At 47.2% G+C, this 52,728-nt stretch carries 38 protein-coding genes and 1 pseudogene; 10 read left to right on the top strand and 29 right to left on the bottom strand.

The annotated features are described in order from the left end of the window. Positions 1-147: 147 nt before the first annotated feature. From ACO0KV_RS14935 to ACO0KV_RS14895, 9 genes are all read right to left on the bottom strand, one after another. Positions 148-1,350, bottom strand: a complete 1,203-nt coding sequence (locus ACO0KV_RS14935; RefSeq protein ID WP_423043428.1) for a patatin-like phospholipase family protein — start codon at positions 1,348-1,350, stop codon at positions 148-150. A gap of 334 nt (positions 1,351-1,684) precedes the next feature. After that, positions 1,685-2,443: a 3-hydroxyacyl-CoA dehydrogenase gene (locus ACO0KV_RS14930; protein WP_423043426.1), complete on the bottom strand. Its 759-nt coding sequence runs from the start codon at positions 2,441-2,443 to the stop codon at positions 1,685-1,687. Positions 2,444-2,790: 347 nt separating this feature from the next. Then, entirely contained in the window at positions 2,791-4,935 is a 2,145-nt protein-coding gene (locus ACO0KV_RS14925; protein ID WP_423043424.1) for a sodium-translocating pyrophosphatase, read from the bottom strand. 223 nt (positions 4,936-5,158) lie between these two features. Beyond that, positions 5,159-5,815, bottom strand: coding sequence for an adenylate kinase (gene adk / locus ACO0KV_RS14920; RefSeq protein ID WP_423043422.1), 657 nt, complete (start codon positions 5,813-5,815; stop codon positions 5,159-5,161). A 227-nt stretch (positions 5,816-6,042) separates the two neighbouring features. Continuing rightward, positions 6,043-6,813 carry a 3-deoxy-manno-octulosonate cytidylyltransferase gene (kdsB, locus tag ACO0KV_RS14915; RefSeq protein ID WP_423043420.1) on the bottom strand — a complete coding sequence of 257 codons (771 nt, stop codon included), beginning with the start codon at positions 6,811-6,813 and terminating at the stop codon, positions 6,043-6,045. A 33-nt stretch (positions 6,814-6,846) separates the two neighbouring features. Continuing rightward, the gene (locus tag ACO0KV_RS14910; protein WP_423043418.1) at positions 6,847-7,032 is read right to left on the bottom strand and encodes a Trm112 family protein; all 186 of its coding nucleotides are present in this window, start codon (positions 7,030-7,032) and stop codon (positions 6,847-6,849) included. Next, positions 7,013-8,080 carry a tetraacyldisaccharide 4'-kinase gene (gene lpxK / locus ACO0KV_RS14905; RefSeq protein WP_423043416.1) on the bottom strand — a complete coding sequence of 356 codons (1,068 nt, stop codon included), beginning with the start codon at positions 8,078-8,080 and terminating at the stop codon, positions 7,013-7,015. Before lpxK ends, ACO0KV_RS14910 begins: the two co-directional genes overlap by 20 nt. Before the next feature lie 212 nt (positions 8,081-8,292). Further along, complete coding sequence (locus tag ACO0KV_RS14900) at positions 8,293-8,742, bottom strand: ExbD/TolR family protein (RefSeq protein ID WP_423043414.1); 450 nt, start codon at positions 8,740-8,742, stop codon at positions 8,293-8,295. A gap of 2 nt (positions 8,743-8,744) precedes the next feature. After that, positions 8,745-9,350, bottom strand: coding sequence for a MotA/TolQ/ExbB proton channel family protein (locus ACO0KV_RS14895; RefSeq protein WP_423043412.1), 606 nt, complete (start codon positions 9,348-9,350; stop codon positions 8,745-8,747). 1,145 nt (positions 9,351-10,495) lie between these two features. On the opposite strand from ACO0KV_RS14895, the gene xseA reads away from it, so the two are divergent. The 3 genes from xseA (at position 10,496) to ACO0KV_RS14880 (ending at position 13,755) form a co-directional block, all read left to right on the top strand. Continuing rightward, positions 10,496-11,860, top strand: coding sequence for an exodeoxyribonuclease VII large subunit (gene xseA / locus ACO0KV_RS14890; RefSeq protein ID WP_423043410.1), 1,365 nt, complete (start codon positions 10,496-10,498; stop codon positions 11,858-11,860). Positions 11,861-12,035: 175 nt separating this feature from the next. Then, the gene (sodB, locus tag ACO0KV_RS14885; RefSeq protein WP_423043408.1) at positions 12,036-12,614 is read left to right on the top strand and encodes a superoxide dismutase [Fe]; all 579 of its coding nucleotides are present in this window, start codon (positions 12,036-12,038) and stop codon (positions 12,612-12,614) included. Positions 12,615-12,876: 262 nt separating this feature from the next. After that, positions 12,877-13,755 carry a DMT family transporter gene (locus ACO0KV_RS14880; protein WP_423043406.1) on the top strand — a complete coding sequence of 293 codons (879 nt, stop codon included), beginning with the start codon at positions 12,877-12,879 and terminating at the stop codon, positions 13,753-13,755. Positions 13,756-13,826: 71 nt separating this feature from the next. On the opposite strand, the gene ACO0KV_RS14875 is transcribed toward ACO0KV_RS14880, so the two are convergent. From ACO0KV_RS14875 to ACO0KV_RS14865, 3 genes are read right to left on the bottom strand one after another with little or no spacing between them, the layout of a single operon-like run. After that, a complete protein-coding gene (locus ACO0KV_RS14875) occupies positions 13,827-14,762 on the bottom strand; it encodes a hypothetical protein (protein WP_423043404.1) in 936 nt (311 codons plus the stop codon). Continuing rightward, on the bottom strand, positions 14,762-15,616 hold the full coding sequence (locus tag ACO0KV_RS14870; RefSeq protein ID WP_423043402.1) for an ABC transporter ATP-binding protein: 855 nt from the start codon (positions 15,614-15,616) through the stop codon (positions 14,762-14,764). The genes ACO0KV_RS14875 and ACO0KV_RS14870 overlap by 1 nt, the downstream gene beginning before the upstream one ends. 14 nt (positions 15,617-15,630) lie before the next feature. Next, positions 15,631-16,008 carry a GntR family transcriptional regulator gene (locus ACO0KV_RS14865; RefSeq protein ID WP_423043400.1) on the bottom strand — a complete coding sequence of 126 codons (378 nt, stop codon included), beginning with the start codon at positions 16,006-16,008 and terminating at the stop codon, positions 15,631-15,633. A 430-nt stretch (positions 16,009-16,438) separates the two neighbouring features. Here ACO0KV_RS14865 and ACO0KV_RS14860 point away from each other — a divergent pair, with 430 nt between their 5' ends. The 3 genes from ACO0KV_RS14860 (at position 16,439) to ACO0KV_RS14850 (ending at position 22,870) form a co-directional block, all read left to right on the top strand. Continuing rightward, entirely contained in the window at positions 16,439-19,144 is a 2,706-nt protein-coding gene (locus tag ACO0KV_RS14860; RefSeq protein ID WP_423043399.1) for a S9 family peptidase, read from the top strand. A 395-nt stretch (positions 19,145-19,539) separates the two neighbouring features. Next, positions 19,540-20,376 carry an HDOD domain-containing protein gene (locus ACO0KV_RS14855; protein ID WP_423043397.1) on the top strand — a complete coding sequence of 279 codons (837 nt, stop codon included), beginning with the start codon at positions 19,540-19,542 and terminating at the stop codon, positions 20,374-20,376. A 1,165-nt stretch (positions 20,377-21,541) separates the two neighbouring features. Continuing rightward, positions 21,542-22,870 (top strand): MFS transporter, encoded by a 1,329-nt coding sequence (locus tag ACO0KV_RS14850; RefSeq protein ID WP_423043395.1) that lies wholly within the window; start codon positions 21,542-21,544, stop codon positions 22,868-22,870. Positions 22,871-22,872: 2 nt separating this feature from the next. Here ACO0KV_RS14850 and ACO0KV_RS14845 read toward each other — a convergent pair whose 3' ends face one another. The 11 genes from ACO0KV_RS14845 to ACO0KV_RS14795 form a co-directional block, all read right to left on the bottom strand. After that, on the bottom strand, positions 22,873-25,245 hold the full coding sequence (locus ACO0KV_RS14845) for a PAS domain S-box protein (RefSeq protein WP_423043393.1): 2,373 nt from the start codon (positions 25,243-25,245) through the stop codon (positions 22,873-22,875). Positions 25,246-25,659: 414 nt separating this feature from the next. Continuing rightward, a complete protein-coding gene (locus ACO0KV_RS14840) occupies positions 25,660-26,766 on the bottom strand; it encodes an ABC transporter ATP-binding protein (RefSeq protein WP_423043391.1) in 1,107 nt (368 codons plus the stop codon). An 89-nt stretch (positions 26,767-26,855) separates the two neighbouring features. Continuing rightward, on the bottom strand, positions 26,856-28,370 hold the full coding sequence (gene nagZ, locus ACO0KV_RS14835; protein ID WP_423043389.1) for a beta-N-acetylhexosaminidase: 1,515 nt from the start codon (positions 28,368-28,370) through the stop codon (positions 26,856-26,858). Beyond that, positions 28,367-29,194, bottom strand: a complete 828-nt coding sequence (locus tag ACO0KV_RS14830) for a carbohydrate ABC transporter permease (RefSeq protein WP_423043388.1) — start codon at positions 29,192-29,194, stop codon at positions 28,367-28,369. Before ACO0KV_RS14830 ends, nagZ begins: the two co-directional genes overlap by 4 nt. After that, on the bottom strand, positions 29,191-30,063 hold the full coding sequence (locus tag ACO0KV_RS14825) for a carbohydrate ABC transporter permease (protein ID WP_423043386.1): 873 nt from the start codon (positions 30,061-30,063) through the stop codon (positions 29,191-29,193). Before ACO0KV_RS14825 ends, ACO0KV_RS14830 begins: the two co-directional genes overlap by 4 nt. Continuing rightward, positions 30,060-31,364 carry an ABC transporter substrate-binding protein gene (locus ACO0KV_RS14820; RefSeq protein ID WP_423043384.1) on the bottom strand — a complete coding sequence of 435 codons (1,305 nt, stop codon included), beginning with the start codon at positions 31,362-31,364 and terminating at the stop codon, positions 30,060-30,062. The genes ACO0KV_RS14825 and ACO0KV_RS14820 overlap by 4 nt, the downstream gene beginning before the upstream one ends. Positions 31,365-31,454: 90 nt before the next feature. After that, entirely contained in the window at positions 31,455-32,465 is a 1,011-nt protein-coding gene (locus ACO0KV_RS14815) for an SIS domain-containing protein (RefSeq protein WP_423043429.1), read from the bottom strand. Further along, on the bottom strand, positions 32,458-33,570 hold the full coding sequence (gene nagA / locus ACO0KV_RS14810; protein WP_423043382.1) for an N-acetylglucosamine-6-phosphate deacetylase: 1,113 nt from the start codon (positions 33,568-33,570) through the stop codon (positions 32,458-32,460). Before nagA ends, ACO0KV_RS14815 begins: the two co-directional genes overlap by 8 nt. Next, positions 33,567-34,301, bottom strand: a complete 735-nt coding sequence (locus tag ACO0KV_RS14805; protein WP_423043380.1) for a GntR family transcriptional regulator — start codon at positions 34,299-34,301, stop codon at positions 33,567-33,569. Before ACO0KV_RS14805 ends, nagA begins: the two co-directional genes overlap by 4 nt. Positions 34,302-34,318: 17 nt before the next feature. Next, on the bottom strand, positions 34,319-35,233 hold the full coding sequence (locus ACO0KV_RS14800; protein ID WP_423043378.1) for a BadF/BadG/BcrA/BcrD ATPase family protein: 915 nt from the start codon (positions 35,231-35,233) through the stop codon (positions 34,319-34,321). Between the two features lie 569 nt (positions 35,234-35,802). Then, positions 35,803-38,466 carry a TonB-dependent receptor gene (locus ACO0KV_RS14795; RefSeq protein ID WP_423043376.1) on the bottom strand — a complete coding sequence of 888 codons (2,664 nt, stop codon included), beginning with the start codon at positions 38,464-38,466 and terminating at the stop codon, positions 35,803-35,805. A gap of 971 nt (positions 38,467-39,437) precedes the next feature. Between ACO0KV_RS14795 and ACO0KV_RS14790 the strand changes: the two genes are divergently transcribed. Further along, complete coding sequence (locus ACO0KV_RS14790) at positions 39,438-40,205, top strand: YoaK family protein (RefSeq protein ID WP_423043374.1); 768 nt, start codon at positions 39,438-39,440, stop codon at positions 40,203-40,205. A gap of 84 nt (positions 40,206-40,289) precedes the next feature. On the opposite strand, the gene ACO0KV_RS14785 is transcribed toward ACO0KV_RS14790, so the two are convergent. Together ACO0KV_RS14785 and ACO0KV_RS14780 are read right to left on the bottom strand one after the other, a co-directional pair. Continuing rightward, positions 40,290-40,604: a hypothetical protein gene (locus ACO0KV_RS14785; protein WP_423043372.1), complete on the bottom strand. Its 315-nt coding sequence runs from the start codon at positions 40,602-40,604 to the stop codon at positions 40,290-40,292. A 396-nt stretch (positions 40,605-41,000) separates the two neighbouring features. Continuing rightward, positions 41,001-42,677: a peptide chain release factor 3 gene (locus ACO0KV_RS14780; protein ID WP_423043370.1), complete on the bottom strand. Its 1,677-nt coding sequence runs from the start codon at positions 42,675-42,677 to the stop codon at positions 41,001-41,003. Between the two features lie 523 nt (positions 42,678-43,200). Here ACO0KV_RS14780 and ACO0KV_RS14775 point away from each other — a divergent pair. Next, entirely contained in the window at positions 43,201-44,214 is a 1,014-nt protein-coding gene (locus ACO0KV_RS14775) for a S1/P1 nuclease (protein WP_423043368.1), read from the top strand. 23 nt (positions 44,215-44,237) lie between these two features. Continuing rightward, positions 44,238-46,094: a signal peptide peptidase SppA gene (sppA, locus tag ACO0KV_RS14770; protein ID WP_423043366.1), complete on the top strand. Its 1,857-nt coding sequence runs from the start codon at positions 44,238-44,240 to the stop codon at positions 46,092-46,094. A gap of 167 nt (positions 46,095-46,261) precedes the next feature. Here sppA and ACO0KV_RS14765 read toward each other — a convergent pair whose 3' ends face one another. Then, entirely contained in the window at positions 46,262-47,410 is a 1,149-nt protein-coding gene (locus tag ACO0KV_RS14765; RefSeq protein ID WP_423043364.1) for an ATP-grasp domain-containing protein, read from the bottom strand. 627 nt (positions 47,411-48,037) lie between these two features. Next, positions 48,038-48,883 carry a serine hydrolase gene (locus ACO0KV_RS14760; protein ID WP_423043362.1) on the bottom strand — a complete coding sequence of 282 codons (846 nt, stop codon included), beginning with the start codon at positions 48,881-48,883 and terminating at the stop codon, positions 48,038-48,040. Positions 48,884-49,448: 565 nt separating this feature from the next. Between ACO0KV_RS14760 and pstS the strand changes: the two genes are divergently transcribed. Further along, positions 49,449-50,486, top strand: a complete 1,038-nt coding sequence (pstS, locus tag ACO0KV_RS14755) for a phosphate ABC transporter substrate-binding protein PstS (RefSeq protein WP_423043358.1) — start codon at positions 49,449-49,451, stop codon at positions 50,484-50,486. Positions 50,487-50,671: 185 nt separating this feature from the next. Here pstS and ACO0KV_RS14750 read toward each other — a convergent pair whose 3' ends face one another. Together ACO0KV_RS14750 and ACO0KV_RS14745 are read right to left on the bottom strand one after the other, a co-directional pair. Further along, entirely contained in the window at positions 50,672-52,369 is a 1,698-nt protein-coding gene (locus ACO0KV_RS14750) for a long-chain-fatty-acid--CoA ligase (RefSeq protein WP_423043356.1), read from the bottom strand. A 241-nt stretch (positions 52,370-52,610) separates the two neighbouring features. Further along, a pseudogene (locus ACO0KV_RS14745) lies at positions 52,611-52,728 on the bottom strand (IS30 family transposase); the annotation flags it as partial.

The raw sequence follows: 52,728 nt of genomic DNA, 5'->3' as shown, positions 1-52,728 counted from the left end.
AAGGCGCAATTCGTTCCCATTGATCATCTCTCAACATCAGTCGCAGCATCGTTTCATTCTTTAAAATCTAGAATGTAAACACACTTCGGGAAAAGTTAACAGCTTTTTATATGTCAACACGCCCTAGCGAAAATACAATTTTATTGCTTAAGGTACATGAGGATGCGCCATGGCGTCTGGTGCGGCACCAAAAAAGTCCAACACATCTTTCTGGCGCGCTCTGGTGTCTTTACGACCCAAAGCTATAAGCTCTTTGGTGTAACTGGACTCAAACAGCAGATAAGAAGCGAGTGCAGAACCACGTGCCTCGGTCGCACCAATGCCGCCTAGCATCGTGCGAACTGGTAACGGCAAGCTCTGAGTATGCCTATTGGCAATATCATCGAGCCGTTCGGAAGGTGCAATCACGAGCAAGTCAAGTGGTCGCAGCGGTGTTTTTTCAAGGAACTCTGGCGGCAGCATAGATAAGGTCTTATTGATACGCATGAGTCTCTCAATATCAACCGCTAAGCTATCGAGAAAAATACTAGATAAAGCATGACCTGCAATCTGTGCCAGACTGGGATACTGCGCTGTTTCCATTCGCACTGCTGGCGGTTCTGCCAATCGCCCTGCGCCGACGATAAGAATTTTCTTTGCGCCGAGATGTATCGCAGGTGAAATGGGGGCAAGTTGTCGCATAGAGCCATCGCCACAATATTCCATTTGCCCACCCCAGTTCAGGGGGACGGCAGGAAAAATAAATGGAATTGCGGACGAAGCCATGAGATGGGAGATCGCAATAAAGTCTCTTTGTGCTAAACGCTGACTTCTGACCCATGGTTCAATATCTGCCAGCGTTTGATAAAACGTCAGATGTTGGCCAGCAGAATAAGAAGAGGCAGTGACCGCCAACGCATGTAAGCTACCATTCAAAAATGCCGCATCAAGGCGCGAAAAATCTAGCATACGCCCCAATAGCTCTTCCAGTGGTGCATTATCTAGCAGAGAGTTAGGGGGGGACTTGCGCCATTTATTGAGCAACCAGCCAAATGACCACAGCGATAGCCAACGTGCGCCAGTACGGATCACCCCTAGAGAGTCGGCGCGGTAAACCTGGGCCGCTTCGAAGCTTTCCCATACACGAACAATATTGGCAATCGATTCACCAAAATGGTCGGCCCGGCAGGCAAGCGCGGTAGCATTGATGGCGCCGGCTGAGGTGCCGCAAATAATGCCAAACGGATTACTTGCGGGGTTCCATGATGCGTCGACTAATATTTCGGCGATTTCGGCCAATACCCCGACCTGGTAGGCGGCGCGGGCGCCACCGCCTGTCAAAATCAGTCCGGTTGTGGCGTTATGGCTCATTCGACTCCAGATAAAAAGGGCAAACTGACTACGGTCCTAGTGGCGATCGATTTTAATATTTAATACGATTGCTCTTCGTAGCGACAGGCCGGGGGTGGCCCGGCGGACACTTACTTTTCTTTGCTTTGTCTAAAGCGTAGAAACTGAACACCAACATTTTACCTGCGGGGTGCAAGCTACTATTACTCGCATTCAACATGCTCTCGTATAGTAGTGTATTAGTCTACGCCAACAATGTCATGCACGGTTGCTGTATAAAATCGATCGGGGATCAAATTTTCCCTGAATCTGACTTCCAAAAACAACAGTGCATGCATTGGTATTTATTTTGGCATTATTTTGGCTGCATACGGATCGCACCGTCGAGGCGGATTGTTTCGCCGTTCATCATGACGTTTTCGATGATCGTTTTTGACAAGTGCGCGTATTCTTCCGGTTTGCCGAGGCGTGGTGGGAACGGAACCATTTTACCCAAGGCATCTTGCACTTCTTGTGGCATACCCAGCAACATTGGTGTTTCGAAAATACCTGGCGCAATGGTCATCACGCGGATGCCGCTGCGGGATAAGTCACGTGCCATTGGCAAAGTCAGGCCAACAACTGCGGCTTTTGAAGAGGCATACGCAACCTGACCGATCTGACCATCATACGCAGCAACAGATGCTGTATTGATGATGACACCGCGTTCACCTTGCTCAGTGGCATCCATTTTTGCCATGGCATCTGCAGCTAGACGGCACATATTGAAGGTACCGATCAAATTGATATTGACCACGCGTTGAAAAACGTCGAGCGGATGTGGACCATCTTTACCGATTGTTTTGACTGCAGGTGCAACGCCAGCGCAGTTCACCAAACCACGTACCGGGCCCATTGCCAAGGCGGCTGCAACAACCGCGTTACCGTCGGTTTCCGATGTCACGTCACACTTCACAAATTGACCGCCTAATTCTGCAGCCAGTTTTTCACCAGCGTCAACTTGTACGTCTGCCAATACGACTTTACCACCATTAGCAGCAATCATTCTTGCTGTCGCAGCACCAAGACCGGAGGCACCACCAGTAATAATAAATACACCATTCTGAATTTGCATGTTTTGTCTCTTTCCGTGTGGTTAATAAATTCAAAGTGCTTTCGTCAAATAGCGTACCAACCTGAGAAGATCAGCGCCTCTATCGATAATAAGGATCACCTCAATATTGCACCTTATGAATCATGGCCATTCATACCCGTCCATGTCCATTTTTATCGACTCCTGCCAAGCAATGCACCAGGTTTGCATATTGACGTTGATATTGACGTTAACGTAAACGTCACATCAGTATTATTGCATCTAATTTTTACCGTGCAAATAAAAAAGATGGCATAACACGGGGTTGCCATCTTTTTTTACGCATTGTCTTGCCTGAGAAAAACCTGAACGCGGCTTTAGTAAGACAACTATTCTCCTTTTTTTGGCGATAGTACGACGGCGCTTGTTATCGGAGACTGCGCTACCAATGCTGCAGGCGTTTGTGTACTCAATAACGTCGCCCCCGGACCTGGCAGCAAAGGCACCAGCAATAGGGCAACAATATTGATGATTTTAATCAGTGGATTGACCGCTGGCCCTGCCGTATCTTTATAAGGATCACCCACCGTGTCTCCCGTTACCGCAGCTTTATGTGCATCCGAACCTTTTCCGCCGTAGTGACCGTCTTCGATGTATTTTTTCGCATTATCCCAAGCACCGCCGCCAGTAGTCATGGAAATGGCCACAAACAAGCCAGTGACAATGGTTCCCATTAACAAGCCACCCAGCGCCGCCGGACCAAGTAGTAAACCAACCAAAATAGGTACGATGACGGGCAATAAGGAAGGTAAGATCATCTCTTTGATAGCGGAGGTGGTCAGCATGTCCACTGCTTTATCGTACTCCGGCTTACCGGAACCATCCATGATACCTTTAATTTCTTTGAACTGACGACGCACCTCTACCACGACCGCCCCAGCAGCCCGCCCTACTGCTTCCATCGCCATCGCCCCAAACAAATAAGGAATCAGTCCACCAATAAAGAGACCAACAATCACTTGGGGGTTAGATAAGTCAAATAACGTCGATTTTCCAACTGCATCAAGTGCATGGGTGTAATCAGCAAACAAGACTAACGCCGCTAGGCCAGCAGATCCAATGGCATATCCTTTAGTAACAGCTTTGGTGGTATTACCAACCGCATCAAGCGGATCAGTAATCGCACGGACTGACGCTGGCATTTCTGCCATTTCTGCGATCCCCCCAGCGTTATCAGTAATGGGACCATAGGCATCAAGCGCAACGATAATCCCTGCCATTGATAACATGGCGGTAGCTGCGATAGCAATGCCATACAGTCCGGCAAGGGAATATGACACCAGAATAGCTGCGCACACGGCAAGGACCGGCCACGCGGTTGATTTCATGGACACACCAAGCCCGGCAATGATATTGGTACCGTGTCCGGTGGTAGAGGCTTGCGCCACATGCTGGACTGGTTTGAAATCGGTCCCTGTGTAGTACTCGGTGATATAGACCATTAGTCCAGTGAGTACGATACCGACCACCGTCGAGCCCATCATTTTGAAGCGCATCGCATCGTCTGCCCAGACTTGCCAAGTAACGATCGCAAAACCAACAAGTGACAATCCTGCTGCCCACCATAACCCCGTGTACAAAGCAGACATAATCTTTTTACCTGGCTTCGCCTTCACCGCAGAACAACCAACAATCGACGCAAGAATCGAGACGCCACCCAGCAAAAGAGGATAAACAATAGCTTGCGTGACCGCGTTAGTAATAACCAGTGCACCCAGTAACATCGTTGCGATGAGGGTCACGACATACGTCTCAAACAAATCCGCCGCCATCCCCGCACAATCGCCAACGTTATCACCGACATTATCAGCAATCACTGCCGGATTACGGGGATCGTCTTCAGGGATACCAGCCTCCACTTTACCAACGAGGTCAGCGCCGACATCTGCGCCCTTGGTAAAAATACCTCCACCCAGACGGGCAAAAATAGAAATCAGGGAAGCGCCAAACGCCAACCCGATCAGGGGTTTGAGGACATCATGTTGAGAGAGTGTAGATACTGCACTGCCTGTCGCAGAGATATTAGTAAGAATGAGATAAAAAATCGTCACCCCAAGTAAGCCCAACCCAACCACCAGCATGCCAGTGATCGCACCGCCACGAAATGCGACATCTAAGGCTTCGTTCATTCCTTTGGTGGCCGCTTGTGCTGTTCGTACATTGGCACGAACAGAGACATTCATACCAATAAAACCGCACGCACCAGACAATACAGCACCAATCAGAAAGCCAATGGCTGTCAAAAGTCCTAATCCAGGGATAGCTGCAATAGCGATAACGAGAAGAAAGCCGACAATGGCAATGGTTCTATATTGCCGAGCAAGGTAGGCGGACGCCCCTTGCTGAATCGCGGCGGCGATTTCCTGCATACGCTGGCTCCCAGCGTCCTGACGTAAAATCCAGCTGCGTGAAACCAATCCATAAAGTACAGCGACCACGCCGCACGCGATAACAAACCACAGACTTGCTGTCATATTGACTCCTCCTATTGTTATGATCAGAACACCTCATGAGCGTTACTGATTTTTTTGACGACAAAATAAACCAGATAAAACAAGAAACATGTCTTCTTCGATATGCCACGGAGTAAATTTATGGCGACTTCAAAAAAGCACTGCAAACCTTATTCACCAGTCATTTTCGACAAACTAAGAGGAAACCCAACAGCAAAAAAAAGCGGACATCAGTCCGCTTTTTTTATTCTGCAAGTGCAGCAAATGCGCTGTCTCGGATAGTCTCAACAGGGCCGACGCCGGCAATTTTGCGATACTTTGGCGCGCCAGGCTGACCAGATTTTGCCCAGTCTCCGTAGTAGCTGACCAATACTTCCGTTTGCTCGTGGTAGACAGACAAACGTTTTTTTACTGTGTCTTCTTTGTCATCGTCACGCTGAATCAACTCTTCACCAGTCACATCATCTTTACCTTCCACTTTTGGAGGGTTAAATTTAACGTGATAGGTGCGACCAGAACCAGGATGAACGCGACGACCACTCATACGGTCAACGATTGCTTCATCAGGTACATCGATTTCCAATACGTAGTCAATATGCACACCAGCATCTTTCATGGCATCAGCTTGAGGCGTGGTACGTGGAAAACCATCGAACAGATAGCCGTTGGCGCAATCATCTTGCTTCAGACGATCTTTAACCAGACCAATAATGATGTCATCCGAAACCAATCCACCAGCATCCATCACTTTTTTCGCTTCTAGGCCCAGCGGTGTACCGGCTTTCACAGCGGCACGCAGCATATCGCCAGTAGAGATTTGTGGAATATTAAATTTCTCTTTGATGTAATTAGCTTGAGTGCCTTTGCCAGCACCTGGTGCTCCTAATAAAATAAGACGCATTTTTTATTTCCTAAGACGAGTTTGAATTTATTTTGGGCATGAGCTATCGCGGCACATGCTGAATTTTTGCTGCTGCTTCCTGCACTTTGCTTATTTTCACCACGTATTTATTTTTTCTTTTGGCGGTGACCAGCTACTAATAGCACAGTTTCTTTTCACGAAACTTACCACAATTTTCAGCTTTATTGATGCTTTAGCACCAAATCATGGCTAAGTTCTTTAATTTTTTAAACAATTTCAGAAAAAAAACGTCGGACTTTTTCCAAATCTTCAGGTGTATCCACCCCCGGCGCAGGGCTAGCGTCGGTCACATGTACCGCAATTGAAAAGCCATGCCACAACACCCGGAGTTGCTCCAATGCTTCAATTTGTTCCAATGGAGAAACTTCTAACTGCGGATATTTTTTTAAGAAATCGTTGCGATAAGCATACAAACCAATATGTCGCAGCGGCTGGTAAAGGTGCGGAAAACGTTCTTTACTTGATGCCAAGCCGTCAGCAAAGTCATCTCTGTGCCATGGAATGGTGGCCCTGGAAAAGTATAAAGCGCGTGCATATTTATCCAGTACAACCTTCACTACGTTGGGATTAAACGCGTCCTCAACAGCGTGAATCGGGTGTGCAGCAGTTGCCATCGGCACATCTGCGCTCACCAATGCGGCAGTCGCGGCAATGAGTGCGGGATCAATCAATGGCTCATCCCCTTGCACATTCACCACCACGGCATCCTCTGGTAAATTCATGCGTGCCGCCACTTCCGCAATCCTGTCCGTGCCAGATGGATGGTCAGGTCGGGTCAGGCATACAGGGATACCATGCGCTTCGCAGGCAGCCACAATATCAGCGTGGTCGGTTGCCACCATTATAGCGGTTGCACCGGAGGCCAATGCGCGCTCAGCAGTACGTACCACCATCGGCTTACCGGCAATATCCGCCAGTGGTTTGTTAGGCAACCGGCTAGAAGCCAGACGCGCGGGGATAATGGCAACAAAGGTCATGCAAATGTCCTGATCTTTTCTGGTATTTTTAAGTTAGCGAGCGTCAACTTCTTCGGCTGTCAAAGTACGTGCTTGCTCTGCCCACATAATGGGAATATCGTCACGAATCGGAAATGCCATTTTATCGCCATAGCAGATCAATTCTTGTGCTGCTTTGTTATAGACCAAGGGACCCTTGCAAGAAGGGCAAACTAAAACATCAAGCAGGCGTGTGTCCATGCTTTTTCTCCGAAATCAGTTGTAATAGGTCAGTTGCAAACTGTTCATCGAGTTGCGCCACCACTGGCACGACCCAAATGCGCTCATCGTTGTGCAAACTAGGAATTTGACGACATTTTACTGCATCCTTTTCAGTGATCAGAATGCAATCAGCGTCTACCTGCGAAAAAGTATCTGCATCAAACTGAAAATGGTCTGCCAAGGGCAAACTGGCAAACCGCACCCCTGCACCACTGAGCATCGTAAAAAACCGTTGTGGATTGCCGATTCCGGCAGCAGCGACAATGTTTGCTGAAGTAAATGCAGACAAAGCCTGACGTACTGATGCGTGACCTAATTGGTAGGCAAACTGTGGCACCAGTTGCATCCGTTCCACGTCCGCCGGCATCCCTGGAATTGCAGCCAAAGGCATATCTAGTGCGGCATTAAGCACTGTAAAATCACGACGACGATTTACGGGCTCACGTAATGGACCTGCAGGCAACATCCAGCCATTACCCACCCCACGCTCATCGAACAACATGATTTCGACGTCTCGGGCCAGAAAATAATGTTGCAAACCATCATCAGAAATCAAGACATCGGTCTCTGGTTGTGCCGCCATTAAACAGTGGGCGACAGCAACACGATCCCTGCCAACCGCAACTGGGGCACCAGTATGCTGTGCAATCAGAAGTGGCTCATCGCCGACGATCGCCGCGCTTGAGTGCGCATCGAGCATCGTCACGCTATCAGCATGCGCTCCATATCCACGTGAAATCACGCCCGGACGCCATCCCGCCGCTTGTAATTGCTTGACCAGCCAGATCACCAATGGCGTTTTCCCCGTACCGCCTACAAAAATATTTCCAACGATAATCACTGGAACTGGCAGGCGGGTTTGTGGTTTATACCCCAGAACAAACACACCAAAGCGAAAGGTAACAATTAACTGAAATAGTTTAGACAGCGGCCACAAAAGGCAGGCAACAGCACCCCGCTCTTGCCAGTTACGTAACAACCACGTCTGTAACCGAGATGACAACGATGTCCGAAGACGAGCTTGCATGCAGATTTCCAAAAAAACAACCCGAGCGCAGGTGCTGGGATAATAAGATAAACAACCGTTGACATGTTCGGCGGTCCAATAAGAAAACCAGAAACGTTTAGCTCTTAAGCTTAAAGAGTCAAGACCTGCAGCTAACGTAGAGCGGCTCAAAATTTGCCGCTCTGGTTTTGTCGCGAATCAAATAATGGGCGACGAAAAGTGTCGACTACCGCTTATTTTGGACTCGATGCCTGTGCAGCAAATGTTACTTTAGCCAGCCCTGCAATACGGGCTGCTTCCAGCACATCGATAACAGACTGGTGGGTCGTTGCACGATCCGCGTTAATGATCACGATGGGGTCAGGTTGCACACCGCTCTTTCCCTGATCAAGTGCCGCGGCCGCGTGCTTAAGGTCATCGGCCAAAGTTGCTGTATCGAGGAAAGAAACGGCCTGATCGTTAATCTTATAACGACCTTGCGCATCGATACCGATATTGATCTGATTCGGTTTAATGTCCTTCGCCTTTTCGGCGTCAGCCGTTGGCAGTGTAATCTGAAGTTCAGTAAAACGGCTGTAGGTTGTTGTCACCATCAGAAAAATTAGGATCACCAGCAACACGTCGATGAACGGGATCAGGTTAATTTCAGGCTCTTCCCTGCTGTTTCCTTTTCGAAAGTTCATTGTTACTTCCTGGCACTATGAACAACATCAACAAATTTGACCGCCTGTTGCTCCATATCAACCACTAAACTATCGACTAAAGCACGGAAATGACGATAAGCAACCAGCGTCGGCATGGCGATTAACAAACCAAATCCGGTGTTGTATAAGGCGACCGAAATACCATGCGCCAACTGCGCTGGATTAGCGCCTGCAGCTGTCTGAGAACCGAATATTTCAATCATCCCGACGACTGTACCAAATAAGCCCATCAATGGTGCTAGGGAGGCAATCGTGCCCAACGTAGTCAAAAAACGTTCCAGCTCGTGCGCAACGGCACTGCCAGCTTCTTCAATGGATTCTTTCATTACTTCACGTGGTGCACTGACATTGCGCAACCCCGATGCAAGTACCTTACCAAGAGGCGAATTACCTGCGAGTTGATCAATCACTTCAGGCCGGACCTTGCCGCTTTGATATACGCGGATCACTTCGTCTAACAAGGTGGATGGCAATATTTTATTTCTACGTAACGACAGACTGCGCTCTATGATCAACGTTAAAGCAATCACTGAGGCAATGAGCAACAAGTAAATAGGCCAACCGGCGGCTTGAATGATAGCGAACAAAGGGCACTCCTCGAAGATTCAAATTTCCAACCCAGCAATGTAGCGTGTTGTGTGCGGTCGGGCAAGTGTACTTTGATGAATTATCATTTCACAACGAAAAACTGCGTGTTTTACACAAAAACTGTGCGCAAGCTTGTGGATAAGTTGTGTGAATATACGTAAGTAACTGATTTTAAATACAATTTCTAGTTCGCACAAGAAATAGGCAGTCTCTTAGATCTGTAAAACAAATAAAAAAAGCCTATTTTCTCAATTTTTTCTGCACACTTTATGTGGATAAGCTTGTGCACAAAGCGGGTAAATAAACATAACTTACTGATTTTAAATCATTTTATTAATATGCAAATAAATTAGGCAAAAGTACTTTTACAGTCTGATCGTGCTAAAAAATAATGCAAATGGAACAATCATCGAAGATGAGGTATTGTTCTTCACAAATTGTGTGGATAACATTGTGCAAAAGAGCTAACTAGCGGATTAATTAATTGATTTATATAGATAAATTCATTTAGCCTAAATTTTAAGCAAAGGCATAAAAAAGCAGTATTTGACATTTTTTATTAAAATTTTAATCATTTTTATTTCGCAAAACGAAATACCGATGGGCTTTTGCACAATTAATGTGGACAAGCTTGTGAAAAAGCAGAGGAGATCAATCTAAGTCTATGATTTTTATGAATTATTTATCAAAGCTCAAATTTTAAGCAGCACCATGTAAAAGTACTATTTAGTGCCTTGACTGCAAACAAAAACAAAAAATCGAGAAAAACCTTCGATTTCTACACAAAATTTGTGGATAAGCGTGTGCAGAAGCCGATTATAAGTAGTTAAGTCATTGATTTTAAAAGATATATAATTGCTGCATATAATTTAATCAAATGCAGATTACTCACAGGCACCCAAAGATATCCACTGCTTATGCACTTTTTCTGTGGATAAGTATGTGCACAATGCCATGAATATCTCAGAAAGCCCTTGATTTGTAAGGAAGTTTTCATATTGCTCAACTTATTTGCAGATGAAAAAACAATCAAAATCAATGACTTATATTCGGAATTTGCATTTCTTTTGACATCTGCCCCTGACAATGACATTCTGATGGCCATTTCACGCTTCTGTGGACAGCTTTTCTGCTTTTTCGCCTGATGAATACTGACTTTCGCTCACCAAACGCACTATCGACGCCTGCTGTCATGACAGTATCGGCGCTCAACAACGCCGTTTCACAATTATTAGAGCGAAACATACCGCTGACATGGGTTGCAGGGGAAATCTCTAATTTCACCCGCGCAGCATCAGGACATTGGTACTTTACGCTCAAGGACAATACGGCACAGGTCCGTGCAGTGATGTTCCGGGGACGCGCACAATACGCAGACTTTCAGCCGCGTGAAGGTGACAAGGTTGAAGTCAGGGCACTAGTGACGCTGTACGCCCCTCGCGGTGACTATCAGCTGAGTGTCGAGGCCATACGGCGAGCTGGTGTGGGTAACTTATATGAAGCATTCCTGCGTTTAAAAGCACAGTTGGCGGCAGAGGGTTTGTTTGACCAAGACCGAAAGCGCGCCTTGCCCGTCTTTCCACGCACGATCGGCATCGTCACGAGTCTGCAGGCAGCCGCACTGCGCGACATCCTCACAGCGCTGCGTCGACGTGCACCGCACATCAACATTATTTTGTACCCGACTCCGGTTCAAGGAGACGGTGCTGGCGCTAAAATCGCGCAGGCCATTGCCACCGCGGGTGCACATGAAGAATGTGACGTTTTGTTGGTATGCCGCGGTGGCGGCAGTATCGAAGATTTATGGGCATTTAACGAAGAAATCGTTGCCCGAACCATTTCCCACTGCCCTATTCCTGTGATTGCCGGGATTGGCCATGAAACAGACTTTACGATTGCCGATTTTGCCGCCGATCTGCGCGCAGCGACGCCAACAGCAGCGGCTGAACTTGCAGTCACACCACGTGAAGATTGGCTAAGTCAACTAAATTACCGTAAAGAACAGCTACAACGCGCTATGCAACGCCAACTGGCGACGCAAAATCAGACGTTGGATTGGATGTCACGCCGCCTCCTGAGCCCCAAAGCGGCAATTGCCGCTAAGCGCCAGCTATTACAACAAAGTGCACAAAGCCTGCGCTACGCTAGTGAATTGCCATTACAACGTGCAAGACACCAGCTCCAGCAGTTGGAGCAACGCCTTACGTCAGTACGCCCGCAGACATCGCACCAACGCTTGGGGCTCACCGACTGGCAGCGCCGCCTGTCGATGGCGCAACAACAGAATGTGCGGCACCACCGACAGGCGCTGACCGGCTTACAGAATCAGTTGGAACTCCTTAACCCACAGCGTACGCTTGAACGCGGGTATGCAATCGTCAGCGATAAACATGGTAAAGCCCTACGTTCCAGCGCAGAGCTACAGGCCAATAGCGTCGTTCATGTTCGATTAGCACAGGGTAGCGCAGATATTGGCATCGCCACTGTGCAGCAAAATCTGACTGACTGACATCTGCTTTCACAACATGTGTGCAGGAAAATCGTGCGAGGTAGCTGCAAGCTTTTCCGCAAACGCTTACAATGGCTGTTTTGCAGCACGTATTTACCGTTTTTTCGGCCGCTAAGCTTTATTGTCATTACGATGATAAAGTCGGTCACCTCTGAAGACAACTAAAGGACGCAACATGGAACATACCCTACCGGCATTGCCCTATGCATTGGACGCTCTGGCGCCACACATTTCTCAAGAGACATTGGAATACCACTACGGTAAGCACCATCAGACTTATGTCACCAATCTGAACAACCTGATCAAAGGTACAGAATTCGAAAATTCCACACTGGAAGAAATCGTCAAAAAATCTTCTGCTGGCATTTTCAATAATGCAGCACAAATCTGGAACCACACGTTCTACTGGAACGGCCTCAAGCCAAACGGCGGCGGCGTTCCTACTGGTGCACTGGCTGCAGCCATCGACGCAAAATGGGGTTCTTTTGATGCGTTCAAAGAAGCGTTCACTAAATCCTGTATTGGTAACTTCGGTTCTTCATGGACATGGTTAGTGAAAAAAGCTGACGGTACACTCGATATCGTCAACACATCCAACGCAGCAACACCGTTGACAACAACAGACAAGCCACTGGTCACTTGCGATCTGTGGGAGCATGCTTACTACATCGACTACCGCAATGCACGTCCAAAATACCTGGAAGCATTCTGGGCATTGGTTAACTGGGATTTCGCTGCAGCAAACCTGGCGTAATTCAGTGTCATGCTGGCAAGAACGCTAGCAAGCATGAAAAAAACCTGCGTATGCAACGGCATCGCAGGTTTTTTTTCATCTATTGCATTCTTGATTTGTGACAATATCAAAGTGTAATCGCGATACATCGCTCTTTCATTAACGACAATAAACAAGAGGCAAAGAATCAACGAGGATGGTTTCATATCTTGGCATAGCGCATCAGCAATATGACAGGACCGGCCCCACTTTTTTGACATGCCCGATCAGAGACATTTTTAGCATGCCAACATCTAGTTCTAGTTCCTTGTTACACCGGTCACTACCGGCGGTTTTTATCTTCATTTGGGCATCCGGTTACGTCGTAGCAAAATATGGCCTTCCCTACGCTGAACCACTGACCTTTCTCAGCATGCGCTACGTCGGTGTGGTGGTGCTGATGCTGACCCTCGCTGTAGTGATGCGGGCACCATGGCCAGCGCGCAAAGACTGGCTGCCGATTGCGATTGCAGGTGTACTCATGCAAGCGATCTATCTGGGCGGCATCTGGTGTGCAGTCAAGCTCGGTATGCCTGCTGGGGTGGCAGCACTCATCGCGAATACCCAGCCAATTCTGACCGCCATTATGGGACCGCTCATTGGTGAACGCATACGCGGTAAGCAATGGCTAGGGCTGGCGTTTGGTATTGCTGGCGTTGGCCTGGTGGTTGCCAACAAGGTCTCTGTCGTTCATTTATCACTGACGAGCGTTACGTTAGCGACGATGGCCTTACTGGGTATGACGTCGGGTACGATTTATCAGAAAAAAACTTGTCCTTCATTCGATGTCAGAACGGGTCAAGTGATTCAGTTTGGGGCATCCTTACTGGTCACGGTACCATTAGCTTTACTAATGGAAACGCAAACGATATTGTGGACACCGCACTTTTTTATTGCTATGGCATGGTCCATTTTTATTTTATCTGGCCTCGGTATTTCTGTGCTGTACGTATTGATCCGTCATGGTGAAGCAACCAAGGTCACCAGTTATATGTATCTGGTTCCGGCTGTTACTGCGCTCATGGCATGGCTGATGTTTGGTGAGCAATTTACATTAACAGCCGTCGCAGGGATGTTAATTGCGTTGGTAGGCGTTGCCTTGGTGGTTAGGCCGTCGAGATAATACTATTCGAGGATCGATAAAAAACGCACCGCTGACGTGATCAACGGTGCGTTTTTTTTAACTTGTGGCTGTTACTCGCCGTGCGATCTTCTGACCCGGGCTGCGGCATACAGCATCGCTACGCCAGCAATCACACCTAACCAGATATCTGCCGAGGCAAACAAAGACCAGGCAGGCAAATCGGTACTGCCGCCAAAGTGCACGGCGCCATTTGGGACCGCGTCTAACGCCGGAGAAATATGAAAATTTGACATCCAATTGTTAGGAACAATACTAAATAAACCGCGGGTGAACAGGACATAAGCAAGGCCGCTTGTGCCCATTTTCAAACCCGATATTTCATTAAAGATAGCGAAGATAAAGTAAATTGCAATTGGTATCAATGCTACCCACAAACTCACGCGACGAATAAACCGCGACGAAACCAAAATAATCCAACTAACTGTCGGCAGCGCCCACGCGACATACACAGGAAGACTCAAACACATAGTGCCTATTCGCCCCCATAAAACGCCATTTCCGAACAACGCTGCAAACAAGGATACACCGTGAATAGCGCAGGCAATATACACTGCAAACATAGAAATTAACATGGTCAATATCAATGTGACAGATGCCATCAACGGAAAAAGAATCAGAGCAACAATCGCCTTTGACAAGACAGTTAATTCATCAGAAATCGGTAACGATTTCCAAAATAAAATACTACGATCTTTTCGCTCTTGGGATAACGAACCACTCACGTAAGAGTACATTGTAAGCGCCATCATCAGCGCAAAAATGGTAAAGCCCGTGTTGAAGTAAACGGCAACCCCAGCAGAGACCGTTTCTACCTGAAGATTAACCGGCACATTATTTGCAAATACGATGCTACTCCATCGAAAAACACCAAGAATCGTCACCAACAAGATTACGCCGGCCAACGCCAGATTTGACCAAATGAGCAGTGCCTTGTTTTCCCAGATCTCACGTTTTAACAACCATTTCAGGGTAGTCAGTTGTTTCATTATTTTTCTCCCTTCATCGTAGCAACAAACAAATCAGCCACACTCGGTCTGCGCAAATCGCCAAGTGCTTGCAGCAACTCAGGTTTTACGCCATCAAAAAGCATCACCGTTTTACCAAACATCGTGCGCTGATCGATCGGATGCAAGGCTTGCGCTTGCTCGACATGCATCGGATTCACAGCAACTTCAATGAAGCGTTCTTCCACGTCGTCCATGCTGGCGGATAAAGTGATCTTGCCATTTTGAATAAATAGCAAATCCGTCAGAATATGCTCAACCTCTTCAACCTGATGCGTCGTGATAATGATGGTTTTATTCTGGTCAAAATAATCTTCCAGCAAATCCTGATAGAACTGCTTACGGTACAAAATATCCAAGCCCAGCGTTGGCTCGTCGAGTACGAGCAATTTGGCATCGATCGCCATCACCAACGCCAGATGGAGCTGCACCACCATCCCTTTAGACATGGCTTTAACTTTCATGTCTGGGGTAAGCTTGGTCTTCGCCAGATAGCGCTCGGCTTTTTGGCGATTAAACCTAGCATGAACGCCTTCGACAAAATCAACCGCATCTTTCACCTTCAGCCATGCTGGCAAAATAGCGACGTCGGCGATAAAGCAAATTTCCTCCATCAAGGCATCGCGCTGCGTTTTGGGATTGAGCCCCAAAACGTTGAGCTGCCCCTCATACGAAGTCAGTCCGAGGATTGCTTTAAGTGTTGTTGTCTTACCGGAACCGTTAGGACCAATCAAGCCCACAATACGGCCTGCAGGTATATCAAAACTAATCCCATCCACGGCAACTTCTTTGCCATAGGTTTTACGCAACTGCTTCGCTGAAACTACCGCATTCATTGTTGTTCTCCTTGTTATTCTCTTTGTTGGTCTGTTGCCTCGTTCATGTCCTGTACCAACGCATTGATGTTCAAACCTAGTCGCTGGATACGCGCGCACGTTGCAGGCCACTCTTCCTGCAAAAAGCGCTCACGTTCAGAAATCAATAATCGTTCAAATGCATCCATCGTGACAAACATACCAATGCCACGTTTTTTTTCGACCAATCCCTGGTCAAGCAATTCTTGATACGCTTTTGATACAGTAATCGGATTAATTTGATACTCAGTGGCGACCTGCCTGACCGATGGCAATGCATCGCTCGGTTTGAGTATCCCATCAAGAATCATCGACAAGATCTTTTGCTTCAATTGCCGATAAATCGGCGACTGATCATGCCAATCGACTGTCATATTGCCTCCATAAAAATCACGTTGCATGGGCTGATTTATTGCGCTAATACACCTTCTGCAATGCAAATATTAGTGTTATACATAACCAACACACCAAATCACTATACCTGATGAGCGAAGAATTTCAAGCTCATTACGTCATTTATTAGTAAAAAATCATATTTCACATGAGCCAAGATCGGAAAAATGAAAATATTTTTCCATTTTCAGTATTGATTCGAGGAACTTAAAATCATTAACTTCAGTCAATACATCGCACTTTCTCTCTACTGACTGGAAGTTCGTTCGCTTAATGCGTGCATCAGAGCAATCAGATTGCTGTTGTATTGAAGCTGCACAAGCAGTCTCAGCGTTTTTGCAGACTTTTACCGCCCTTAGTCGTTGTAGCCTACTAAAAATTATTCGCTAAAAAGCATATCCGGAGCCACCCATGTCCCCAAAAACCATTACCCTCAGCATCGCGCTTGCTTGTTCTGGCGCACTGGTCAGCGTCACACCGCACTATGTCGCGGCAGCAGTTACATCCGGTAGCACCAACAGCGCTAGTGCTACCGCCATCACTAAAATCAAACCTGCAGATCTGACACTGGAACAAGTATTTCGCGCGAAATCGTATACCGGACAACAAGCGAAGTTTCTTCACTTTAGTCACGACGGTCGTTACTTAGCGTATGCCTGGAATCCCTTCGGCGAATTGGGCGCCGATCTGTATATTTACGATACCCAGACGGGCACCAACAAACGGATCACGTCACCGCTCGTCATGAAAAACTACGACGCACCAGAGGTGTGGGATCGTTTCGATAAAAAAGAAAAACAAAAAAATAAAGAAGAAGCAGACCGTCAGGCAAAAGCCGAAGCACAAGCCGCCTATCTGCGCGGTGAAAACGTTAATCTTAAACAATGGGAAGACGCCGATCTGGCGCAAATCAAGCTAGAACTCGCAGATAAAAAGACCAAAGAAGCGGCAAAAAAAGCGGAAGCGGAGGCCGAAGCAGCGAAAGAAAAAGCAGCGCAATCCGCTAGTACAACAACCGCTACTAACGTAAATGACAAAAAAGACGATAAGAAAGATGACGTCAAAGACGCCAAAGGAGATGCTGAAAAAGAAATCTGGGAATTACGTGACGAGCTGAAAAAGAAAAACGACAAAGAAAAACTCAAACCAACTGATCTCTATCCAGGTATTTCAAACCTGGTATGGGGCAATAAAAAAAGTGAATTGATCTTTGAATATCGCGGTGACTTATTCCGCTTGATCGCTGACAGTGGGAAAATTGAACGTCTGACGCAAACCGATAAGACCGAACGGATTGTTGCCTACAATGCGGACGACAAAGGCTACATCTACATGGATGAGAAAAGCCTGTATAGCGCCAGCTTTGACCAGAGTGCGATCCGTCAGCTCAATCGTGAGCTGATCCATCCGGACGACGCAGACAAAAAATATAAAATTGTCGACACCGTCTTAAGTGAAAATAAACAATGGATGGCAATCTCTGCTGAAGCACCTGAGATCAATCCAGAGACTGGCAAAGTCAATCCCCCATCCGAACGTAAAGTTGAGATCATGGATTACAACGGTCGTTTTGCGACAGCTAAAAAAGTTGACCGCGAAGTAGCTGACGATAAACGCAAGGTCTTACCAACGGCGCTGTATATCCGTCGTGTCAGCGATACGAATACCCGTCAGCCACAGCCCGTCTTTACCAATGATGGCGGCGACGTTTGGTTTGAAATGAGCGATATCAGCTGGGCAAAAGATGGCAGCCGTTACACGTTCTCGACTTGGGAACGCGAAAAGAATTTATTGCGTGTCTATGTTGGTAAAGCGGATGAATCCGCCAAACCAACAATGGTGCTCGAGCGCCGAGGTAATGTGGGGCATGAAGTCGTCAGCGTAATCTCACCGCGCTTCACGCCAGATAGCAAACAACTGATCGCTATTCTCGATGAACAAGGATACCGTCAGCCATATGTGATTAATACTGAAACTGGTGCTGCAAAACCTGTTCTCAAAGGTGACTTTGAAGCACATCACATCGTCGGCTTTAGCCCTGACAGTCAATTCATGTTTGTACTGGCAAACAAGGATGATTTTGCAGCGATGAATGCATACAAAGTTGAGATGACAACGGGCACGATGACTGCTCTAGGTAAGGCGGGCGACTATCATCGTGCCAGCACGGTGGCAGATACAGGAACAGAATTGGCGAGCGTTGCAGGCCAGTGGGCCAGTCGTCCTGAATTAAAAATCATCAGCACCAAGACGTCCAAATCAAAAACGCTAACGCAAAGTAATGACCCATTGTGGAGCGCCGTCGATCTCATGCAGCCTACCCGATTCAGCTATCCAAATCGTCATGGCGATACAATCCAGGCTTATGTCTTTAAACCTGAAGGCTGGAAAGAAACTGATCAACGTCCGGCAATTGTCTACACCTATGGTGGCCCTTTAGGTGATCGTCATATCATCGAAACAGATAGTTTCCAGCCAACGGGCTATTTATTCGGTATGTACATGGCTGCAAAGCATGGTTACGTCACCGTGGCAGTAGATCCACGCGGTCATTCCGATTACGGTAGAAAATTCAGTGATGCTAACTGGGAACAACCTGGCAAGCCACAAACGGAAGATTTAGAAGATCTGGCGAGATACATGCAGCAACACTTTGGTGTTGATGGTACACGTATCGGTCTGACTGGTTGGAGTTTCGGTGGATTCCAGACGCAATATGCGATGTACACGAGTCCTGATACCTTTGCTGCCGGTATTGCTGGCGGTGGTCCAACAGAATGGGAAAACTACAATAGCTGGTACACCGGCCGCACGCTGGGCAAAACAGAGCGAAACAAGTTGAGCTTGCGTCGTTTCTCGTTATTGCCATTAACTGCCGGCCTCAAGAAACCGCTGATGCTAGTACACGGTATGCAGGATCCCAATGTGCTCTACCAAGACACCGTGAATGTTTATCGTGCGCTACTGGAGAACGGCAAAGAACAATTAGTTGATCTATTTCTTGATCCAGATGGTGAGCACGGTATGGGTGGTGCCATCAAGGCAAAAGCATGGCACAAGAAGTATGAGACCTTCTTTATCCAGCATCTTGGAGAGGGAAATTCTGCACCAAAATAGGGATAGCAGGATCGCTTCTACTCATCGGATCGTCATCTGATTATCATTTAGACATAACCCGACAAACGGCGCTTCGGCGCTGTTTTTTTTACCGAAACAAGAGCATAAAAACGAACCACTGTCTGGTCGGCATTGTGCGTCCGAATTCACGGCTGAACCGTTACGGATAGTTATTTCAGGGAACCACGCGTTCCAGGTAAACGACGGTATCAGGCTTGAAGATGCTTTAAAAATTAATCTATCAGCAACTTCAATGCAGCCATCCCCCTTTTCGCCACCGACGCATAAAAAAGTTGCCTTATGGAATTTTTATACTATCCTATACAATCACCACTCAGTAATTTACAATTTTTAACACTATTGCCAGCTACCTGGTTCCAAGGGAGAGAATCTTCATGGATCGCTTAACTATTTACAAACAGATTGCCGAGCAATCCATTCAAGGTGAATTGGTGTTTCCCACCCACGTCGAAGAAACATTGAAGTTAAAACGTATTTTGGATAATCCAGACTGTCACTTAGAAACGGCAGCAAAGTACATCATCGCTGATCCCGTTCTGTCGGCGCGAACTGTGGCGCTCGCCAATTCCAGCGCATTCAATCGTTCTGGCATGCAAATCAACAATGTGCCGATGGCCATCAGCCGCATAGGATTTCGCACCGTCAGGACATTGGTGAGTGCGGCTGTCGTTCGCCAATTGGGCAGTCAGGTACGTGATCCGATCTTAAAAGCAAAAGCGAAAGAATTATGGGAACATTGCGCTCACGTCGCCGCGCTTGCCCAGGTGGTTGCACGACACATTAGCAAGGTCGATCCTGATACAGCGATGTTCGCAGGGATTGTGCATGAGGTTGGTGGTTTTTATTTGATTTCGAGAGCAGAAGAGTTTCCTGGATTACTGAACGGCGACGCAGAAATCTGGGGAGAATATGGTGAACACTTAATCGGTCGGGGAGTGATGACACAACTCGGCATCCCATCCCTTGTCATGAACGCCGTCGAACAACTGTGGCAAGGGATCTCTGCTATTCCAGCTAAGACACTCGGCGATACACTCACACTGGCAAATGAAATGTCACCGTATATCTCGCCACTGCACGAAGCAGTCGGCCTGAGGTCCAAACAATTTGCAGCGACCCTGGATTTCGATGTTGACGATACTACGCTGCAAGAGATTTTGAATGACTCTCAAGATGAAATTGAATCACTGTCGGCAGCGTTGCTGGTTTGAACATGTACACAAGGTTGGAAAAATCGCACGTCGCTACAAACGCCCAGTTGGTAACGTATGCAGCAGCCTTTGTAAGAGATCGTGCTCCTCTGTTGTACGCTTTAATTCGGCCTTAAGGCGAGTCACGTCCAACTTGAGTGCATCAGCATAAAAAATGTAAATTGAAAATGCAAAAAAATAGCCCGCACTAGGCGGGCTTAAATCCAAATCTTTTGCGGATTTGGAGGAGACAGTTTCACTATATTGCGTCGCAACAAATTCAGCAATTCATATTTTTATATATCAGCTATTCATCGCCTTAATATCAATACTTAGTCAGATAGCAACTGACTTTGATACCGATTCAAATCATTCATATCGACCACGAGCCATAGATCAGTATCCCATCGTATTTCCATGATTTTTAATTTGTGCAAATAGTTATCGGCCGTTTCATCGGCGTGTAGTAGCAGATCGACTTTGCCATCGATGGTATAAGCACTGTTATGCCCTAGCGCCTTCGATTCTTTGATACCTTCAATTGCAACACTACCGCTACCGCCACCATCGACCAGGTCAAATCCGGCACCTACTCCGCGTCACAACAGAAACCAGCAGGCATCCTGAACGGGACTGTTTGATCTTGTTATTAGGTTTGACCTGCTGTGTCCATGTGATAGGTACATTAAAAGTACGAGATCAGTTTGGGTCGACATCGACGAAGCGGATATCTACCTATTCCCAGAACAACATTTTCATTTCAGACTTACTCACTCTCAACGATGTGCTTTATAGTTAAATAGCACACCACCACGGCAATACCATTGAGGCGTCATCAACTGCCAATCGCATCAGAATAAAGCGCATCTGACAGACAAAATGGATGCATACCAGTTGCTCAACACACATGAATCTGAAAGAAAATTGCAACATCAATTCAGTCCATTGAGCAATCAAATTGCATCACCACTTCCTAGACAATATACTGAAAATCAGGGGTTACCACGATCGTCGGCAAATAATACTGGCACTTAAGTGGCATTGTAAATATAAAACCAGTTGACCTGATAATCGGGCGCTAGTATGTTCTGATGCTAAGGTGTTTTTGATCTGCGGCAATACACGCCAAGACAACCCCGATCAAGACCAAAAAAAATTCAACTGAGACATCGTTATGATAAAAAAAATGACCACGGCTGCCCATCCAATCCGGTGGGTGCCCACCTTATATCTGGCAGAAGGTTTGCCTTTTTATGCGGTAGCGCTGGTCGCTGGGCTGATGTATAAAAGTCTTGGTGTACCGAATGAGCAAATTGCCCGCTGGACTGGTCTCATCGGCCTGGCATGGGTCTTTAAGTCATTGTGGAGTCCCTTTTTAGAAGTTGCCAGCAGTAAAAAACTGATCGTCGTGGCATTTCAGCTCCTCGGTGGCGTCTGCCTTGGACTAGTTGCGCTATCGTTACAGCTTCCGACCTATTTCGCGGTCAGCATCGGCCTCTTGGGCGTCGTCGCCATCGCCTCCGCCACACACGATATTGCAGCCGATGGGCTGTACATCGCTAGTCTCAGTAACAAACAACAAGCGGCGTACGCAGGCTGGCAAGGTGCCTTTTTTAATGCGGCAAAATTTGTTTCGCTAGGTGGGCTGGTGATTCTCGCTGGACGTCTGGAAAAAGAAATGGATGCACAACACGCCTGGATGATTATTTTCGGGATTCTTGGTGTGATGCTGACAGCACTCGGGATTTATCACAGCTGGGCGCTGCCTGGCACCAAAAACAACAATACCGATGAATCAATGCGTGATGTATTCACGACGTTGCTGGATGTCATTATTGATTTCTTCAAAAAACCAGGCATCTGGCTGTCCATTAGTTTTATTATTTTGTTCCGTGCCGGTGAAGGTCAGATTCAGACCATTGGCCCTTTGTTTTTGCGTGATAGTCGTGAACTGGGTGGTCTGGGACTGAGTACAGATCAGGTTGGTGTGGTGTACGGTACTGCTGGTACGATTGCGTTTTTGTGTGGCAGTATTCTGGGTGGGTATTTTGCATCGTTGCTAGGCTTACGCCGCGCTCTCCCTTGGTTAATCATCGCCATGAACATGCCTAACCTCGTATTCTTCTTCCTTAGCAGTACCCTGCCCGACAATATGAGTGTCATCGCTACGGCCTTGAGTGTTGAGATGTTTGGTTATGGTTTTGGTTTTGTCGGCCTGATTCTATTCATTATGCAAGTCGTCGCTGTCGGTAAATATCAAACGGCACATTACGCTCTGGGCACGGGTGTGATGCAGCTTGGATTTGTCTTTTTTAAAATAATCAGTGGCGATATCCAGGTCGCACTTGGCTATAAGCAGTTTTTTGTCTGGGTATTAGTATCAGCGATCCCAGTGTTAGTGCTCACCCGTTTTGTCAAAATCAGTGACAAGGCTCCTGAAGATGACGATCAGGATACCGTCAATGAGCGAAATAACACGGCTGATAGTGCAAACAGCGCCAGCAGTATCATTTAATTTTATTCAGGCGCACACAATGGAATGTTAAGGGTAAATAGGGTGCCTTTGCCATAAATACTATCCACACTCAAGTGTCCGCCTAAGGTTTTGGTGGCGATATTATGAACGATATTCAATCCCAAGCCAGTTCCACCGCGACCTAATTTGGTGGTGTAAAACGGATCAAAAATACGAGAAAGGTAGTCGGGTTCGATGCCGATGCCATCATCACTAAAGATGATTTGCACGGTATCAGAATCAATACTATGCGCCGTCAAATGCATTTTCCCATGGTCTTTACCGTCAAATGCATGGGCCACTGAATTAGTAATCAAATTGGTGACAATCTGCTCCAAGGGGCCGGGGTAGCTATCGAATACTATTCCGGCGGGAAGTTCATAAGAAAATCTGAACGGGGTCGTCCGCAACATCGGACTCAGCACCGCCGCGACATCCACAATAATGTCTAATAGGTCAAATGACCTCCGCTGACCAGTGACCTGATCGACTGTCACATGTTTAAAGTTGTTCACCAGATCACTGGAGCGATGCAACGCACGGGTAAGAATCGCCGTCCCTTCGTCCGATTCTCTCAGGTAATCACTCAGGCTTGATTTACGTAATGTACCTTCCATAAAAAGTTGGTTCAACTTTTTAGTTTTTTCACGCAATGTCGTTGCAACGGTGAGGCTATTGCCGATAGGTGTGTTGAGTTCGTGAGCGACAACGGCGACGATATTGCCTAAGGCTTTGAGCTTTTCAGCGCGGACTAATTCATCCTGTGCCAACTGTAAACTTTCTAGCGCTAAGGCTAGATCTTCATTGGCCTTTTTGAGTTCGGCGGTACGCTCGTTGACGCGCGTTTCCAGTTTATCATTCAGTTGTCGCCACGCTGCTCTAGCCTCGACTTGCGGTGTAATATCACGGGCGATTCCTAGAAAACCGACCACATTTTCAAACTCATCACGCATCGTTGTGACCACGAGAGAGATATTGATACGTTTTCCGGTTTTATGAATGTAGGTCCAGTTACTAACATCGGATCCATGCTGGACTGCGATTGCAGTAAAAATTTCGATGCCGGCAATATGACGTGAGAATTGCTGAGATAACTGACGACTGCGTGTCCGCAACTCCTCACGATCATGAAAAGGTGCGGGTGTCAGACGACCGACAAATTCATCTGCGCTATAACCGAGCATTTTCTCGGCGCCACTATTGAACATGGTGATTTTGCCATAGACATCCGTCGCGATGATGGACACTTCTGACGCTGCATCAAGTACCGCCTGCAATTTACGCCGCCCCATCTCGACTTTAATTTCGGACTCTAGACGTTCGGTGATGTCTTTGCAGATGGTGACAATATGTGGAACACCGTCAATATCGAGTAACTTTGCGGATAATAAGATTGCTTTAACTGCGCCATCCTTGGTCGATAACGAGGTCTGAAAGTCGCTGACAAAACCGTTTGCAAAGACGGTTTTTACCCAACGTTTCCGATTTTCTTTATCTAACCAGATACCCATCTCGATACTGGTCTGGCCGATGGCCTCTTCACGGGTATATCCTGTCATCGCCTCGAAACCGGCGTTAGCATAAACGATCATGCCACTCTCTAACTGGCTCAGCGTCAGATAATCAGGCACTGCTTCAAAGACGGACTGCAGGCGTTGAGCCGTTTCACGTTGCTGCTGCTCACTGCGTTTCAATGCCAGAAAGTCATGCGCCAGTTGCTCTCCCATGATATTGAGCGCTCGTCCAACCGACCCCACCTCATCATTACCGGTATGCGCAATACGCAAATCGTATTCACCACGAGAAATCGCGTTGGCAGAGATTTCCAGCCGTTTGAGATTACGTGTAAGCCACGTCCCCAGAAGTGCAATAAACAAAAAGGATAATAATATTTCGGTAGCAGAAATGAGAACCGACTCGTCAAATAGGCGATCACGGGCACTTTTCACAAACTGGGTATTCACGCCAAACCGTAACTCGCCATACGGCACACCATTCAAACTAACCGGAACATGCGCATCGATTCTCGTTGCGCTCTTGGGGATATCTAGTTGCGTCAAAACAGTTGGCGCAGGACCATCCCATCCATCGGCTGCGATTAATTGCTGATGGCTGTCATAAAGTAAAAAATAAACAATACCGTCTTGATTGCGGCTCGCACGAAACACATTATTGATTGCTGGGTAATCTTCCTGGACCATGGCCGGCGCAATCGATGCATTCAATAGGACAGAGACTTCCTTGAGACGAAGATCGACCAGTTGCTGCATATGTTCCTGATTCAGTCGTAAGCTATTTGCGACCAAAAAACTGAGCATGACGATTTCAACCAGCAGGCTGCCTAACACTAATTTCCAGCGCAGAGACAATCTCATGGACGATCCAGGGACCTGACGGCTTCAGGCAGATGTTGATCTAATACAGGCATAATCTCAGATCCGAAATTGGTTTCATCATCAAACTTACTGTTCAGACAAGCTGAGGAAGAAACATTACCAATCTACAGTCGCCAAGTCTCAACAGGCAATCTTCGATTGCTTTCGAGAATAGCTGACAAGCGCATCAAGTCAATCTGGTCGCTAGGGCAAATGGAATACTGCCTCACTCATTTTTATCTAAGCAGTACATTATCATGAGCAGAAAGAAAAATACTATCCGGAAAGACACAAAATACGATAAAAAAAGAGGGAGTAAGACAAGAATATGAGCAAAAAATTAACCTGTCGACGAGATCAAAAATCCTCGCTAGCCAGCTGATCTATCCAAGATGCTCGGTTTGAATTCAATCATTACAACCGTGGCAGCGCTGCACCTGCCGTATTAAAGGCATAACAATGCGCAGGGGCGACATGCAAGGATAATTTTTGCGATGTCTGAAGGTGGGTCTCTCCGGCGGAAAATTTCGCAGCAAATAAATTTTCAGCACCTGGGAAATTCGCATACACAATGCAGCTATCGCCCAGATGTTCGACAAAATTAACGTCGACATGCAACTGATTCTGCGGGCCAGAATTGTGCGTATCATCCAACAGCAGATGTTCAGCACGAATCCCCACCGTCAGCTTGTCACCGATACGTATCCCGCTGCCATCAACTTGCATCTGTAGCAGACTACCATCCGCCAACTGCACCAGTACGCCTTGGTGATCCGCATTCATCACTATGGCGCTCAGAAGATTCATTTTCGGTGTACCGAGAAACCCTGCAACAAACAAATTAGCAGGATGTTCGTATAAGTTCAATGGTGTGCCAACTTGTTCAATAATGCCGCCATTAAACACGGCAATACGTTGGCCTAAGGTCATTGCCTCAACCTGATCGTGGGTCACATAAATCATTGTCGATTGTAACTCTCTATGCAATTTACTCAGCTCGATACGCATCTGAACCCGCAAGCTTGCATCGAGATTAGACAAAGGTTCGTCAAAAAGAAATAAAGAAGGCTGCCTGACGATAGCACGTCCGATAGCAACACGTTGTCGCTGCCCGCCTGATAAGTCACGCGGCTTACGGTCGAGTAAATGCACGATCTGCAGCGACCCCGCTACTCGCTGCACTGTCGCTGCGATTTGCGCTTTTGGCATGGAAGTCAAGCTTAAACCAAACGCCATGTTCTCGAATACCGTCATATGGGGATACAGCGCATAAGACTGAAACACCATCGCTAGCCCACGCTGTGCAGGAGGAACGTCATTGGCTCTCTGACCGCCAATAATGAGATCACCTTGATCGATGTCCTCCAAGCCCGCAATCATACGCAGTAGCGTTGACTTACCACATCCAGAAGGACCGACGAAGACCATGAACTCGCCCTCCTGAATATGCAAATCAATGTGGCGCAATACCGGATTTTTTCCGTAAGCTTTTGCGAGTTGTCGAAGCTGGACATCGGCCATGTTTTATCTCTGTTATGTTCTTGTTGACGTGTTCAGCTTTATGCGTTCAGTTGTATGCGTTCAGTCGCGGACCGCTTATCAACAATCTCTCAGATAAAACCATGCACTGGCATCGTTCCATCGGCACTGATTTCACCCGCAAACCAAGCGCGAGCAGCATCCACCGCTGGCGGTGCAAAACCATAGGTCAGCAACGCTGGTGCCTGAATATCCAACATCTGAAACGGATTCCAGAGCACCAGATGCAAATCTGGCTTCCAGCTATCACGAACCTGTTGGCTATAACGGATACGGACGGTTGATGCCAGAATCACGAACCGATCATCTTGCGGCAAGCTCGCCCAGTCAAAACTATTCGCATCAGAAAAACAAACCGTCTCGAGGTCATACAGACTACGCAACATGGCACTGACTTTCTCTGCAGAGATGCCCGCTTCTGATACGCCATCGCTGACCACGTCGGCACTGATGACCAATCGTACTTTGCTGCCTTTTTCAGGGGCAACAGGATTGCCGTTGGCAGTTAGTCCACGCTTCCACGCCGATGACATCAGGATACGATCTGCTAATTCGGACTGGTATGCAGAAGACTGACATGGATACGTCTCTGTCAGTTGACGGACACGCGCCATTCGCTGTTCGATCTCTGCTGTTGAAATCTGGCCAGTGGCGATCACTTCAGTTAATGCGTCTAGTGTCTCAAGCTGTGTTTCAGTTGTTCCTAACGCCATAACCAGATCAGCGCCAGCAAGCAATGCTTTGACGGCAGCATTGCCGACGCCATAGCGACCAGCAATCGCATGCATATCCATACCATCAGTAATGACCACGCCTTGATAATTCCATTGATCACGCAATAAACCTGTCAGGATCGGTTTAGACATCGTTGCAGGATTCTCTGCGTCTAGTGCTGGATAAACGATATGCGCCGTCATCATTGCCGGTGCATTACGTGTGACGGCAATTTGAAACGGTGCCAGCTCCAATGCCTGTAATTCTTCGATGGATTTATCAACGGTCGGTAAGTCACGGTGTGAATCGACATTGGTATCACCATGACCAGGAAAATGTTTAACGCAGCAAGCCACGCCTTCCGACAAACTGCCATCCATCCATGCCAAAGCCAACTCACTGGCACGGGTTGGATCGGAGCCAAATGAACGCTCAGAAATAACGGGGTTATTGACGTTATTATTCAAGTCCAGCACTGGTGCAAAGTTCCAGTTAAAACCGAGTGCTTTCACGCTACGCGCAACCGCAGCCCCCACCTGATAACACAGCGCTGGATCATCACTCGCACCCAACGACATCGCCGCAGGCGGCTGCGGAACCCAGGTGGAACGCACCACGGCACCACCTTCTTGATCCAGCGCGATCAAGGATTCAGGTCCCATCACTTCACGCAGATCGGAGGTCAGTTTTTTGAGTTGAATTTCGTCAGTCATATTGCCACGGAACAGACAAATTCCACGAATGTGATGCTGTTTCAGATAGCGCGCCGATTCTGCATCGAGACTGGTGACAGGCATGCGTATCATCACTAACTGTCCTGCTAGTTTGCGTGCTTCGTCTAGGCTCATCACATATTGTTTGTCTTGCGTCATTTTACTGCTCCATCCATACCGCGCATAAAGAAGCGCTGTGTAAATAAAAAGGCGACCAGAATCGGTGCGACTGTCAACATTGTTCCGGCAGCAATCACCCGCGTACTGCTACCGTAAGTTCCCCGCAGATATAACACCCCTGCGGATAAAGGAAAATCTTCTGGCTTCGCAATAATAATCGACGGCCAGATGTATTCATTCCACGCTTCAACCGCAGTTAAAATGCCAACCGTCGCCAGCCAGGGCGTCATGAGTGGTAAAACGATGCGATAAAAAATGACCCATTCAAGGGCGCCGTCCACACGTGCTGCATCGAGCAAATCCTGCGGCACCTCATCGAAGGCCTGTTTTAACAAAAGAATTGAAACGGCAGTTACGATATTTGGTAATACAACACCCGTGTAAGTATCAACCAAACCCAGCTTTGTCATGCTCACGAAGTTGACCAGAAAATTCACTTCAGAAGGTAGAACCATGGTCGCCAGAATAATGCCGAAGACGAGTTTTTTACCCCGGAATGCCATTCGCGATAAGGGATAGGCCGCGAGAGAACAAATAACTAATTTTCCGATCACGGTGGCCGCCGTAATGAGGATGGAATTTTTCAAAAAATTCCACATCGGGATCACACGAAATACCTCAGAAAAATTCTCCAGCGATACCGCCTGCGGCCAGAACGTCGGCGGGAATTCGAACATATTTCCCTTGGTCGAAATCGCCACAACGAACGTCCACCAAAACGGAAAGACGCAAACGATCGCAATAACGGCTAACACTAGATAGTGCAGAAACAAGCGTAACACGTGAGCAGGCCTGAGGTTCATTCGCGGTGCCTCGGCTTGAGGTATTTCAGGCATCCGAATGCGATTCCAATACAGCAAATAGAGACAACAAAACTCGCTGCAAGCCCGCGGGGTAATTTCAGATGTTTTAAGCCCTGATCATAAGCGTAATACAAGGCGGTAAACGTCGAATTCATCGGACCGCCTTGCGTCAACACATCCACTTCCTGATACGCCTTTAACGCCGCCAGAACGGACATCATGCTGCACACCATGATGGTGGGGTATAACATCGGCACCGTGATGCGCCAGAAGCGCTGCCAACGGTTTGCGCCATCTAATATCGCCGCCTCCTGCATTTCCGCAGGCAGCGACTGCAAGGCAGCCAGATACATGACCATGTACCATCCCAGACCGCGCCAGAATGACACGAACATAATCGCAAACAAGGCGAGTGCATCATCAGACAGCCAGCCGAGTGGTACTGTGATCACATGCAATTGCAACAAAACAAAATTCAATGCGCCTTGCTCATGGAACATAAATCCCCACATGATGCCGACCACGGACACTGTCGTTACCACAGGCACATAATACGCGGCACGGAACCACCGAATCGCAGGAAGTTGATTGTTAACCATTACTGCAAGACTCATCGCTCCAATCTGCGTCAATGGCACAACCAGCAAGAAAATCAGGGAGTTTTTCAGGCCAGTCAAAAACATGTCATTGTTAAAGAGCGCCTGATAATTGGCGAGCCCCACCCAATGCGTTGCCCGTATCAGACTAAAATCGGTAAAGCTCAGATACGAGCCATAAAATACCGGCCAGAATGAGAATGCAGCAAGCAACACGAGCGCCGGCATCAGGAACAGATACGCTAATCGGGTTTGATATCGGTGTTGGGTCATGGCTTGTTCACCTTGGCCAGTTTTTTGTTCCAGATCGCGACCGCTTCATTGAGCGCCGTCTGAATATCCGCCCGTCCTGTCACGCCTGCCTCGACCGCTTTGACCAGAAAACGGCGTAGTTCATCATAGTCGTCAATCCCCGACACATACAAGCTGCGCGACGAGTTCATTGACTTTGCTGCCACAGCAGAGGCGATTTCGGCAGCACCCACGTTGGCTGGTAACTGTCTGAAATACGGCTGAGCTAACGCCTGCTTGGTCGTAGGCATGACACCTGCAGTGCGCGCAAACGTAAGTTGATTTTCATCCCCAGTGAGGTATCGCGCAAACTCGGCAATCGCAGACAAATCTTGCTGCCGGACACCTTTAGGAATGCCAAAATGAAACATCCAACCACCATCATTGATGCCCGTTGGCCCTGCTGGCATCGCGAAAATACCTGTCTGGGCATATATATCTGGCGCGTCGGTCTGTACACGTTTGATCGCCGTCGGAGCACTGACCATCACAGCTAAGCGTCCACCGAGATACGCATCAATAACCGCAGGAAAATTATCTTCTGCGAATAATTTCTCTTTCAAAAACCCGTTGGCTTTGTACGTTGCTGCTAGCTTCTTGACCAACGCCACATGGGCAGGTGAATTAAAGACAGCCTTGCCATCTCGAATCAGATCGAGACCTTGCTGCATCATGAAACCGTCGATTTTTCCTAATGCCGGTGCGTAACCAGGCTTACCGGTTTTCGCTGCGACTTGCACTGCAAGCGCGAGCAACTGATCCATGTTATCAGGTGCTTTTGTCATTGCTGCCGCTGTCAACAATTGCTTGTTATAGGCGATGATATTGACGTTACTGTAATGCGGAAAACCATACACTTTTCCGTTAAAACGTAAGTCAGCTAGCGCTGCATCAGTATAAGGAACTGCCTGACCCGCTACGGAGAGATAACGATCGACTGGCTCTAATAAGCCATCGCGGGACATTTCTTCAGCCCACGGCACACTTAGATTAACTAAGGCGGGAGGCTTACCAGCGGCAATTGCAGTGATGAGTTTGAGCTGCAAAATATCCCACGGAAAATCAACCCACTCAATCACAACACCCGGATGTGTCGCCTCATAGCGATGGACCAGATCCTGGAAATACGGAATAAATTTCGGTTTTAGACTCATGGTCCAAAACTCGATTTTTTGTGCGGCGCTTGCTGACTGCTGGGATAGAACAACAATGACGAAGGCGGCAGTGACTAACCGACACCCTCGTTTTAATATACTCCCCCATTTTTTTAAAAAAATCGTCATGTAGTCAACGTTATTTATAGAGATGTTTTTTATACTGAGGGGAGTATGGTTAATCAGATCAAAAAAAAGATGACCGCTATGAAAGCTCGCTTAGTTCGTCTTGGTGACTTTACTCAAGTGACGTGGCTTATCTGGATCTAAACCACGTGCTACCGACAAATGTGCAGCCATCACATAAAACGCCTGAATTGCTACGATAGGATCAAGGTCAGGTGTCGCAGCCACTGGCAATGTGAGGTTACGTTCTTTGATATTGTCAGGGGCAGCCAGCAAGACATTAGCACCACGTCCACGCATTTCTTCGGCCAACTTAATCAAACCATCTTGTGCTGGGCCGCGGGTTGCAAAAATCAGTAATGGGTAACCGTCATGAATCAATGCCATTGGACCGTGTTTGATTTCAGCGCCACTGAATGCTTCGGCCTGAATCACGGAGGTTTCTTTAAACTTCAATGCAGACTCCAATGCCACTGGGAAGCTGATACCGCGACCCACCACCATAATGCGCTGCGCTGGTGTCAATACATCCAATGCAGGAGACCAGTCCAATTTCGTCGCTGCGGTCAGCGCTTCTGGCAATTGCTCAATCGCGTCCAGAAATTCTGCATCATTTTGCCAATGGCCTGCCAGACGTGCCCCTGCCACTAACGAAGTGATAAAACTCTTTGTCGCGGCGACACTTAATTCAGGGCCAGCATGCAGTGGCATGGTCCATTGCGCTGCTTGTGCTAATGGCGATGTGGCATCATTGACCAACGCAACGGTCGTTGCACCACCTTGAGAGAAATAGGAGATCGGTTCAACCACGTCTGGGCTCTGGCCTGACTGTGAAATGGCAATCGCTAACGCATCTTTGGCTTGTAATGGCGCTTTATTGAGCGTCACGAGTGACATCGGCAACGACGCTACAATGCGACCCAGCCTTTGCATAATCAGATAAGCAGCATAGTTCGCTGCATGATCTGAACTACCGCGAGCAACTGTTACGACTGAGGTCGGCGGATACGCGCGCAGATGGGCGCCAAGATCAGCGTAACGGTCACGATCGTGGGTTAATTGTTGAGCGACACGTTCCGCGGAAGAACACGCTTCTTTAAGCATTTGCGAGGTCAATCTTTTCTCCTTCTACATACACAGCAATAAGGTTGAGCTGACGATCCAGCACAACGAGGTCGGCAAACGCACCCGCCGTTAAGCGGCCACGTTCAGATAATCCGAGATAATCAGCAGCATAGGTAGAAACCCGCTTGGAAGCATCCTCCAGATCGAGTCCGATACTGACCAAATTGCGCAAAGCCTGATCCATGGTCAAAGTACTGCCGGCCAGTGTGCCGTCTTCGAGGCGCACTCCCCCCAGACACTTATGCACGACCTGACGGCCGAGCATGTATTGTCCGTCGGGCATGCCTGATGCCGCAGTCGAATCGGTGACGCAATATAGATGGGGAATCGCACGCATCGCCGCTTTAATCGCGCCGGGATGCACATGCAATAAATCTGGAATAATTTCTGAGAACTCAGCGTGTGCCAGTGCAGCACCGACCATACCAGGCGCCCGATGGTCTAGGCGGGACATGGCGTTATACAGATGAGTAAAACCTTTCGCGCCATTTTCTAATGCAGCGACACCCTCTTCGTACGTACCTAATGTATGACCGATTTGTACCTGCATGCCCATGTCACTCAGCTCACGGACTAATTGCAAATGCCCTTCTATTTCTGGTGCAACTGTGATCAGTTTAATGGGTGCAATGGCGTCCAGATGTTTGACCTGATTTAAAGAACCAATATCTGCAAAATCGGGTTGCGCACCAAGTTTTCCGGGGTTGATATAAGGCCCTTCCAGATGCACACCGAGTACACGTGCCGCACCACTTGGTCGCTCAGCAATCACTGGCTGGATCGCCCGCAACGCGGCTTCGATGTCAGCCATCGGCGCTGTCATGGTGGTTGCCAGCAAACTGGTTGTTCCATGCTGCGCATGTTGTCTTGCAATGACTTGGACCGCATCACCTGCTTCCATGGTGTCTTTGCCGCCGGCACCGTGAACATGTAAATCCACAAAGCCAGGCAAAATCGTGAATTCGGGCTCTGCCATGCCATCGACAGAGTGAATTGCTTCGATGCGCTCAGAGAATTGAATATCACCAATAATCCAACCGTCCGGCGTCAGTATTTTTCCGCGTACTTGTTGATGCAAACTCATCTGAATAACTCCGCCACGAAATCATAATAATCGCTACGGCAATAGGAATGCGACAGCTCAATAGCGGTGCCGTTTGGCAGGTAGCCGACGCGGGTAATAAATAACATCGCTGCACCTTGTTTAATATCCGCTAGTCTGGCTTGTTCCGGCGTCGCATTCACCGCTCGGATATGCTGCAACGCGCGCGTTGGCGCCACGTTATGCGAATCGAGGTAGCCGTACAAACTGTCGGTCACCAATTTAGGATTCGGCATATACATCGCCGGAATAGTGGTGCTTTCGATTGCCATCACCACGTTATCAGCGGTACGCAGACGTTTCAGGCGTGAGACGACGGTATTGGGGGACAAGCCCAGCGATAAAATTTCTTCAGGCGATGCGATGCCCGTCTCGCGTGAAATCCAGCGTGATCCTGGAACAAAACCACGCTGACGCAGTTCTTCACTAAAGTTTGTTAAGCGGGACAACGGCTGCTCCAGCTTGGGCGTGATGTACGTACCAGAACCATGCTTACGTGTCAGCAGGCCGCGTTCACACAGCATATCGATCGCCTTACGCGCAGTGACCCTTGAAATTTGCAGTGACTCCGACAGCATGCGCTCGGAAGGCAAGGCTTCGTCAGGTTGCCACTGTCCGCTGTGAATACCGTTCGCTAATTTGTTTGCCAGTTGTAGGTACAACGGCGTAGAACTATCACTATCGGGTTTAAAATCATCCAGTTGTGCCAACATGTTTTTGTCTCTCTGGTTTAGTTTTTTTGCAAATGATGTTGAATCATAATCAACGCACCGTGCGCAGAATCTCCTTGCGGCTTTTGTGCTTTTTGTTGCAATTCTTCTGGTAAATAATGGGCGACTGCTGCTGCCAGTCCACCACATAAAGCAATCGGTAATTCTCCGCTGGCATCCAGTGCATAGGCCATGGCCTGCACTTCTTTGCCTGCGTCCAACATAATTTGTTGCGCCACGTTATTCTCGGCAGCAAAACGGACAACAATCGGTGCCAATTCTGCGTAACGGGTTTGATTCGCGCTGGCTAACCAGCTAAATACGGCATTTTTGTCGCCACCACAATGTGCTAACACGGCCACTGAAAACGGATTAGCAGGTGCCCTGCCATCGAGAGTTCTTTGCAGATGATTGACGGCATGTAAGCCCAACCAAGCACCACTTGCCTCATCACTAGCCGGAAAGCCCCACCCGCCAACTTCACGTCGCTGACCATTGGCTTGCAACACCTCGCCAACACTGCCTGTCCCCAACGCAATCACAACACCTGGCTGACCAAGATGGGCACCCAGTAAGGTGGTATAAGCATCCGTTTCAGCGACCACGGTCGCAAAGCCAGGATTGAGCGCGACAAACTCTGCTGCCCACTGAACGTTATTAACACCAGCCAACCCACAACCGATCGCCATCGATGACAATGTCGGCAATGTGCGCCCAGCATGTTCAAACGCTTGCCCTATCGCCACCAGAATTGAATTCCATGCATGTTGCCGACCATGAACCAGACCAGATGGTCCACCAGCACCACGTGCTAATTCAACCCCATTGGCATCTGCCAACACCACTCGCGTGCCAGTACCACCGCCATCAACCCCAATCAGATAGGCCGATGACGAAGCGATAGTATCCTTGACGATATTTTCTGCCGCGTTCAAATTTACCTCTGAGATCCGTAAATTATTCATTAATTTAATTTTTATACGTAAATTATCGGAAACATAATCCACATTGAAAGTTCTGTTAAACTTAAAGCGTTCACTGTAAAGTTTATTAGTAGTGGCTGTCAATAGGTATTTAAGTGGTATTGTATCGAAATAATACGAGCCAGTAATACCTCTTACTATTTCTAAGACTTCAAACCAATTTTCTTCGATTTCAAACCGACCAAGTCCGGCAAGAACAACACAAAAAGTGCACGCACGATGGTCTTGCTGCCAACTTCCGATCAAACAGCCCGACATCAGCTCAGACGCTTATCCAGTTCACCGAAAAACACCCCGCTGAGGATAATGAAAATCAAGTCGCACCTCACCTACTGAGGTGCCCCTTATCGCGATCCTGTACTGCCATAACAAAATACAAGACAAAACGCATTCCATCGACATCTGCATTACAGAAAATCGTCACAACAGATAGCGAGGGAATGGGCTCTGTGAAAAAAATGGCGGAGCAGAGAATGCTCCGCCATTGTTTGGCTACATCAAGTCAACAAGTAACGTGCCAATTACAGTTTTGCGCGGATACCAAAATAAATCTGGCGACCGTTTTTGTAGAATGCACGTGGTTGATCTGGAGTCGTCGCATAGGACTTCAACATTGGGTCATTCAGATCTTTACCTTCTAACGATAAACTGATGTTATCAGTGATGTTATAAGATACAGAAGCTGATACCGTACCAACGGCATCCTGGTAAATCGCACTGTTACGATCTAGGCCATTGAGGAATGCTGAACGGTAGCTGTATTGCAAGCGAGCGCTGAACTTTTGATTTTCAAAGTACGCACCAAGGTTGTACGAGTTCTTGGATGTACCCACCATACTGCAATCACCCGTTGTAGCGCAGGAAGAACCAGTTGCTTTACCCGTTTCTTTACCATCAGCATACGTGTAGTTCACGTTCACACCAAAGCCGCGACCGATATCCTGAACATACGCCAGTTCGATACCTTTGACTTCAGCCGTCGTATTCAACGCTGCACTCATGTTGTATTTGGTGTAGGCTTTTTGTGCGTTGTTATAGAAAGACTGCACGAAAGAACCGTATGTCACATAAGAATCCATGGACATATCAAACACACCAGCGGACAACAATGATTTTGGTGCAAAATACCACTCGATACCAGCATCAAAGTTAGTCGAACGGATTGGTTTCAGGTTTGGATTACCACCAGAACCAGTCATTTGCGTGTCGAGCAAGGTCAAGGATGCTAATTGACCAAAGTCAGGACGCGCCATTGTGCGGCTCACTGCAAAACGGCTGACCAGATTGTTCGTCAGATCAACACGGAAGTTTGCACTTGGCAAAACATCGGTGTAGCTGTTTTCTGTCACGATTGGTGACCATGTAGCGTTTGGAGAACCATTCTCTACGTGTTCTTTCGTGCTGACCAAACGAACACCGAAGTTACCAGACACTTTTTCTGCATTGAAGTTGGCCATTGCGTAGGCAGACTGCACATCTTCCTCAATCTTGAACTCGGACTGATAGGAATGGTTGTTGAACGTGACGTTTTTATTCGCCCATGCAGTGACAGAATCTCCCGGCATTGTCCACGTATTGTTCAATACGTTAGGCAAGCTGGAAGTGAATGTTGTTACACCGCTTGGTGCACCTGCAATTGTTGTACCTGCAGCGCCAACAGTACCATTCAAGTTTGTCAGATTACGGGAATGTGATGCTGCACGCAGACCAAAGTTCACACTATGCAGAATATCGTTACCAGTAGCCCAAGTACCATCGATCTGACCATAGGACTCTTTATCTTTAGCAGTCACATCAGATGCCCAGCCGCCGATAGGACCATTTGGACGGAAAGTCAGTTGGTTAGAACCTGGCACAACGATCTGTGCTGGCTGGCTCAGGCCAAACAATGTGATGCTGCCACCGCTATAGGCATTCCATACTTCATAGCCAATATCAGTTGTGTGGCCGGTACCTTGCGTCTGACCCAACTTACCGCTGTAGCTCAGTGAATCACTGGCTTTGTAGTTAACATCCAGATTAACGAACTTAGAGTCACTATAAGAGCCAGGACGGACAGCGATATCTTGTACTGTCGTTGACATACTAGAGCAATTGAGACCTGCTGGGCATGTTGCAGGCAGCGTCAATGATGTAATGGTATTGCCAACGATCGTCCATGCAGATGGCGCAACACCACCAGTACCAGACCAGCCATTTGTCATTGCTGAATAGGGCGCGAACATCATGTTACGGTTGACGTTAGTCGCGTCAAGGCGAGAGTAGAAACTAGTCAGGTCAAACGTCAAAGCGGAATTGACTTTGAACTGCGCGTCGAGCATACCACCTTTGCGTTCGCGGTCTTGTTGGAACTGGGATGTACCAGTCAACAAAGAAATGTTCTTACCGACGACTTCAGGATGCGCCTGAACCCAGCCAGAACCATCGTAGCCCGACTGCATCTTGTCCCACCACAGGAATTCCTGACCATCACGCAACAAACTGCGCTTTTCATCAAAAGCCTGTACTAATAAACCAAAGTTACCTTCGTCATTTTTCCAGTTAATCATGCCACTGAATTGACCATTTGTTTTACTTGCTAGGCTAGAATTGACTGCCTCTGCAGAACCCTGCACAGTCAATTGCTGCTTAAAGTCTAACGGCTTACGTGTTTCGATATCGACGCTACCAGCCGCCCCACCCTCAACCAGATTGGCTTGTGAACTCTTATGTACTGTCACGCGACCAATCAACTCAGAAGGAAATAAAGAGTAACTGACACTACGGCCACCGCCAGAAATATTAGCCGCGTACCAGTCACCGCTCGATACGGTGTGACCATTCAATGTCGTCAGTGTCAATGCAGAAGGTGTGCCACGCAATGCAACGCGATCGTTTTCACCGAAACCACCTTCAGTACCGCCCGCTGTTGCAACGCTCACACCAGGAATACGTTGCAGAGAGTCCGCAACGTTTTTATCCGGCATCTTGCCCACGTCTTCCGCCGTAATCACTTCAACCAGTGATTCTGCGTTACGTTTTTGGTTGATCGATTGTTGCATAGAAGCACGGATACCAGTCACAACCACTTCTTGTGTCTGAGGTTGGTCTGCCTGTTGTGCGTACACAGACGTGGATGCCCCCGTTGCCAGAAGTGCGACTGCCAACGCGATTGGCGTCAAACCAGGTGTTGAATTACGTTTCATTTACTCCCCCAAGATTTTTCTAAATCAATTTTTTGTCAAATCACTCAAATTTGCAGAAAGAACAAGTTCTTTACAACACAAAAAACACCAGCATTACTAAACCAAGCAAATCCACTTAGATGCCACTAAAAGTACAAATAGTGCTTGCGCAATACCTGAATTTGTTGAGCAACACAGCAGATCAAGCACATGGAAATATTATTTCCATTTACCCGTTACACCCATAAAAACGACTGAATGTACCCGCATAAACGATGAGTTTTAAGTATTTTTCTCTCACCTTGATTCGAATTTTTCTTAATTTTTATTCGTTTAAACCAAATAAAAATCAAACAAAATGATCGAATGAACCCCACTTTAAGGACGGCAAAAGTGGTTGTCAAGCGGTATCTACGTGGTATTAACATGCCCTATATTGGTATTAATTATAAACATCAATAAAATAACTTAAATCATTGTTTTAAAAAGACTTTATTTAAATTATTTCCAGACCAAATTCAAAGTGGTCTGTTTAGTTTTTCCAACAAACATATATACATATTCACTTGTTTCATATCAAAAAATTGAATATGACGGGGCGAATAAACATCAAAATACAGACCGTCAAAGATGCTTCTCAATAACAAATTCAGTCACTGCAAAAGAGCGTTTGCACAGTGTGAGCGCCATGTTTTAAACACATCCAATACAAAGGACTATTTCCACTGACGGGTGTCACCACACTATTGTTTTCGCCAATAAAAGCGATGCAATTCCGTAGTGATGCAGATGTGGAAGTATGTAAGTGGTATCACTGCATCTCAGATGATTTTTTTGAGTTAGATAGCTGAAAAACTGCCTTGCTTGCGCAGCTCAGCCGCAGTAGTGTGCGAGTTAATTTTGTGCCTGATCAAGGTTTTTTGATTTCCTATCCAGCGTAAAGCACCCCGCCAGATAACGTTCTCCGCTACACTGACCACTCGACACCAACGATGAATTTACGCAGCAATATGCCGATCAACTATCTGTCCGCACTGACCTCGCCAAAACGTTCTCCACGCACGAATCTTCACCTTGGCGTCACATTGGCAGCCGTGGCGGGGGCGCTGAATGCCGGTGGTTTTTTAGCGGTTGGGCAGTACACCTCGCACATGACAGGTATGTTGGCGGCAGCAACGGATGACTTGGTGCTGGGCAGAGTCTTGCCTGCCATGGCAGCATTGGTTTCATTAATCAGTTTTGCCAGCGGCGCCGCGAGTACTGCATTGATTGTCAACTTCGCCAAGCGCAATCGTCTTCCCTACATTTACACACCAGTACTCCTGCTAGAAGCGATCCTACTTCTGTTATTTGGACTGATCGGCACGAAACTGCAGCAACACGAAGTGATTACCGTCTCATTCACGACGGTTTTATTGTGCTATACGATGGGATTACAAAATGCGTTAATTACTAAGATTTCAAACGCAGAAATCCGCACAACGCATGTGACTGGTCTGGTCACAGATATTGGAATAGAAGTAGGTAAAATGCTCTATTGGAACAAGGACAAAAGTGTGTCGACACCAAATGAAGAGGTTGGCGCAAACCGCAAAAAATTACGCTTACATCTGATGCTGGTCGGTGCTTTTTTTGTCGGGGGTGTATTGGGTGCATCAGCGTTCAAGCACCTCGGATTTATTGCTACAGTGCCTTTAGCAATCGCGCTCATTTTTCTGTCTTTAGCACCAAATTTGAAGCAGCGTCTGAAGTTAAACTAAACTCAATCACCGAAAAACGCACTGATTGCGATTGTACGATTGCCTCACCGATAAGCCGTAGCCTACCGGCAAGGCGAACAAACTTTAAAATTGTGGCAAGTCGCTGAGACGACTTCCATAGACCTCGTCAATCTCCATTGACAGGCCAGGCATACCGTCTTCATATAAAATACCAACCACTTTGGGGCCAAGAATAATGCCGTTGTCACGTTGAAATTTTGTGACAACCTCATCACCGTTACTCAGTGTTGTCCATACATCCATCACATCTACCTCTTGCGCCCCATCAATGACGGTTGGCGGCATCACCTGCCCTCCTTTGCTACGTCCCCAGCGCACCCTGGCGACACGCTCGCCACTATCGTCAAACCGGACTGCTTCAATAAAGAAAAGTGCCATGACAAAACTCCTTTTTTACAACAAAACAAGTGAGGTGGAAGTGAAATGAATACGTGTAGGATCGTACAGCCAGATTTGATTGAAACCTTCCCGAAATAACTACATACCGCTCCAGTGCGATGACTCTGGCTCATCAGGCGACATCCATAGTAGCAAACAAAATCAATATTTGCCGATTTTAAGAAGCCCAATAGCACTGCGGCTTACCGAGGGAAAAACCTCGGTAAGCCGCAGTGGTACGTCATTCAGTTTTTTTATTTTTTATTTTTCCCGCAAGAAATGATTGTCGCTTTCTCTTCCGGGCAGAACAAAAAATAATTCTCTCAATCAATAGATTTTTAGCCTACAAAATGTAAAGTGATTCGTGAATTGATTCGTGACCTCATCCAATGACAATCAACCTAATTTGGCCGCATGTTCCCGGGTGGCATGGAATGTAATGCCAGGCCAGCGTTCTTGCGTCAGTTTAAGATTAACGCCAGATGTGGCGAGATACGCCATATTGCCGGCGGCATCATAGGCAATATTGGCACCTGCGGCCGATCGTTCAAAGTCAGCCATCATTTTCTTGTCATCACACGTAATCCAGCGCGCACTACTGATGCTCGTTCCTTCAAATACCGCATCAACGCCATATTCGTTTTTGAGACGACTTGCAACGACTTCAAACTGCAACACACCAACGGCACCTAACACCAGATCACTGCTGACGACTGGCTTAAATACTTGGACAGCGCCCTCTTCACCCAACTGTTGCAAGCCTTTTTGTAGCTGCTTGATCTTTAGCGGATTTAAAATACGTGCTGTACGGAAAAAGTCAGGCGCGAAATAAGGGATACCAGTGAATTGCAATAACTCACCTTCAGAAAAGCTATCACCGATTTGCATGTTGCCATGGTTTGGTAACCCGATGATATCGCCTGCATAAGCCTCTTCAACTTGCTCGCGTGAAGACGCCATGAACGTCACAACAGACGACACTTTGATATCGCGACTGAGGCGCAAATGCTTGAGTTTCATGCCGCGTTCAAAACGACCTGAGCAGACACGCAAGAAGGCGATACGATCACGGTGCGCCGGATCCATGTTTGCCTGAATCTTGAATACAAATCCAGAAAATGGTGTTTCGCCGGACTCGACGGTACGTACTGTCGCATCACGACCACGTGGCGGAGGCGCCCATTCGAGCAATGCGTTGAGAATCTCACGCACGCCAAAGTTGTTGATCGCAGAACCAAAGAATACCGGTGTCTGCACGCCAGCTAAGAAGTCTTCGAGACTAAATGGATTAGAGGCACCATGGACCAATTCAACTTCCATTTTCAATTGTTCGATTTCCAGTGGGAACATCTCAACCAGACGTGGATTATCGATGCCTTTAATGACTTCAAATTCCTGATCAGCACGCTCACTACCTGGTGTGAACAGCAGAATCTCGTCTTTCAGAATGTGATAGACACCACGGAAAGTTTTACCCATCCCGATCGGCCAGGTCACCGGCGCGCACTGAATCTTCAGTACAGACTCAAGCTCATCAAGCAGTTCCAGCGGATCGCGCGTTTCACGGTCCATTTTATTGACAAACGTAATGATCGGCGTACTACGCATCCGGCAGACATTGAGCAGCTTAATGGTCTGTTCTTCCACACCTTTTGCCGCATCAATCACCATCAAGGCAGAATCGACCGCGGTCAATACGCGGTACGTATCTTCTGAGAAGTCCTGGTGACCTGGTGTATCGAGCAAATTCACAACGTGGTCACGGTATTCAAACTGCATGACCGAAGATGCAACAGAAATGCCGCGTTGCTTCTCGATTTCCATCCAGTCAGAGGTGGCATGGCGTCCACTCTTACGCGCTTTGACCGTACCCGCCAATTGGATCGCGCCCGAGAACATCAACAGCTTTTCAGTGAGCGTGGTTTTACCTGCATCCGGGTGAGAAATAATGCCAAAGGTACGGCGACGGGCCACTTCGCGGCTGATCAGCTCGCTCGATGGCGACGTAGCATTCGCAGACTCAACTGTGGAGTCTGATGCTGATTCAGGACTATCGCCTGAAGATTCGTTCATGGTGTTCATTGCAGATGCCGCAAAAATGGAAGAAAAACGTGCAAGTTTAGCTGGTATTGGCGCCGAAGTCGAATTAACAGGAAGATAACAACCATTCAGACAAGACGAGATGAAGATAATTTTATTTACAATAAAACATGATTTACTGTAATCTCGGTCTCTATTGCACACCTGTTGCGGACTAAATCGTATTCCTGCCGCGGCAATCTCAACGCCGAGTACGTTTTTTTAGTGCTTTGCTATATCCTAGTCATCTTTGCAAGATACTATATATATTAAAAGGATTTACGCAAAATTCTCCCAACAAGGCGCGGCGACGAAAACCGTACCCAAAGTAGGCAAGGAGCCCTCAACCTACTGGTGCGGTTTTGCGTAAGTCCTGACTAACTAAACTTCAACAGTAACCACAAAAACTGGCTCTATAGCGAGATGAGCTCTGATGGGAAGTTTGTAATGACTCTCCTATTAAAGCCTCGCGAGACGGTTTTACTTGTGGCTAAACTTATTTTTCGTATTCACTTAAATGAAAAAAATCTTCATCTACTTGACCGTACTTGCTACCAGCACGTTACCGCAACTCAGCTTTGCATGGGGTGCTGATGGCCATCAGACCGTTGGAGCAATAGCTGACGCGCTGTTGGTCGGCACTAAAGCAGGGGCGCAGGTAAAGGCATTGGTTGGGAATAGTAGTCTGGAAAAAATATCCGTCTGGGCTGATTGTGTCAAAGGTATCTCACCAGAGAAAGATTTCGCCTACACATCAACTGGGCGCTATGCAGAATGTGCTCCATTTGAGACCGCAAGCGGCATCGCGGCCATGGCTGACTATGTCAAACGTAACGATGATGCCTGCCATCGAGCAGCAGGAGAAGAAAGCTGCCATAAGCAATATCATTATGCGGATGTTAGCTTGCAACACACGCATTACCAGAATGGCTATACTGGCACCAGCGATCACGATGTCGTTCATGCAATTCAGGCAGCGGCATTGGTGTTACAAGGCAAGCCGCAGCCTTCGCCATTCGATATGAAAGACAAGGCAGAGGCGTTGACGTTGATTACCCACTACATCGGGGATATTCATCAACCTTTACATGTCGCATCCGTTTTTTTGAACGCTGACGGTAAAGTTATTAATCCTGATGAAGTTGCGCACGATCAGAACAACAACACCGTTGGTGGTAATGCCTTGCAATGTCCGTGCGGCAATTTTCACGCTTTGTGGGACGATATGCCGGTTCAATTCAAGCACGGTAAGATGAACGGTATGCTGATAAGAAAAGCACGATCATTGACACTCGCAGCAGCCCCTATCGATGCGTTGCCAGTGTTGTGGGCAGATGATGCAATTCGTGATGCAAGTTTAGTTTTTGGTGGCGCACAATTCAGTAAAAGCACGCAAAATCTGTATGGAAGCAACTGGTCTATCGGCTTACCACTAGAATATGAAAAAACTATGCAGAATGTCAAAGAAGATGCCCTTGCTCGCGCGGGCGCCCATTTGGCACAACTACTCCAAGCCATCTGGCCTGAATGATTTTAGACAAAAAGGATTTAACTATGAGTTTTCCTCTGTTTCGTTGGATTGGTAAAGGGTTTAAGTTCGCCTGGAACGCGCTCGATACCAGCCGCAGAATATTTTTGAATCTCGTCATGCTATTTATTCTGATTGCCATCGTCACCGCAATCTTTGGTGGTGGCATGACGAAGTTAGAAGACAAAACCGTGTTGGTACTGGACCTGAAGGGACCTTTAGTTGAGCAGCACTCAGGAAATGCCCGCGATGCATTGCTAGCGGAAGCGCAAGGCAACGCAAAAAAATCGACACAATTACGTGACATCTTAACCGTGCTCGATAGCGCAGCCAAGGATAACAAAATCACGAGTGCCGTTTTGTTGCTCGATGATATGCAAGCGACCGGGTTGCCGATGTTGCGCGAAGTTGCTGCTGCCATTGATCGCTTTAAAGCAAGCGGAAAAACCGTCGTTGCTTGGGGTTCAAGCTACGACCAGCGCCAGTACTTTTTAGCGGCGCATGCCAATGAAGTATACATGCACCCCATGGGCAGCGTGATGTTGACAGGTTTCGGCAAATACAGAAACTACTATCATGATGCGCTCGACAAAGTCGGCATCACTGTTAACTTACTCAAGGTAGGTACCTATAAGAGTTTTGCTGAACCTTACATTGCCAATGCGCCATCTGAAGCAGCGACTGAGGCAGAAAGTTTCCTCTACAACGCGATGTGGAAAACGTACACCAATAACGTTGAACAGGCACGCAAGCTTCCGGCAGGAAGCATCATGCAAGGGATCAATGATTTGCCTGCATTGATGACGGCAGCTGGTGATGATGCTGCAAAATTAGCGATCAACATGAAGCTCGTTGACGGTTTAAAAACACGCGATGAATTGCGCGAATTGATGCTCAAACGTGCCGCACGAGACGAACAAAACCACACCTTCCGTCAGGTCGCATTTGATGACTACCTCGCTCGTCAGAAGCCTAAATTACTCGGTGACGCAGTTGGTGTCATCGTGGCTGAGGGTGAAATTGGCGATGGTACCGCGCCCCCTGGTGCGATTGGTGGCTTATCCACATCCACACTCATCCGAAAAGCGCGTGAAGACGATAGCATCAAAGCAGTTGTGCTAAGGGTAGACTCACCCGGTGGCAGTGCATTCAGTTCAGAATTAATCCGCCGCGAGTTGGAGCTAACCCGTAAAGCGGGTAAGCCGGTAGTCATTTCCATGGGTAACGTCGCAGCATCAGGTGGTTACTGGATTTCGATGTCATCCGATGAAGTCATCGCTGACGAAGCAACAATCACGGGATCGATTGGCGTTTTCGCTATTTTGCCGACAGCAGATAAAGCGATTGAAAAATTGGGCATTCACACTGGAGGCACGACGACAACGTGGTTAGCGGATCCATTTAACCCACTGCGACCTCTGAATCCAAAGTTTGGCGAATTAGTGCAATCAAGCATCAATCACATATACGCTGAATTCACTGGTAAAGCTGCTGCGGCACGTAAAACCACTCCAGAAAAAATCGATGCCGTCGCACAAGGTCGCGTATGGACAGGTGCACAGGCGAAAGAACGTGGGTTGGTCGACACCGTGGGCAGCTATTCTGACGCTCTTAAATCAGCTGCGGTACGTGCTAAATTGGGCAATGATTATCGTATCAACTACATCGAGCCTGAACTGACCAAATTTGATCGTATCTTCGATCTGATTGGTGCACAAACAGCACATATTTTGCAGGATCAGTTCAAAGTCGCGCTGGTGCCAACGGGTATCCCACCTGTAGCAGCCAAACAAATGGTTGCTGACTTTACGTGGTTATCTGATCTGAATAAAGAAGGCAAAGGGTATTCAGCGATTACCCACTGCTTGTGTACTGCACCATAAGCTAATCAAGGGCAACTGATAGAATTCAGTTGCCCTTTTGTCTGATTTTTTTCTAATTTTTTGTCTGATTTTTTCTGATGCCAGCCAACAGTGATTGGGCTTCGCTAGTCGACATAAACGCCAACTCGGCTTCTCGCTGAAGATCAGAAAAAATTATTTCTACTAGTCTAATTTGACTCAATAGCGTGCGATTTGATTTTTTTGCCGCGCAGTTTGGCAAGAATATGGCGCATGTTTTGAAACAGAATGAATGGCTCACCCCATCGCATCTCGGTCCACCTGAGGGGATTCAATAACCACATCAATAAACCCCGAGTGTCCCTGGCATCAATAGCACGGAACACGTCCTGAGGAAACAAAGGGATCACTTTTTGTAGCACCTGTTTTTGCAAAAAGACTGATCTGTCGCCAGCGCGATCCATATCCATTAAAACGCGGATAGCTTTCGCAAAATCAACGCCAACCCGATCTCCCAAATCCATTGTCGGTGTGGGACGGAAGTTTTGCTCCAGTAACACCAGTTCACCAGTTTGCTCTTGCTCGATAAAATCAATCCCACACAACCCACAAAAACCGGACAAATTACCCAGCTCTTGTAAGATGTTTTCTACTCCTGGAAAAATCTTGAACTCAATCGCCGTGGACTGACCGCATGCGCCCCAGGTGCGCGATCGATAATACGAAAACCATGCGATGGGCTTACCGTCTTTATACACAGCTGCACAACTCACCAAACGTCCCTTAATGAACTGTTGTGCAATCACCTCCCCCTTGGGGACTATCTCAGCTAAGGCAGCGACGTTGTCGACGATTCTGACAGTCAACCCTGCAAACCCTTGCGCCTCTTTAATTACCAATGGAAACCCTAGGCGCTGTCCCGCCACCTGTAAATGGCTCTGATGCGAACATAAATCAAAATCAGGAATACGTAGTTGACGTTCCCTGCATCGCTGAATAAAAACGATCTTCGATGTCATAAAATCGATTCCATTGTCACCAGCGATGCTAGGAAAAGTGTGCTGTGCCCAAGACTCTTTTCTGCGTTGCTCTAACGCGTAGAGTAAGGGATCATCGCCAATGACGATCCAGTTATAGTGATCGTTCTGATTTTGTAAATGGACATTCAAATCGGCAACAACCGCATCAACGTCATCCGGTGAAACATAAAATTGCTTTACATGCCGCGAATAGGCTGAAAAATTACCGGGAACACCCAATACGTCAACTTCACACCCCGCATCATGCAATAAAGCAGGTAGCCGGGAGAGCCCCTCCCAATGTGCAAAAGTAACAATCAAAACGCGGAAATGACGCATAAAATTATGTCAAAAGTGGAATGAACAACGAACATGTAGCAACGTTGAATTTTTTTCTTTCTTAAAGATAAATAATGCTGATCGCCTACGGCATGCCATTACGATACGACAGATACAAAGAATCAGGTAAGGCTGTTTTATGTCTCTAAAAATTGAACAACATGAAAATTTTCAGCGTTAAAAAATCTCGGCAAACACGAATATTTACAAATGTACAACGTCAAGATAAGTCTTGCAATAAAATTAAATTTATTTAAACATATTTAAAGAAAATTGAAATTAATACAAGATTAAAGCACGGCAGTATTCTTTCTTGCCCCACAATAATTCATTATTTTTGGCAACTTAATTCGGACTCATTCATTGCTCCGCTCTCATCACTTTTGAAGAGGTCATGGAGCAATCGTTTTCTACTTGCCACGGATAGATTGAAGAGAGAGTTCTCAATGTAACGTCGCAGCCAAGCTTTTCTTGGCTATGTAAATTGAAGGGAGTCGTTGCGATCGTTGTCAACGGTGTGACTTGATTCCGCTGACCAACTGATGGCAGGAGTTGAGATATGAGATGTGAAACTACGTGTGTCGCAAGCTCTGCGCGCCAGCGGACGCGCTGAGCTGATTGTCTTTATCAGACCTTAGCGGACCGGGAACGGCGGCGCATTGAAGCATGAGTGCTCGGAGCGATGCCTTCTCCCTTAATTAAGCGGGAGATATTCATGGCATCAACAAAGCGGGAAGAACTGGCGCTAGCGTTCAAGAGAACTAATGTCGCTTTTTTTTCAGCAAGTTTGATGCGCATAATCAGGCAATTGCCTGCTTCATTCGTAAATCCGGTTTTAGACAATAAAACGTCCCACCCCTTTCTGCCAACCAGACGATTGGTATTATGGAAAAGGCGTTTGCGACCTTTGAGTTCGATCGTGTCTGAGGTGTCGGTCGTGATATCTGTGATCTGTGGATAATGGGATGCTGCAACAGCCATCTTCACCAAATCGGCTGCCGTCGACGTATTTTCAGGAGATAAGCCAGTTGGCTCTTTCATCGCCGTATTGTTCATGCCAAGTGCTTTGATCTTGACGTTAACCGCCTTCTCAAATGCGACGATTCCGCCTGGATAGGTGCGCGCAAGCGCTGCAGCTGCACGATTGTCAGAGGACATCAAAGCAAGTTGCAAGACATCTCTTCTGGACAACGTAGAGCCAACCGGAACATGCGACATACTATGCTTGATCGTATCTAAATCAGCCGTTTCGATGGAGATCATTTCATCCATATTTGGCTTACCGTCGAGGATCACCATGGCTGTCATGAGTTTCGTCAACGAAGCAATCGGTGCGACTTCGGTAGCATTTTTTTCCAGCAAAACCTTACCAGTGCCATCCTCGACAACGATTGCGTGTTGCGAATTCAACTGCACCGCTGCAACGCTACCTAAATGCAGCACCAAGCAGAGACCAACTAAGCGTTTCAACATTGCTTAACACCTGATTAAATTTAAATTGAAGTTTGCATTGAGATGCATGACCAACTTTATTGTCCGCATCGATCGCTGATCTTTACATAAGATCAGCGAGCTCGATCACGAGAGACACAAAACGTAGGATGAGAACTCGATTTGGTATGCAAGGATCAATTTTGGACAATACCAGAGATTATGACGTATTAAAAAGAAATTTCCAGATTAAATTAGGTTAGAGAGCAATTTTTTTCATGAACCACGACAGGCCCCCTTACGTAATCCAACGCTATTAAAAATAGCTACTGCAGGTAAAAATGGAAACGTATAAAAATATTAAAAAAATATTAAAAATTTAAACCATTTTTTGATAGCACTGGCTATGTTCAAAGGTAATTGAGCCGTTTTTAGCGACATCTTCGTCGACTGAAAAGCGACCGAGCATGAAGTGCTATGTCACCGTTAGGTAATGATACTTGTACATTACGGCGTTTATTACTGAAACAACTTCGGTGCGTCATTGTTCCGTCATAAATAATCTGTATGGTTCTGGTCTCCAAGTTTGGAGTTTAAGGATATTAAAATGAAATTCTTTTTGAAAACCACGCTCGTAACTGCTGCAACATTGTTCACATTCTCTTCCGCGATCGCTGCTGAAATCACTGGTGCAGGATCAAGCTTCGTGTACCCTATTGCCTCCAAATGGGCTGAGGCTTACAAAAAAGCGACTGGCAATAGCCTGAACTATCAATCCATCGGCTCTGGCGGTGGTATTAAACAGATCAAAGCAAATACTGTCGATTTTGGCGCATCGGATATGCCGTTGACCCTAGAAGAATTAGACAAAGAAGACTTGTTGCAATTCCCAGTTGTCATGGGTGGTGTCGTGCCAGTTGTGCATATCGACGGTATCAAACCAGGTCAACTAAAATTAACTGGCCAATTGATCGCTGACATCTACATGGGTAAAGTTACTAAATGGACTGACGCAGAAATCGCTGCAATCAATCCTGGCGTTAAATTACCAACGGAAGATATCACTGTCGTTCACCGCTCTGATGCATCTGGTACTACTTTCTTGTTCTCTGACTACCTGTCTAAAGTCAATGCAGAGTTCAAAAAGGTCGTTGGCTCCAGCACAGCCGTCAAATGGCCAGCAGGCTTGGGCGGTAAAGGTAACGAAGGTGTTGCTGCTAACGTTCAGCGTATCAACGGCTCTATCGGCTATGTTGAATTTGCATATGCAAAGAAAAACAATCTGTCTTACACTCAACTGAAAAACCGCGAAGGTCAGTTTGTTACACCAGATGCTGATACGTTCAAATCTGCTGCAGCCGGCGCTGCATGGGACAAAACACCAGGCTTTGCTGTTGTGTCTACTGACCAGCCAGGTAAAGCAAGCTGGCCAATTACTGGAGCAACATTTATTCTGGTTCACAAAACTCAACCAGATGCGGCAAAAGTAAAAGAAACACTGAAGTTCATCGACTGGTCCTACAAAAATGGCACGGCAATGGCAACCGAACTCGATTACATCCCAATGCCATCGAGCGTTGTTGATCTGATTGAGAAAACATGGAAAGCACAGATCAAAGACGGTTCTGGCAAAGCGGTCTGGTAATTGTCCAACTCCATTGATGACAGAGATCAGCAGATTATTTGACGACTGATCTTTTTCAAGCGATACAAAAAAAGGGATTTCACATTTATCGTGACATCCCTTTTTTACGACTACAGAGAATCTGGACAAAGCCGTGGAAGGGTTCCCCACCCCACGAAGTAGGATCGATTCAATTAACTAAACGCCTACGTACCACGCCGCTTCGCTTCCTCGTCATACAACTCCTTCTTAGACAACTTACCAACCGGCGTCTTCGGTAATTCCGCCCGGATATCGATTTCCTGCGGCATTTCGTGCTTACCTAATTTATCGCGTAAAAAATCCTTCAACGCATCAAACGACAACGAAGCAGCACCCGCTTTGAGCTTAATAAATGCTTTAGCCGCCTGACCACGGTAGTCGTCTGGAATGCCAATCACACTCACCTCGGCAACGGCAGGGTGCTGATAAATCGCCTCTTCGATATTGCGCGGATAAACGTTATAGCCGCCAGACAAAATCATGTCTTTGGTACGATCAACAATGTACACAAACCCATCGCTGTCCATATAACCAACGTCACCAGTGCGGAAGTATCCATCGGGAGTAAACGCATCTCTATTGGCGTCTGGCTTGTTCCAATAGCCTTTCATGATATTAGCACCCGACACGCAGATTTCACCACGCTCACCAAGCGCTACATAAGTGCCGCGCTCATCGATGCTTTCAAATTTAAAACTAATCCCAGGCGTTGGAAGTCCGCAAGAACCTGATTTTCGCACACCGGTTGATGGCGTGAACGTGCCGGTCGGTGAAGTTTCTGTCATCCCCCAACCTTCAAGCAAATTACACGAGGTCAACGTCTGAAATTTTTGCAGGATTTGTGCAGGTAAAGGAGCGCCACCAGAGTTGCAGAATTTGAGTGATGTCAGGTCAAACTCAGTGATCTGCGGGTGTTGAATAATCGCTGCATACATAGTTGGTACGCCAGGAAATACAGTAATTTTTTTGGCTGCCAATTCCTTGACAACGGCATCAACATCAAAGCGCGTATGCAACACGATCTCTGCACCCATGCGAATGCCAAACAGCATATCAACCGTTAAGGCATAAATATGGAACAAAGGTAAAACTGCCAGTAAACGCTCTTTTCCTTCTTCCAATATCGGTGGATCAGTGTGTGTCGTTTCCATTATCTGACTGCAAGCAGTCGTCAGATTGGCGTGCGTCAGCATCGCCCCTTTAGGCAATCCCGTGGTACCGCCGGTATATTGCAGTACAGCGATGGTGTCAGCGGGATTCGTTTCTGCAACAGGCTGATAGTGACCGTCGTTATCGATCAGACTGGCGAACAACTCGTGCTGCGCATCGTCCGGAATCGCGCACAGCTGTCCGGCACCCTGTAAATTCGCCTTGACGGGTTCGGGGTAAGGCGACATTTCCGCAATACTACCAACGATCATTTTCTTTAAGCGGGTATGCGACAGCATCTTTGCCATCTGTGGATACAGCATCACCATATCGAGTGTCACAAGAAGATCGGTATGACTATCTTCAATTTTGTGGGAGAGTACTTTTTCTGCATCCAGTGGGGAGTAATTAACGACCGTGCCACCTGCTTGTAAAATTGCAAAAAAACAGATCACATAGTGCGGCGTATTGGGCAGAAATAACCCAACATGGACACCGGGTTTGACACCCAAGGACTGAAATCCTTTGGTGGCTTTATCGACCAGCGTTTGTAATTCGCGGTACGTCGTCCGTTTGCCCATGAACTCGAGTGCGGGCTGATCTGCCCAGCGTTCAACGGCATCGTGTAACAACTGCGGAACCGCACTGACAGGTAAATTGGCATCCCAACGTACGCCTGGCGGGTAAGATTTGATCCAAGGTGTTTCGCTCATTATTGTCTCCTGAACTTGTCGTTTTTTTTGGAAATTAAGCACAACCGATCTATTTCAAATCACTATCATCAAATCAACATCTATCAACTTTTTCAACATCGCCGCTAATGCACCATCATCCGCACATCAACAACGAAATCACGCCCCTCCTCGTATTCTTTCATTCTAAAAAAAATGAATGGGAAGCCGCCAGTGAGACTGGCGTTCCCATCAAGTTTTGCTAGTAAATACATTCGCGAGTTCAATTTTGAAGTGCAAGCGTATTTTTGAAGAATACCTGATTGGGTGTAAGGTATCCTAATCTTTTTCTTGGTCGATTATTCAGTCTTTTCATGGCGTGATCAATCTCCTGTTGTGTA

The organism is Undibacterium sp. RuRC25W (assembly GCF_049339825.1).
Classification (GTDB): Bacteria; Pseudomonadota; Gammaproteobacteria; order Burkholderiales; family Burkholderiaceae_D; genus Undibacterium.
This window is presented reverse-complemented; position numbering and strand designations above follow the sequence as displayed.

Bases quoted from the DNA above. Each gene is read 5' to 3' on its own strand.
- ACO0KV_RS14935 (WP_423043428.1), bottom strand. From the start codon at position 1,350: ATGAGCCATAACGCCACAACCGGACTGATTTTGACAGGCGGTGGCGCC.
- ACO0KV_RS14930 (WP_423043426.1), bottom strand. From the start codon at position 2,443: ATGCAAATTCAGAATGGTGTATTTATTATTACTGGTGGTGCCTCCGGT.
- ACO0KV_RS14925 (WP_423043424.1), bottom strand. From the start codon at position 4,935: ATGACAGCAAGTCTGTGGTTTGTTATCGCGTGCGGCGTGGTCGCTGTA.
- adk (WP_423043422.1), bottom strand. From the start codon at position 5,815: ATGCGTCTTATTTTATTAGGAGCACCAGGTGCTGGCAAAGGCACTCAA.
- kdsB (WP_423043420.1), bottom strand. From the start codon at position 6,813: ATGACCTTTGTTGCCATTATCCCCGCGCGTCTGGCTTCTAGCCGGTTG.
- ACO0KV_RS14910 (WP_423043418.1), bottom strand. From the start codon at position 7,032: ATGGACACACGCCTGCTTGATGTTTTAGTTTGCCCTTCTTGCAAGGGT.
- lpxK (WP_423043416.1), bottom strand. From the start codon at position 8,080: ATGCAAGCTCGTCTTCGGACATCGTTGTCATCTCGGTTACAGACGTGG.
- ACO0KV_RS14900 (WP_423043414.1), bottom strand. From the start codon at position 8,742: ATGAACTTTCGAAAAGGAAACAGCAGGGAAGAGCCTGAAATTAACCTG.
- xseA (WP_423043410.1), top strand. From the start codon at position 10,496: ATGAATACTGACTTTCGCTCACCAAACGCACTATCGACGCCTGCTGTC.
- sodB (WP_423043408.1), top strand. From the start codon at position 12,036: ATGGAACATACCCTACCGGCATTGCCCTATGCATTGGACGCTCTGGCG.
- ACO0KV_RS14880 (WP_423043406.1), top strand. From the start codon at position 12,877: ATGCCAACATCTAGTTCTAGTTCCTTGTTACACCGGTCACTACCGGCG.
- ACO0KV_RS14875 (WP_423043404.1), bottom strand. From the start codon at position 14,762: ATGAAACAACTGACTACCCTGAAATGGTTGTTAAAACGTGAGATCTGG.
- ACO0KV_RS14870 (WP_423043402.1), bottom strand. From the start codon at position 15,616: ATGAATGCGGTAGTTTCAGCGAAGCAGTTGCGTAAAACCTATGGCAAA.
- ACO0KV_RS14865 (WP_423043400.1), bottom strand. From the start codon at position 16,008: ATGACAGTCGATTGGCATGATCAGTCGCCGATTTATCGGCAATTGAAG.
- ACO0KV_RS14860 (WP_423043399.1), top strand. From the start codon at position 16,439: ATGTCCCCAAAAACCATTACCCTCAGCATCGCGCTTGCTTGTTCTGGC.
- ACO0KV_RS14855 (WP_423043397.1), top strand. From the start codon at position 19,540: ATGGATCGCTTAACTATTTACAAACAGATTGCCGAGCAATCCATTCAA.
- ACO0KV_RS14850 (WP_423043395.1), top strand. From the start codon at position 21,542: ATGACCACGGCTGCCCATCCAATCCGGTGGGTGCCCACCTTATATCTG.
- ACO0KV_RS14845 (WP_423043393.1), bottom strand. From the start codon at position 25,245: ATGAGATTGTCTCTGCGCTGGAAATTAGTGTTAGGCAGCCTGCTGGTT.
- ACO0KV_RS14840 (WP_423043391.1), bottom strand. From the start codon at position 26,766: ATGGCCGATGTCCAGCTTCGACAACTCGCAAAAGCTTACGGAAAAAAT.
- nagZ (WP_423043389.1), bottom strand. From the start codon at position 28,370: ATGACGCAAGACAAACAATATGTGATGAGCCTAGACGAAGCACGCAAA.
- ACO0KV_RS14830 (WP_423043388.1), bottom strand. From the start codon at position 29,194: ATGAACCTCAGGCCTGCTCACGTGTTACGCTTGTTTCTGCACTATCTA.
- ACO0KV_RS14825 (WP_423043386.1), bottom strand. From the start codon at position 30,063: ATGACCCAACACCGATATCAAACCCGATTAGCGTATCTGTTCCTGATG.
- ACO0KV_RS14820 (WP_423043384.1), bottom strand. From the start codon at position 31,364: ATGACGATTTTTTTAAAAAAATGGGGGAGTATATTAAAACGAGGGTGT.
- ACO0KV_RS14815 (WP_423043429.1), bottom strand. From the start codon at position 32,465: ATGCTTAAAGAAGCGTGTTCTTCCGCGGAACGTGTCGCTCAACAATTA.
- nagA (WP_423043382.1), bottom strand. From the start codon at position 33,570: ATGAGTTTGCATCAACAAGTACGCGGAAAAATACTGACGCCGGACGGT.
- ACO0KV_RS14805 (WP_423043380.1), bottom strand. From the start codon at position 34,301: ATGTTGGCACAACTGGATGATTTTAAACCCGATAGTGATAGTTCTACG.
- ACO0KV_RS14795 (WP_423043376.1), bottom strand. From the start codon at position 38,466: ATGAAACGTAATTCAACACCTGGTTTGACGCCAATCGCGTTGGCAGTC.
- ACO0KV_RS14790 (WP_423043374.1), top strand. From the start codon at position 39,438: ATGAATTTACGCAGCAATATGCCGATCAACTATCTGTCCGCACTGACC.
- ACO0KV_RS14785 (WP_423043372.1), bottom strand. From the start codon at position 40,604: ATGGCACTTTTCTTTATTGAAGCAGTCCGGTTTGACGATAGTGGCGAG.
- ACO0KV_RS14780 (WP_423043370.1), bottom strand. From the start codon at position 42,677: ATGAACGAATCTTCAGGCGATAGTCCTGAATCAGCATCAGACTCCACA.
- ACO0KV_RS14775 (WP_423043368.1), top strand. From the start codon at position 43,201: ATGAAAAAAATCTTCATCTACTTGACCGTACTTGCTACCAGCACGTTA.
- sppA (WP_423043366.1), top strand. From the start codon at position 44,238: ATGAGTTTTCCTCTGTTTCGTTGGATTGGTAAAGGGTTTAAGTTCGCC.
- ACO0KV_RS14765 (WP_423043364.1), bottom strand. From the start codon at position 47,410: ATGCGTCATTTCCGCGTTTTGATTGTTACTTTTGCACATTGGGAGGGG.
- ACO0KV_RS14760 (WP_423043362.1), bottom strand. From the start codon at position 48,883: ATGTTGAAACGCTTAGTTGGTCTCTGCTTGGTGCTGCATTTAGGTAGC.
- pstS (WP_423043358.1), top strand. From the start codon at position 49,449: ATGAAATTCTTTTTGAAAACCACGCTCGTAACTGCTGCAACATTGTTC.
- ACO0KV_RS14750 (WP_423043356.1), bottom strand. From the start codon at position 52,369: ATGAGCGAAACACCTTGGATCAAATCTTACCCGCCAGGCGTACGTTGG.